At 56.7% G+C, this 42,465-nt stretch carries 35 protein-coding genes; 22 read left to right on the top strand and 13 right to left on the bottom strand.

Features of this window, described 5'->3' with window-relative positions; translation table 11 throughout:
• Positions 1–489 precede the first annotated feature (489 nt).
• The 3 genes from nuoI to Q7L05_RS07745 all read right to left on the bottom strand — a co-directional run bounded on the left by nuoI (position 490) and on the right by Q7L05_RS07745 (position 2,327).
• On the bottom strand, positions 490–978 hold the full coding sequence (gene nuoI / locus Q7L05_RS07755) for an NADH-quinone oxidoreductase subunit NuoI (RefSeq protein WP_303904365.1): 489 nt from the start codon (positions 976–978) through the stop codon (positions 490–492).
• A 195-nt stretch (positions 979–1,173) separates the two neighbouring features.
• Complete coding sequence (locus Q7L05_RS07750) at positions 1,174–1,647, bottom strand: AP2 domain-containing protein (protein ID WP_175452558.1); 474 nt, start codon at positions 1,645–1,647, stop codon at positions 1,174–1,176.
• A 197-nt stretch (positions 1,648–1,844) separates the two neighbouring features.
• Complete coding sequence (locus tag Q7L05_RS07745; protein WP_303904359.1) at positions 1,845–2,327, bottom strand: MarR family winged helix-turn-helix transcriptional regulator; 483 nt, start codon at positions 2,325–2,327, stop codon at positions 1,845–1,847.
• 388 nt (positions 2,328–2,715) lie between these two features.
• Here Q7L05_RS07745 and ectA point away from each other — a divergent pair, with 388 nt between their 5' ends.
• From ectA to Q7L05_RS07730, 3 genes are read left to right on the top strand one after another with little or no spacing between them, the layout of a single operon-like run.
• Positions 2,716–3,222, top strand: coding sequence for a diaminobutyrate acetyltransferase (ectA, locus tag Q7L05_RS07740; RefSeq protein ID WP_303904356.1), 507 nt, complete (start codon positions 2,716–2,718; stop codon positions 3,220–3,222).
• Between the two features lie 14 nt (positions 3,223–3,236).
• The gene (ectB, locus tag Q7L05_RS07735) at positions 3,237–4,517 is read left to right on the top strand and encodes a diaminobutyrate--2-oxoglutarate transaminase (RefSeq protein WP_303904353.1); all 1,281 of its coding nucleotides are present in this window, start codon (positions 3,237–3,239) and stop codon (positions 4,515–4,517) included.
• Positions 4,514–4,915 carry an ectoine synthase gene (locus Q7L05_RS07730; protein ID WP_303904350.1) on the top strand — a complete coding sequence of 134 codons (402 nt, stop codon included), beginning with the start codon at positions 4,514–4,516 and terminating at the stop codon, positions 4,913–4,915. The genes ectB and Q7L05_RS07730 overlap by 4 nt, the downstream gene beginning before the upstream one ends.
• 143 nt (positions 4,916–5,058) lie before the next feature.
• Here the strand turns inward: Q7L05_RS07730 and narL are convergent, their stop codons facing one another.
• Both narL and Q7L05_RS07720 read right to left on the bottom strand, forming a co-directional pair.
• Positions 5,059–5,715, bottom strand: coding sequence for a two-component system response regulator NarL (gene narL, locus Q7L05_RS07725; RefSeq protein WP_303904347.1), 657 nt, complete (start codon positions 5,713–5,715; stop codon positions 5,059–5,061).
• A 2-nt stretch (positions 5,716–5,717) separates the two neighbouring features.
• Entirely contained in the window at positions 5,718–7,643 is a 1,926-nt protein-coding gene (locus Q7L05_RS07720) for an ATP-binding protein (protein WP_303904344.1), read from the bottom strand.
• A gap of 540 nt (positions 7,644–8,183) precedes the next feature.
• On the opposite strand from Q7L05_RS07720, the gene Q7L05_RS07715 reads away from it, so the two are divergent.
• The 9 genes from Q7L05_RS07715 (at position 8,184) to moaA (ending at position 21,000) form a co-directional block, all read left to right on the top strand.
• Positions 8,184–9,446, top strand: a complete 1,263-nt coding sequence (locus Q7L05_RS07715; RefSeq protein WP_303904341.1) for an MFS transporter — start codon at positions 8,184–8,186, stop codon at positions 9,444–9,446.
• Between the two features lie 540 nt (positions 9,447–9,986).
• Entirely contained in the window at positions 9,987–11,600 is a 1,614-nt protein-coding gene (locus tag Q7L05_RS07710) for an MFS transporter (protein ID WP_303904339.1), read from the top strand.
• A 272-nt stretch (positions 11,601–11,872) separates the two neighbouring features.
• A complete protein-coding gene (locus tag Q7L05_RS07705; RefSeq protein ID WP_303904337.1) occupies positions 11,873–15,628 on the top strand; it encodes a nitrate reductase subunit alpha in 3,756 nt (1,251 codons plus the stop codon).
• A 50-nt stretch (positions 15,629–15,678) separates the two neighbouring features.
• Complete coding sequence (gene narH, locus Q7L05_RS07700) at positions 15,679–17,229, top strand: nitrate reductase subunit beta (protein WP_303904335.1); 1,551 nt, start codon at positions 15,679–15,681, stop codon at positions 17,227–17,229.
• 11 nt (positions 17,230–17,240) lie between these two features.
• Positions 17,241–17,765: a nitrate reductase molybdenum cofactor assembly chaperone gene (gene narJ, locus Q7L05_RS07695; protein ID WP_303904332.1), complete on the top strand. Its 525-nt coding sequence runs from the start codon at positions 17,241–17,243 to the stop codon at positions 17,763–17,765.
• Between the two features lie 71 nt (positions 17,766–17,836).
• Positions 17,837–18,535, top strand: a complete 699-nt coding sequence (gene narI / locus Q7L05_RS07690) for a respiratory nitrate reductase subunit gamma (protein ID WP_303904329.1) — start codon at positions 17,837–17,839, stop codon at positions 18,533–18,535.
• A 94-nt stretch (positions 18,536–18,629) separates the two neighbouring features.
• A complete protein-coding gene (locus Q7L05_RS07685; RefSeq protein ID WP_303904327.1) occupies positions 18,630–19,091 on the top strand; it encodes a c-type cytochrome in 462 nt (153 codons plus the stop codon).
• A 432-nt stretch (positions 19,092–19,523) separates the two neighbouring features.
• Positions 19,524–19,889, top strand: coding sequence for a TusE/DsrC/DsvC family sulfur relay protein (locus Q7L05_RS07680; RefSeq protein WP_303904324.1), 366 nt, complete (start codon positions 19,524–19,526; stop codon positions 19,887–19,889).
• Between the two features lie 139 nt (positions 19,890–20,028).
• Positions 20,029–21,000 carry a GTP 3',8-cyclase MoaA gene (gene moaA / locus Q7L05_RS07675; protein ID WP_303904322.1) on the top strand — a complete coding sequence of 324 codons (972 nt, stop codon included), beginning with the start codon at positions 20,029–20,031 and terminating at the stop codon, positions 20,998–21,000.
• 96 nt (positions 21,001–21,096) lie between these two features.
• On the opposite strand, the gene treY is transcribed toward moaA, so the two are convergent.
• The 5 genes from treY to Q7L05_RS07650 all read right to left on the bottom strand — a co-directional run bounded on the left by treY (position 21,097) and on the right by Q7L05_RS07650 (position 30,050).
• Positions 21,097–24,000 (bottom strand): malto-oligosyltrehalose synthase, encoded by a 2,904-nt coding sequence (gene treY / locus Q7L05_RS07670; protein WP_303904320.1) that lies wholly within the window; start codon positions 23,998–24,000, stop codon positions 21,097–21,099.
• Positions 23,997–25,853 (bottom strand): malto-oligosyltrehalose trehalohydrolase, encoded by a 1,857-nt coding sequence (gene treZ, locus Q7L05_RS07665; RefSeq protein ID WP_303904317.1) that lies wholly within the window; start codon positions 25,851–25,853, stop codon positions 23,997–23,999. Before treZ ends, treY begins: the two co-directional genes overlap by 4 nt.
• An 8-nt stretch (positions 25,854–25,861) precedes the next feature.
• A complete protein-coding gene (gene glgX / locus Q7L05_RS07660; RefSeq protein WP_303904314.1) occupies positions 25,862–28,009 on the bottom strand; it encodes a glycogen debranching protein GlgX in 2,148 nt (715 codons plus the stop codon).
• A 113-nt stretch (positions 28,010–28,122) separates the two neighbouring features.
• Positions 28,123–29,364, bottom strand: coding sequence for a glycosyltransferase (locus Q7L05_RS07655; RefSeq protein WP_303904311.1), 1,242 nt, complete (start codon positions 29,362–29,364; stop codon positions 28,123–28,125).
• The gene (locus Q7L05_RS07650) at positions 29,361–30,050 is read right to left on the bottom strand and encodes a DUF5752 family protein (protein ID WP_303904309.1); all 690 of its coding nucleotides are present in this window, start codon (positions 30,048–30,050) and stop codon (positions 29,361–29,363) included. The genes Q7L05_RS07655 and Q7L05_RS07650 overlap by 4 nt, the downstream gene beginning before the upstream one ends.
• A 741-nt stretch (positions 30,051–30,791) precedes the next feature.
• On the opposite strand from Q7L05_RS07650, the gene Q7L05_RS07645 reads away from it, so the two are divergent.
• The 4 genes from Q7L05_RS07645 to Q7L05_RS07630 all read left to right on the top strand — a co-directional run bounded on the left by Q7L05_RS07645 (position 30,792) and on the right by Q7L05_RS07630 (position 34,277).
• Positions 30,792–31,325 (top strand): NapC/NirT family cytochrome c, encoded by a 534-nt coding sequence (locus Q7L05_RS07645; RefSeq protein WP_303904306.1) that lies wholly within the window; start codon positions 30,792–30,794, stop codon positions 31,323–31,325.
• A gap of 34 nt (positions 31,326–31,359) precedes the next feature.
• The gene (locus tag Q7L05_RS07640) at positions 31,360–32,301 is read left to right on the top strand and encodes an ankyrin repeat domain-containing protein (RefSeq protein WP_303904304.1); all 942 of its coding nucleotides are present in this window, start codon (positions 31,360–31,362) and stop codon (positions 32,299–32,301) included.
• A 62-nt stretch (positions 32,302–32,363) separates the two neighbouring features.
• Positions 32,364–32,957 carry a c-type cytochrome gene (locus tag Q7L05_RS07635; RefSeq protein WP_303904302.1) on the top strand — a complete coding sequence of 198 codons (594 nt, stop codon included), beginning with the start codon at positions 32,364–32,366 and terminating at the stop codon, positions 32,955–32,957.
• 18 nt (positions 32,958–32,975) lie between these two features.
• The gene (locus Q7L05_RS07630) at positions 32,976–34,277 is read left to right on the top strand and encodes an NAD(P)/FAD-dependent oxidoreductase (RefSeq protein WP_303904300.1); all 1,302 of its coding nucleotides are present in this window, start codon (positions 32,976–32,978) and stop codon (positions 34,275–34,277) included.
• Between the two features lie 48 nt (positions 34,278–34,325).
• Here Q7L05_RS07630 and Q7L05_RS07625 read toward each other — a convergent pair whose 3' ends face one another.
• Positions 34,326–35,018 carry an SDR family oxidoreductase gene (locus Q7L05_RS07625; protein WP_303904298.1) on the bottom strand — a complete coding sequence of 231 codons (693 nt, stop codon included), beginning with the start codon at positions 35,016–35,018 and terminating at the stop codon, positions 34,326–34,328.
• Between the two features lie 14 nt (positions 35,019–35,032).
• Positions 35,033–35,677, bottom strand: coding sequence for a nicotinamidase (locus tag Q7L05_RS07620; protein ID WP_317623109.1), 645 nt, complete (start codon positions 35,675–35,677; stop codon positions 35,033–35,035).
• A 147-nt stretch (positions 35,678–35,824) separates the two neighbouring features.
• Here Q7L05_RS07620 and Q7L05_RS07615 point away from each other — a divergent pair, with 147 nt between their 5' ends.
• Together Q7L05_RS07615 and Q7L05_RS07610 are read left to right on the top strand one after the other, a co-directional pair.
• Complete coding sequence (locus tag Q7L05_RS07615) at positions 35,825–37,237, top strand: DegQ family serine endoprotease (protein WP_303904293.1); 1,413 nt, start codon at positions 35,825–35,827, stop codon at positions 37,235–37,237.
• Positions 37,238–37,290: 53 nt separating this feature from the next.
• Entirely contained in the window at positions 37,291–37,782 is a 492-nt protein-coding gene (locus Q7L05_RS07610) for an Hsp20/alpha crystallin family protein (protein WP_303904291.1), read from the top strand.
• A 78-nt stretch (positions 37,783–37,860) separates the two neighbouring features.
• Here Q7L05_RS07610 and Q7L05_RS07605 read toward each other — a convergent pair whose 3' ends face one another.
• On the bottom strand, positions 37,861–38,292 hold the full coding sequence (locus Q7L05_RS07605; RefSeq protein WP_303904288.1) for a universal stress protein: 432 nt from the start codon (positions 38,290–38,292) through the stop codon (positions 37,861–37,863).
• Between the two features lie 464 nt (positions 38,293–38,756).
• On the opposite strand from Q7L05_RS07605, the gene Q7L05_RS07600 reads away from it, so the two are divergent.
• The 4 genes from Q7L05_RS07600 to Q7L05_RS07585 all read left to right on the top strand — a co-directional run bounded on the left by Q7L05_RS07600 (position 38,757) and on the right by Q7L05_RS07585 (position 42,437).
• Positions 38,757–39,131, top strand: a complete 375-nt coding sequence (locus Q7L05_RS07600) for a sensory rhodopsin transducer (RefSeq protein ID WP_303904285.1) — start codon at positions 38,757–38,759, stop codon at positions 39,129–39,131.
• An 81-nt stretch (positions 39,132–39,212) separates the two neighbouring features.
• Complete coding sequence (locus Q7L05_RS07595) at positions 39,213–40,100, top strand: alpha/beta hydrolase (RefSeq protein WP_303904283.1); 888 nt, start codon at positions 39,213–39,215, stop codon at positions 40,098–40,100.
• A 97-nt stretch (positions 40,101–40,197) separates the two neighbouring features.
• Positions 40,198–42,009, top strand: coding sequence for a DNA helicase RecQ (recQ, locus tag Q7L05_RS07590; protein ID WP_303904280.1), 1,812 nt, complete (start codon positions 40,198–40,200; stop codon positions 42,007–42,009).
• 158 nt (positions 42,010–42,167) lie between these two features.
• On the top strand, positions 42,168–42,437 hold the full coding sequence (locus Q7L05_RS07585; protein WP_303904278.1) for a helix-turn-helix domain-containing protein: 270 nt from the start codon (positions 42,168–42,170) through the stop codon (positions 42,435–42,437).
• Positions 42,438–42,465: the final 28 nt, after the last annotated feature.

Below are 42,465 nucleotides of genomic sequence, written 5' to 3'. Positions count from 1 at the left end.
CCTGCGCGGGGATGACGGTTCGCCTGCGCGGGGATGACGAATCTCCTATGCCGCGTATGATCAACCGGGCGAGCAGTTACCTATTTTTTTCAAAATCGGCGTCTATACTTCCAGTGAATCGCCTGGAACTGTGCGCTGAGCCAGTCCAGGACTTCCCAAGTGGTTTGTTGCCGTGTTTCCTCCCCTGCGCGATAGCGCAAACCTGTAGCCCTGTTCCCCCGCAGGGCTTTTTTTTGGGATTTCGGTGGGTAGTTTTCTATTGGTTGGCGAGTGGCATGCTAGTGACTGGTAGCTAGTGGTCCACGCGGAAAATAGTGTGGTACTCAGAGCCCCGCTAACGAGCCAAGGCCAGGCGGGCTGCGCAGAGATGGCTGCGCTGGGCAGGCTTGCGAGACCGGCTGAGCGTTACATTATTTTCGGCATGGTCACTAAACCTGAAGGATGGGGCGCGGTAGCCGGTTTTCCAGAGAACATGGACCAGCCCGTCCTTCACCGATATGGCGCATCCTTTGCACGATCGGCAGCAATCTGGTCCTCATGGCGCCGCCCCATCTCCAGTAACGACTCCTTGCCGATAATTTCATCGCCCCGGCGATCGAAATAAAATTCATAGACCCGCGTCAAAACGACGGCATCGACCGGGCATGCCTCTTCACACATCCCGCAGTAAATGCATTTGAACAGGTCGATATCATAGAGGGTTGTCCGGCGGGTGCCATCCTGCCGTTCGGCCGATTCGATGGTAATGGCGAGGGAGGGACAAATGACTTCACACAATTTGCACGCGATACAGCGTTCCTCGCCGTTAGGGTAACGACGAAGTGCGTGCAGTCCGCGAAAGCGGTGTGATTGAGGGGTCCGCTCCTCCGGGTATTGAATCGTTACCTTGCGGTCCACGAATCGCCGGCCGGTCACAGAAAGACCAGTAAGCAATTCGGAAAGTGTGAGGCTCTTGAGGAAAGAAACGATGCGACTCATGAATTCACTGCCGGGATACAGATATCCAAACCGCACGCAGATCGGGATTTGCGATATCCCGGCCTGAAGCCCTTCCGGATTATGAAAACCCTGCTCGGCAGCATGCTCCTGCTTGTCCTCCCCAAAGTCGTCCCCCGGGAACTGCTGGCCATGCCCTGGTGAGGGCTCGACCGCCGAAAAGGCCTAACGGCCCCATTACTGGGGCCGTCTCGGCGTACTCTCTTTCAGGATCTCCTCTACTCGGGCTTGCCGAAAGTCCACCGCCTGGCGGAAGGCTTCGCGCTTACCCAGTTTTTTGACCGAGAAATATTTGTGGCGTTGCGGGCCGCCCTTGGTAGGGCACCAGGAGGCAACGTAAGCTTGGCTGACCGAATTGCCTCGCTGCTTTTCCACGTAATGGACACCCACCACACCGGATGAATTGCTCTTGAACGAAGTGCATATTCTCCGGCCGGCGTCGGCATGTTCTCCGAACAGTCGGCGGCGGAGTTCGTCCCGGTAGGCGCGGGCAGCGGTGATTGCTTTGCGTTTACCGCCGTATTGACCATCGGAAAACAGCTTTTGGTGCAGCTTGCCATCCTTGACTACCCGAACCCAATAGCCACGAACCTTCTCGTGCTCCATCCGTGTGATGTTCCGGTTTGCGGGGTTCTTTCTGCTCAGTTTCATCGCACCATGCATCATGTTGGTTTTCCATCCTTTGCCCCTTCTTATAGTCCCTAAAGTGGGGCAATTCAAAAGCGACAGGGTTCCACAGGGAATTAACAGGTAATCTAGCCTCGATCTGCTATTAATTACTTGTAATAACGATTCTTTGCCTGCGGCTGACACTTCACCTTCAGGGGACATCCATCCCCATCAAAAGGTTAGATGGAAAATGGGCCGTTGAGTTCGTCAGTTTCGAGAACGGGAGCGGCATCCAGCTTGTAGGCGTCCATCATGCCGGCGACGCGCTGTAGCGATGAAAGGATTAGGTTCTGTTCCCAGTCGGAGAGTTCGCTGAAGGCGCGAATGAAGTGCTCCTGAAGGAGGGTGGGGGCGCTGGCGAGTGCCTGCTCGCCATCCGCAGAGAGAGTGACGACTACCCGGCGTTTATCGGTAGTACTGCGGCTTCGTGCTACGAGATTCTTGCGTTCCAGACGGTCGAGAATGGTGGTGACGGTCCCCTGACTGAGGTTGATCAGACGTGCCAGCCCACCTACGCCCAGTGGGCCATGGCGCAAAATGGCCTGGAGTGTCAACAATTGGGGTCCGGTAAGCCCTGAGCGCTGCAGCAGCTGCCTTGATTGCAGATCGATCGCGCGGATGATTCGCCGCAGGGCAACCAGAACTTCCTCATGTCTTTCCATGGGCGCGATTATAGGAAAGAAGTATTTTGAGTTCAAAATATTTCTGTTCAAAGCATATGACCTGTCCACCGAAGGAAAAGGACGATAAAGTGGGGCATTGGGCGATTTTGAGGCAAGCGGGGCTCTTCTTGGAAGCCGAGTCGTCCACCACAGGAGCGTGGATGTAGAGTGTACACTGGCTTTTCACATTGTAGTGTTTTCAGGTGGTTACGCTAGCAGCAGCACGAAAACCCCTTCGTATGCGTTTTACCACAAAGCCCTCGGGTACCCGGTTGAAAACCGCAAGCCCCAGAACGTATAATACGCAAACACTTAAGCACCGGGCGGACTGCAGTGCTTAAATCGTTTGGAAACAAAGCGAAATCCGCAACTCCGGGAACCTGAAATCATGGAATCAAAAGTAGCGGAGGGGTTGCAGTTGAGAAAACCGGTTCTGGACGATGGAAAGGCTGTCCACGACCTGATCGGCAATTGCCCGCCTCTCGACTTGAACTCCACGTACAACTATTTCCTTCTCTGCAGCCACTTTTCCGAGACCTGCGTGGTCGGGGAACAGGACAGCAGTATCCTGGCCTTCCTCTCTGCTTACCGTCTTCCCAAGTCGCCTGAAACCCTGTTTGTGTGGCAGGTGGCCGTTGATGGCGCTCTGAGAGGGCATGGGATGGCCGGTCGTATGTTGGAAGAGGTATTGGTGCGACCGGCGTGTCGCGGCGTGCGTTATGTCGAGACTACCGTGTCGCCATCCAATATCCCTTCCCGCCGGTTTTTTGAGCGCTATGCTGAAAAGCGGCAGCTCGGCTGGCACGAAGAAACCTTCTTGACGGAGGAGCAATTCGGCGGCGAAAGCCATGAATCCGAAGTGTTGTTCCGCATCGGACCTTTATTAAAACCATAACCAGGGAAACCGCCATGAGAATTTTCGAGCAACTTGAATCGGAAGTGCGCGGCTACGTTCGTTCGTTCCCCACTATTTTCAAGACCGCCAAAGGTTCGTTCCTTTGGAACGAGGATGGAACCAAGTACATCGATTTCTTTGCCGGAGCGGGTACGCTGAACTACGGCCACAACAACCCAATCATCTCCCAGGCGATGATCGAGCACCTGCAAAGCGACGGGATTGTTCACGGCCTGGATAAGGCGACCGTGGCCAAGAAAGAGTTTCTGCAGACGTTCTATGACAACATCCTCGCGCCGCGTAATCTGGAATACAAAGTCCAGTTTACCGGGCCGACCGGCACCAATGCCGTGGAAACGGCCCTGAAACTTGCGCGCATGGTCAAGCGCCGCTCCAATATCATCGCCTTTACCAATGGCTACCACGGCCTGACGCTGGGCTCGTTGGCGGTGACCGGTAATACCTTTTACCGGGACGAGTTTTATGGCATGCGGCTTAACGCCGATCACATGCCCTTCGACGGCTACTTCGGACCGGATGTGAACACCGTCGATTATCTTCGGAAGTTCCTCGCAGATAACTCCTCCGGCATCGATCTCCCGGCTGCAGTAATCCTCGAGACGGTTCAGGGTGAGGGTGGGATCAATGTGGCTTCGATCGAATGGCTGCAGCAGCTCGCCGAATTGTGCCGTGAGTACGATATCCTGCTCATTGTCGATGATATTCAGGTGGGCAATGGCCGTACCGGCAGCTTTTTCAGCTTCGAGCGTGCGGGAATCAAACCAGACATGGTGACCGTATCCAAATCTATCGGCGGCGGTATGCCGCTGGCGATGCTGCTGATGCGGCCCGAACTGGACCAATGGAAGCCGGGTGAACATACCGGCACCTTCCGCGGCAACAATCTGGCATTCGTCGCCGCCACCAAAGCACTCTCCTACTGGGAAAACAGCGATCTGTCCGAGTCGGTGAGGTACAAGGGCCAGATCATGGAGCAGGAACTCAAGGCCATCGCCGATAAATACCCACAGCTGGAGGCCAGCGTTCGCGGCCTGGGCATGGTTTGGGGTCTTGATATCCCGCGCTCCGGCTTTGCCGGCGAGATCGCGAAAGAGTGCTTCGAAAACGACTTGATCATAGAGTTGGCGGGTAGTGAAGATCAGGTAGTCAAGTTCCTGCCTGCGCTGACTATCGAGGAGGATACGCTTCGCGAAGGCTTGGGAATCATCGATAAGGCTATCGGTGACCTTCTGCAAAAGAAACAGGATATGCGTACAGGGGATACTCAGCAATGATTGTCCGAACTCTTGATGACATCCGGGGCACGGATCGGGAGGTCGAGGCAGAAAACGGCAACTGGGTGAGTCGCCGTTTTCTGTTGCGCAAAGATGGGATGGGGTTTTCGTTCAATGAGACTATCATCCGCGCCGGTACGGAGACGCATATCTGGTATCAAAACCATCTCGAGTCTGTGTACTGCGTCGCCGGTAACGGCGAGATCGAGGATCTGAAAACCGGCAAGATCTACCCGATCAAGGACGGCACCATGTATGCCCTGAACGAGCATGACGAGCACCTGCTGCGTGGGGGTACCGAAGATATGCGTCTCATGTGTGTCTTCGTCCCACCGCTCACAGGACGTGAAGTGCACGATGAGCACGGTGTCTATCCGGTGATGACCGACGACGAGTAGGTTGTCGGCATACCAGCGGTAAAAAAGCCGGGTCGCTATAGCGGCCCGGCTTTTTTATTGGGTTAACCCCAATGGAACCAGTCCGGCCACCTGCACTCCGAAATAGACAACCGAATAGTCCTCTGTGTTCGCAGTGGTGAATGTTAGTGCGGTACGCCCTTGCTGACCGCCAGTACGGCCGCTTCGACACGGGAGCGGAGGTTGAGTTTTTTCAGTAGGTGCTTGATGTGCACCTTGACCGTACCCACGGTAATGTCGAGTTCACGGGCGATGAGTTTATTGCTCATTCCCCGGGCGATCAGACCGAGAATTTCCCTTTCCCGATCAGTCAGTCCGGCTTCGGATGGATTGCGCGGCCGGTTGTCTTCACGCAATGCCTTGGCAAGAAGTTCCGTGAGCCGGTCACTGATGACGAGCCGTCCCTGTGCGGCAGTCTGGATGTTTTCCAGGATATGCTCCGGGTCCATGTCCTTGAGAAGGTAGCCGTCGGCACCGGAGCGCAGGGCAGTGATGACATCTTCCTCGTGATCGGAGACAGTAAGCATGATCACCCTTCCATCCACGGATTCCTCGGCTTTCAATGCCTTGAGGGTTTCAATGCCGTCCATGCCTTTCATGTTCAGGTCTAGAAGGATGATGTCCGGTCCGAGTTCCTTCGCCTTTCGGATGCCCTCTTCACCGGACGAGGCCTGGCCGATACACTCCAGGTTCTCATCCATCGCAATCAGGTCTTCTACCCCTTTGCGGAACAGGGGATGATCATCAATGACCAGAATCGTATTCTCGGTCTTGTCACGCATTGTTATCCAGTCTCGGTTTCGGTTTTGGTAACAGGCCTTCGGGTCGATGGCAGGAAATTCAGCTCGACTCGGGTGCCGCCCTCGGATTTGGTACTGATCGTAACATTACCCCCGAGGATCTGAGCCCGTTCTTCCATGATCGCGAGCCCGTAGTGCTGGCGACGCTGAGGGGAGGGAGGGATACCCTGACCGTCATCCTCAACGACTACAGTGACGTAGCCTTCGTCATTCGAGTCGAGCGTAATGGCAGCGTGCGTGGCCTCGGCGTGCTTGATCACGTTCCCGATGGCCTCCCGCACCAGTTGCAAGGTGTGGATCTCTTCGTTGGCGGTGAGTTGTGCACTGTAGAGTCGGTCATGCAGTTCGACGGTGACGTTACTGCGAATGGCGAACTCACGGACCGTCTCCTCCAGTGCCTTGGAAAGACCATGACCGTCCATTTTGAGCCGGAACGTGGTCAGTAGTTCCCGCAGTTGCCGGTAGGCACTGTTAAGTCCTTCGCGCAATTCTTCCACTACGGCCTGTGCCGACTCCTTGCCGTCCGGTTTTTTGAGGGCGGCATGGATACGGCTCACCTGGATCTTCAGGTAGGAGAGGGACTGAGCCAGCGAATCGTGAAGCTCACGGGCGATGACGCTTCGCTCCTCCAGTAGAGCCAGGCGTCGTGACTCCGTATCGCGTTCGGCAATGGTGATCGCGTTGGCGATATTCTGGGCCACGGTTTCGATGAGTCGGGTTTGCCAGTCGGCAAGTCGCTTCCCCGGGGGGATTTCGATGAGCAGCACGCCATGGTAATGATTCTGGTCGCGTATGGGGATGGATATCACCCTGAGATTGTTACGGCCTCGAGGGACATCGATCAGGTGTGTTGTTCCGGCTCCAAAGCAATTGATGCATTCAGGCGGGTTGCAGAGATCGCGTCGGCCCTGTTCCGGGGTTCGGGTCGAGGCCAGCTTGAGTGCTCGTATATCGTTGTGCTTGGTCAAACAGATGGTACCCGGGCCGGTGCCGACCAACTTGCGGATATCTTCCAGGAGCAGACGGTAGGTTGACTCTGTCAACGGACCGGCATTGAGGAGCACCGAGGTGTTATAAAGCAGCTCCAGGGATCGATTGCTCTGCTCCAGGTCGATCGTCTTCTCCCGTACGCGGGCTTCCAGATCCGCGTATTTGCGGGAGAGGTCCGCGGACATGACGTTAAAGGCATTGCCAAGGCGGCCCAGCTCATCATTACTGGTGTGGGAAACGCGTCCCGAAAAATCTCCATGGCGCGCTTTTTCCGCTGCCGCCAGCAAGTCCCTGAGCGGAATAAGAACATCCGTGTGCATGAGGTGCATGGTGATAAAGACAACCGCAAGCGTTAGAAACAGAGTCACTACCTGGATAATACGCAGTCGCTCAATCTTGGCTTCCGCAGCGTTTTCGATCAATTTGACCAGATAATCGACCTCGTTGAAAAAATCCGCCAGGTTTGCCAGGTAAAACGCTTGGAAGGTGGCGATGCGTTCCTCTCCAATTTCGCCGAGCCGATACCGATCAACCAGCTGTTTCGCCTCTGAAACAAATGGTTCTATGCGGCTGTGCCACTTGGACTCGACGGAATCATATGTAGCACGTAACGGATCGTCACTGGACTTGGGGAGGGCACGGACCAGCCGGTTGTCTTTCAGGCGGCTGACGAATTCGTCAGTGGCGGACTGGACCTGAGGGTAGGTCCCATAGGCACCGTTTTGATAATAAAGGACGGCGGTGGCCACCCGGTAGGACTGCATACGTAGCGAACCGGCCTGGTTGATGGCACTGGCGTCCCCTTTGCCGGTCTCTGCGATGAAGACTGAACTTAGCATACCCAGAAAGGCAAGGGTGGTGATCGTCGACAGCGCCAGGCCCAGGCGCAGAAGCAGTGAGCGCTTCAGGAAATGGCTCATCGGGTCCTTCGCGGATTATGGAATAAGCCATGATAATCCTATGTGGATTCGAATTGAAGCGCGGACAATTAAGGAGTACCTCGAAAGGTTGCAATTGCCGGTGAAAGGCCTCTGAAGTTGATGGGTATTTCATCAATATGGGACTGATGCCACCCAATTGACAGAGTCCCGTTATCCCGATAACCGGTCACATTTACCGGCCGTTTTAGGCTTGATATGCATCAATGGTGCAGCTCGTGTAACCCCTTACTTCTTTGTGGGTATTGCAGGGTGTCTAGCGCCCACTTTGTCCACCTTGCGATCCGTTCGCCTACCATTGTAGTGTCGCTCGGAAGTGCCTTGGGAGCCTGTCCAAGAATAGACTGACCTACTGCGGCCAAGCCTGATTGGCCAGATTTTTCGCTCATTTTCGTTAGAACCACTATTGCCTCAAATGACCGAAAAATCTGATTCAATCCGTCTTGCCCTCGTGACGGTCGCTATTCTCGGACAGGCTCCCGGGTCGGCATTTCCAACAACATCACTGCAGGGGAATAAGCCATGGCATTATCACGTGAACAGATAATGACGGTCACCATGAATACGACGGCGTTCACCGTATGTTTCGCGGTGTGGACGATGTTTTCCGTCATAGGCATTCCCATCAAGGAAAACCTGGGGCTGAGTGATACCGAGTTCGGTATCCTCGTCGCCACGCCCATCCTTACCGGCTCTCTGGTGCGGCTTCCACTTGGCATGCTTACCGACAAATTCGGCGGGCGTATCGTGTACTTTTTGCTGATGGTTTTTACCATCTTTCCCATCTGGCTGATTTCGGTATTGACCAGCTATTGGGCGCTACTGTTATGTGGTCTGTTCGTGGGGCTCACCGGCGGCTCCTTTTCGGTGGGTATTGCCGCCACGGCGCGCTGGTTCGACAAGGAGAATCAGGGCTTTGCCATGGGTATCTTCGGGGCGGGCAATGCCGGAGCCGCGGTGACCAAGTTCGTGGCGCCCACCCTGGTGGTGGTCTACGGCTGGACCTCCGTGCCGCAGGTCTATGCTGCTGCCATGACCATCATGGCCATTTCCTACTGGTTCCTCACCTATAAGGAACCGGCGCACCACACCGCGGGCAAAAGCATCACCATCAAGGAACAGTTGGCCGCACTCAAGGATCCGACGGTGTGGAAATACTGCCAGTACTATTCGCTGGTCTTCGGGGGGTTTGTCGGTGTAACTCTGTGGATGACCAAATACTATGTGAGCGAGTACGGGCTCGGTATTCAGGTGGCCGCGTTGATGGCCGCCATCTTTGTTCTGCCTTCCGGCGTGATTCGGGCCGCCGGAGGCTGGTTGTCCGATCGGTTCGGCGCCCATACGGTCACCTGGTGGGTGATGTGGACGAGCCTCGCCTGTCTCTTTGTCATCGCCTTCCCGGATACTACGGTCACTATCACTACCCTGTCCGGTGACCCGATCGTGATGAATCTGGGCGTCAACATGTGGGTATTCACCGCGCTGCTGTTTGTCGTCGGCATCGCCTGGGGATTGGGCAAGGCCTCGGTCTTCAAGTACATCTCCGACGAATACCCGGATAACATCGGTGTTATCTCCGGCATTGTCGGGCTGGTCGGCGGACTCGGCGGATTCCTGCTGCCCATTCTGTTCGGCATACTGGTCGATGTGTTCCAGTTCAACACAGTCGTCTGGTGGCTGCTGTTCGGCATCACCCTGGTGTCGCTGATGTGGATGCATTACACAGACGAACGGGCGACGGATCGACGGCTCAGGGCCGAGGCAGAAGCAGAAGGGATACGGTAACTCCTCTCCCAATCGTTACTCGTAAAGGACACGCGCAAATAACGCGGAGTTCGCAGAGGCCGGGCGCGAAAGCACCAATATCCGGTGACTTTTGGCCTCTGCGCTCTCGGCGCCAGCCGCGACATCGTCCTGAATCGCCTCATTGTCCTGCCCTGACGAAAACCACTGCGGATCCCTCCCTTCACCAATCCAGGCTGGCCTTCCGGGCGACAGTTCAAGCGCGACCCTGCGCGGGGATCTGAGCCGGGACAGGACGGGCGGCACGATGAGATACCACCAAAAAGCCGTTTTGGTGGTGGGGCTTTATCCGAACGACTTGTGTTATTCGTAAATTCTTGAATTTACTTGCAAAATTTAACATATCCCGCTACCACTCAGGTGGTAGAACCTGTCCAGGATCCTTTTTTTGCCCTCTTGTCAGGGTTCTCCACATCCTTAAACTCGGCAGGCATAAAGCAGTCGTAGAAAATTGACGGCTTGATAAAAGGCACTTATGTGTCGGGTTCGATCGCCTGCAGAAATACACAGAGGTAAAACGCCATGGCTGATCTAAAAGAGTGGAACGTTGAAGATCCAACGTTCTGGGAGAAGACCGGGAAACGAATCGCGAATCGGAACCTGTGGATATCGATTCCCAGTCTTCTTTGCGGGTTTGCGGTATGGCTCTACTGGGGCATCATTACTGTACAGATGCTTAATCTCGGTTATCCGTTCGAGGCGGCCGAGCTATTCACGCTGTCGGCGATTGCCGGCCTTACCGGCGCAACACTGCGCATTCCCAGCAGTTTCTTTGTTCGCATCGCCGGCGGTCGCAATACCATTTTCTTCACGACCGCGCTATTGATGATTCCGGCCCTGGGAACTGGGCTGGCGCTGCAGGATAAAGACACACCGCTGTGGGTATTCCAGATGCTGGCGTTCCTGTCCGGTTTCGGTGGCGGCAACTTTGCCTCGTCGATGTCCAACATCAGCTTCTTTTTCCCGAAACGGTCACAGGGGCTGGCGCTGGGCCTCAATGCAGGTTTGGGCAATGCGGGCGTGACCACCATGCAGATCCTGGTGCCGCTGGTGATGACCGTTCCGCTGTTCGGTGCCTTTGGCGGTGCAGGCATGGAACTGCAGAGCACTTCCGGAACACTGATCGGCAAGATCCCGGCGGGTACCACGACCTATATCCAGAACGCCGGCTTCGTCTGGCTGCTTTTCCTGGTCCCGCTGGCCTTCGCGGGTTGGTTCGGTATGAACAACATCCGCACCGAAGAGGTCTCGCCGCACATCGGCTCTCCATTCAGTGCCTTCGGTAAGATCATGGGCCTGCTGATCATCGGCTTCATCACGGCGGCCTTGGGTCTCTACATCATACTCCCGGAACCCGTGGGTCTTGGTGCCCCGGGTTGGGCCAAGTGGCCGGTCATCGTGGGTATCCTGTTCGCCACCGTCATGCTGATGAAGATGATCCCGGGCGACATCAAGCCGAACCTGCAGCGTCAGTTCAAAATCTTCGGCAATAAGCATACGTGGATCATGAGCGTCATCTACACCATGACCTTCGGTAGCTTCATCGGCTACTCCGCCGGCTTCGCCCTGGCCATCAAGGTGGTGTTCGGGTTCCAGCATGTCGAGGTAGACGGCGTGATGACCCACGACATCGCGAACCCGAACGGCCCCTCTGCCCTGATGTACGCCTGGATGGGCCCCTTCATCGGCGCGTTGATTCGCCCGGTGGGCGGCTGGATCGCCGACAAGGTCGGTGGTGCCAAGGTGACCCAGATCGTCGCCATCATCATGATCGCTGCGGCCCTGGGTGTTGCCTACTATATGCAGGCGGCCTACGCGTCGGCTACTCCGGAAGAGCACTTCATACCCTTCTTTATCCTCTTCCTGGTGCTGTTCGGGGCTACAGGCATCGGCAACGGCTCGACCTTCCGCACCATTGCCATGGTATTCCCGAAAGAGCAGGCCGGTCCGGCCCTGGGATGGACCTCGGCTGTTGCGGCTTACGGCGCCTTCATCATTCCTCAGGTGTTTGGCGAGCAGATCAAGGCAACGACCCCGGAAAATGCCCTCTACGGGTTCGCTGTCTTCTACTTGATTTGTCTGCTTCTGAACTGGTGGTTCTACCTCGGTCCGAAAGCCGAGATAAAGAATCCTTAATAGGTAACCGTCGTTCAAAGGAGCGATGGATCCAAATGCCGGAGCAGCTACGTCCATCAGCACTGTCGGTTCTCACAGAGTCTGATGAGTTCCCTGGATGGAGCTGCTCCCGTTCTTTAAACGCGGACAGGAATAACCCATGAGTCACCTCCTCGACCATGGGTCCACTTTAGACCCATAAGGGTTGTACCACCTTCTCAACAATAACCCCACCACGGAATCTTTGCTTTCGTGGTCGAGATCACAAGTGCTTAAGGCAGGAGACAAGAGCGATGAGCCATTTCCTCGACAGACTGAAATTCTTTGAAAAAATAAAAGATACCTTTTCCGGCGACCACGGGATTCTAACCAATGAAGATCGGCAATGGGAAGATGCCTACCGCGGCCGCTGGGCACATGACAAAATGGTACGCTCCACCCATGGCGTGAACTGTACCGGTGGTTGTTCCTGGAAGATCTTTGTCAAAAACGGTCTGGTGGCATACGAAATGCAACAGACCGACTATCCACGTACTCGCGGAGACTTGCCGGACCATGAGCCGCGAGGCTGTCAGCGTGGTGCTTCTTATTCCTGGTATCTGTATAGCCCGCAACGCATCAAGTACCCGCTGATTCGCGGCCGCTTGCTGGATCTGTACCGCACTGAACGCAAATCAGGAAAGGACCCTGTGGAGGCATGGTCCACGATTCAGGCTGACGAAAACAAGCGCAGGAAATACACCGCTGTGCGTGGCCTGGGTGGCTTCGTGCGCGCCGACTGGGAAGAAGTGAAAGAAATCGTTGCTGCAGCCAACGTCTATACCACCAAGAAATATGGCCCTGACCGTATTTTCGGTTTTTCGCCCATTCCGGCAATGTCGCAGATCTCCTACGCTTCCGGCGCACGCTATCTGTCGCTGATCGGTGGCGCCTGCGGTTCATTTTATGACTGGTATTGCGATCTGCCTGCAGCATCCCCGCAAACATGGGGCGAGCAAACCGACGTGCCGGAATCGGCTGACTGGTTCAACTCTACTTACCTTATCGTGTGTGGATCGAGCCTGCCAACCACACGTACGCCGGATGCACATTTTGTTTCCGAAGTGCGTTACAAGGGTGCGAAGGTCATCTCCATGGCACCCGATTACGCTGAGTACTGTAAGGCGTCCGACCTGTGGATGCCGGTCAATCCGGGTACCGATACGGCGGCCTTCCAGGCGATGGGCCATGTAGCGCTGAAAGAGTTCTATATCGACAAGCAGGATCCCTATTTTTCGGAGTATGCACGTAAGTACACCGATCTGCCCATTCAGGTGATGCTGCGCAAACAGGGCGAAGGTTACGTGTCCGACCGCTGCCTGCGCGCTTCCGATCTGGATGGCGCTCTGGGTGAGACCAACAATCCAGAGTGGAAAACCATCGTTTATGATGAGAAATCCAAAACTTTTGTGGCGCCAAACGGCTCAATCGGCTTCCGTTGGGGTGAAGAGGGTAAGTGGAATCTGCTGCCCAAGAACTCCGCCACTCAAGAGGAAATCGTAGCTGAACTCTCCTGTATCGATAACAGGGATGATGTGGTGTCCGTCGGCTTCCCGCACTTCGAGCCAGGTGAAGGTGATTTGCTGTACCGCAATGTACCTGTACGCAAGGTAAAGCTGGCCAGCGGCGAAGAAGCCCTGGTTGCTTCTGTTTTCGATATGCAAATTTCGCAATATGGTATCGACCGTGGTCTGGGCGGTGAAAACGTAACCAATGACTACAGCGACGCCAGTGTGGCCTATACCCCTGCCTGGGCGGAAAAGGTCACCGGAGTCAAGGCTGCCGACATCGAGCGCACGGGGCGTGAGTTTGCCTACAACGCCTCCAAGACCCATGGCAAATCCATGGTCATCATGGGTGCGGCGATCAACCACTGGTATCACAACGATATGATGTACCGTGGTGTGATGAACCTGCTGCACATCTGCGGCTGTGTGGGTCAATCAGGCGGTGGTTGGGCACACTACGTGGGGCAGGAGAAGCTGCGGCCACAGGCAGGCTGGGCACCGATTGCCTTCGCACTCGACTGGCAGCGTCCTCCACGCCACATGAACTCCACCTCCTACTGGTATTTCCACACCGATCAGTGGCGCTACGAGACCCTTCGTCCCGACGATCTCACCTCGCCTGCCGGTAAAGGCAAGAACAAGGGTTACTCACTGGCCGATTACAATGTTGCTGCCGTTCGCATGGGCTGGCTGCCGTCCGCGCCTCACTGGAACACCAACCCGCTTGACCTGGTTGCGGAGGCCGAAAAGGCCGGTGCTACCGACGAGGCGGGAATTGCCAAGCATGTGGTCGGTAAGCTCAAGGATGGATCGCTGGACGTTGCGTTTGCCGACCCGGACAACCCGGTCAACTGGCCGCGCAACCTTTTCGTCTGGCGCGCCAATCTGATCGGCACATCCGCCAAGGGGCACGAGTATTTCCTCAAGCACTTGCTCGGTGCACAGAATGGCGTGCTGCAGGAATCCGGCGATGGGCGTGAAAACAAGCTGGTCAAATGGCACGAAGAAGCGCCAATCGGAAAACTGGACCTGATGGTGGATATCAATTTCCGCCTGAACTCCACTGGCGCCTACTCGGATATCGTTCTGCCGACTGCCACCTGGTATGAGAAGAACGACCTCAACACCACCGACATGCATCCCTTCATGCATCCGCTGTCGGAAGCCGTATCCCCGGCCTGGGAGTCCAAGTCCGATTGGCAGATCTTCAAGAATATCGCCAAGACCTTCTCGGAGCTGGCGGAAAAGCACCTCGGTACACGCAAGGATCTGGTTGCCCTGCCGATGCAGCATGACTCGGCCTTCGAGATGGCTCAACCATTCGGTGAAGTCAAGGACTGGAGTAAGGGCGAATGTGACCCGGTTCCCGGCAAGACCATGCCGCTGCTCAAGGTGGTCGAGCGCAATTTTGCCGACACCTATAAGAAGTACATCGCCATCGGCCCCCTGATGGTCAAGCTGGGCAACGGCGTCAAAGGCCTCGACTGGAATACCGAAGAAGAGTACGAACAGCTCAAGGTGATGAACGGCGGAGTCAAAGAGCCGGGCGTTTCCTTTGGCATGCCCTCACTCGAAGAAGACATCTTCGTCTGTGATTCGGTAATGCGCATGGCGCCGGAAACCTGCGGTGAGGTCGCTCACAAGTCCTGGTCCGCGCTGTCCAAGAAGACCGGTATCGACCATCACCATCTGTATGCTGCACGGCAGGAGGACAAGATCACCTTCCATGATATCCAGGTACAGCCGCGCAAGATCATCACCGCGCCAACCTGGTCGGGAATCGAGTCCGAAACCGTCTCTTACACTTCGGGTTACACCAATATCCATGAACATATCCCGTTCCGCACCCTGACGGGTCGTGCACACTTCTATCAGGACCACGAGTGGATGCTCGATTTTGGTGAAGGTTTCTGTGTGCATAAGCCACCACAGGACATGAAATCGTTTGGCAATCTTTCGGCCGACATCGCGCAAGACAAGGACATCAAACTGAAATGGATCACACCGCACTCGAAGTGGGGCATCCATTCAACCTATCAGGATAACCATCGCATGTTGACGCTGTTCCGTGGCGGTCCCTATGTATGGATTTCCGAAGTTGATGCCAAGGCAGCCGGTATCGAAGACAACGATTGGGTTGAAGCGGTTAACGCTAACGGTTCAACGGTTGCTCGCGCGGTAGTTTCGCAACGCGTATCGCGCGGCGTGGCGATGATGTATCACGCCCAGGAGAAGATTGTAAACGTGCCGGGCTCCAATACTACGGGCAAACGTGGCGGCATTCTCAATTCCGTAACACGAGTCGTAATCAAGCCAACCAACATGATTGGTGGCTACGTGCAGCTGGCCTACAGCTTCAACTATTACGGCACGGTGGGTTGCAACCGCGATACCGAGGTGATTATGCGAAAAGTTGCCGACAAGGATATCGATTGGCTGGAAGGTTCACTAACTCCAGAACGGGAAGCCCAACTCAACCCGCCCGGAATCGGCAGTCGTTGATCGCCGTGTGAACTGGGTAAACCGTGAACCGGATAAATTAGGAGAAACCTATGAAAGTACGTGCACAATTCGCATTTGTCTTTAACCTCGACAAATGCATCGGCTGCCATACCTGCTCGGTTACATGCAAGAACACCTGGACCAACCGTAAGGGTGTGGAATACGTATGGTTCAATAATGTTGAGTCCAAGCCCGGCATCGGCTATCCGAAACAGTGGGAAAACCAGGAGAAATGGAAAGGCGGCTGGACACTGACCAACGGCAAGCTGGAGCTGAAATCCGGTGGGCGCATATCGAAGATGTTGAATATCTTCGCTAACCCGGATATGCCGGAGATTGATGATTACTACGAGCCGTTCACCTATAACTACGCGCATTTGCAGAACGCCCCCTTGTCCGAGGCAGCTCCGACTGCACGTCCGCTTTCGATGATTTCGGGCGATCCCATGGAGAAGATCACCTGGGGTCCGAACTGGGAAGATGATCTGGCGGGTGAATATTCCAAGCGTGGCCAGGACAAGAACATGGACAACATCCAGAAGGAGATGTATGGCCAGTTCGAAAATACCTTTAACCTCTATTTGCCGCGTATCTGCAATCACTGCCTGAACCCGGCCTGTGTGGCGGCCTGTCCGTCCGGCTCGCTCTACAAGCGCGAAGAGGATGGCATCGTGCTGGCCGATCAGGACAAGTGCCGTGGCTGGCGCTTCTGCATGAGCGCATGCCCTTACAAAAAGGTGTTCTACAACTGGGAATCCGGCAAGGCCGAAAAGTGTATCGGCTGCTATCCGCGTGTCGAATCCGGCATGCCGACGGTATGTTCGGAATCCTGCGTCGGCCGCATTCGCTACAACGGCATCATGCTTTATGACGCCGATCGCATCGAGGAACTTGCCAGCACGAAAAACGACGAGGATCTGTACGAAGCACAGTGCAACATCTTCCTCGATCCCAATGATCCGGAAGTGATTGCAGCAGCCAGGGCCGAAGGCATCAATGATGACTGGATCCAGGCGGCGCAGAAATCGCCGATCTACAAAATGGCGATCGACTGGAAAATCGCCTTCCCGCTGCATCCTGAATTCCGCACCCTGCCGATGGTCTGGTATGTACCACCGCTTTCGCCTGTTCAGTCCCAGATCGACCAGGGTAACCTGCCGGTTGGTCCTGACGGTGCGATTCCGGAGGCCGGAACCCTGCGTACGCCGATGAAGTATCTCGCCAACCTGTTCACCGCAGGTAAGGAAGAGCCCGTTCTCAGCGCAATGAATCGCCTCATCGCCATGCGCAGCTATCAGCGCTCGGTGCATGTCGAGGGTGTTGCAGATACACGGCCTCTCGAAGCTGCGGGCATGACGGAAGAGCAGGCCAAGGAGATGTACCGTTACCTGGCGATTGCCAATTACGAGGACCGTTTCGTTATTCCCACCGGTCACGCAGAGGAGCGGATGGACGACGCCTACGGGTTCCAGGGTCAAAACGGGTTTACCTTTGGTAATAATTCTTCGTCAGGGATCAACAAGGTCTCCCTGTTTCCGCGGCGGCGTAAGGAAACACCAGAATCAGCTGAACTGGCTCCGCCTGCAGACAAGAAGAGCTAGGAGGAAATGCCATGCCCATCTATAAGATAGTTTCGGCGCTGCTGGATTACCCGGATCAGGAGTTGCTTGACCATCTGCCGGAAATACGCACTGAAATCGAGGGGAGTCAGCGTATCGACGTGGAGGAAAAGGAAACTTTATTGAAGTTCCTTGACCACCTGACCAGTACGCCGCTGACTGAACAACAGACAGAGTACGTAAAAACCTTCGATATGACGCCAGAGCACAGTTTGCATTTGACCCACCATCTGTTCGGTGATGATAACGACAGGGCTCGTGGTCCGGCATTGATCGATCTGGGCGAACTGTATAAGGACTACGGCATTAAGGTGGCGGCTAAAGAGTTACCCGACTTTTTGCCGGTGATCCTGGAATTCGCCGCAATGCTGGAAGACAGCGAGGCGACGACATTCCTGTCTGATGCTCACAAAGTATTGGCAGTGCTAACCGATAATCTGAACAAGGCCGACAGCCCTTATGCAGCGCTGCTTTCTATCGTCAAAAACCGCGCTTCACTGACCCGTTTGGCTGCTTAAGATCGGTGGTTGAGCTGTGAACACAACAACCTTATTGATGGCCGCATCTGGCGCGGCCAGAGGAGAGTAATGTGGATTACTTTAATTTCTTAGCTTTTGGCGTCTATCCCTATCTGGCGGGGTCGGTGTTTCTTATAGGCAGTTGGATACGCTTCGATCGTGAGCAATACGGCTGGACCAGTTCGTCCAGTCAGCTGCTCTCCTCGTCGGGTCTGCGCCTGTCCAGCAATCTGTTCCATATAGGCATTATCGGTATTTTCTTCGGCCACTTGTTCGGCCTGTTGTCACCGTATGCCCTCTGGCAGACCATCTCGCTGTCCAGTCTTGGCAAACAGAATATCGCCATGTATGGCGGCGGGTTCCTTGGCATACTTTGCCTGATCGGCGGCGGTATGCTGTGGTGGCGGCGTGTAACCAACCCACGTATTCGCGCAGCAGGTCGTGGCTCGGATTTGTTTATCCTGAGCTGGCTCCTTATTACGTTGATGCTCGGACTCGGTACCACTTTTGCGACTGCACAGCACGCGGCGCATGGCAGTGCCGATACCATGATGGCCATGGCTCAGTGGGCCAAGAGTATCGTATTGTTCGGTCCCAAGCCTGAGTTGGTTGCGGAAACGGAGTTGATCTTTCGCCTGCACTTGATCTTTGGCATGACGGTTTTTCTGCTCTTTCCGTTCACCCGTCTGGTGCACATCTGGAGCGCACCTATCGGCTATTTGGGGCGTGCCTATCAGATTGTTCGTACCAACCGTGCCACCGCCCATTAGTAGCTAACCCCTGCCGTGTATCCTGCCACCATCCCTTTTGGGATGGTGGCAGATGCATCCTGCTTTTCTCCGAGAACTCTCCACGATCATGGACATGAGCGGCACCGCTGGTTGTGAAAAGATGAAGACGCCTGGCAATATGCGACGCCGTCTCCAGGCACTCAGTTGGCTGTTGCTCGTAGTAGCGGTCGGTCTGGGAGTGCACTTTACGATCCAGTTCATCACCAAGGGTGATTCGGCACATTCCGGGGAGTCTCCGGCAGTGCCCAAGATCCTTGAGTTGGAGACCACCAATCCTGAACGAGCGCGCAAGGCCAGAGCGGGGATGCACCGCTACGATGAAATCTGCCGGCTCTGCCATCACCGTGACGGGCATGGTGGCCGTTTCACTCCCAGCCTGGCCGGAAAAACAGCCATCGGAGTCGAAACCATGCTCAATCTTTATCGAGACGGCCATAAGGTCGGTCCGATGACAGAGCTGATGGCACCGTGGGCCAAAGAACTGTCCGACGAAGAAGTCCAGAATCTGGGTATTTACATCGAATTACTGAATTGAACCTTGGTTTGGCTCAAGCCCGGTTTGTCGCTGCCAGATTTTCCCCGGGATACCGGCGTAGGGACACATCGTTTCGAAGACCGGTAATGATGTCAGATGTCTGGTGATCCATGCCGAGAAACCCGGATCGTCCCGACCAATCAGCCCCGGCTGAGGGTGCCTGAACGGCCTCGACATACTGCCTTCCTGAACTGGCCCTTCTTTTTGGTTTTTCGTTTTCCACGTGTAGGATAAGCGGAAGGAGCAATGCCAATCCCCACTCCGGAAGTGCGGAAAACGAGGCGCGGTGACTATGCCGATTGCAGTATGAGGTTCCTCCACCGTAATCAGTACCTACCGCTAAAGGGGTAGCGCCTCTTCTATATTTACCCGATTTGGTGGCTGCGAAATGATGACGGCAATAGATCGACTGACGATAACGGAGGCGAACGGATGAATACCAATCCGTGGGCGCACAAAACGAATACCATCATGGTCAATGGCCAACCCGTGATGACCGATTCGGAAGGCTATATCCAGAACATGGGCGACTGGTCGGAAGACTTCGCCGTGGCGCTCGCGGCGCATGAAGGGCTTGAACTGACCGATGAACACTGGGATGTCATTTACTACATCCGCAACTACTACGACGAGCATAATGTCCAGGCCCAGGTAAGGACCATGATTAAACACTTCAAGGCGAAGTGGGGGTCGGAAAAGGGCAACAACCGCTACCTGCACGATATCTTTCCGATGGGCGGTCCGCAAAAGCAGGGCAACCGACTGGCGGGCATTCGCAAGACCAAGGGCGAGCACTGAGCGCAGTGCATAGCGCAGAGAGCGCAAAGGCACCGGGATCACAAAGTCTCGTGTTAATGGCACTCCGGAGAGAGAGGCGTTTAGCGTCGCGACCCCGGTGCCCTGGCGAACTCTGCACTGCCTTCCAGGGGAGCAGAAAATGTTAAAAGACGGGCACGGGCGGCAGGTGGATTATTTGCGGGTTTCGGTGACTGACCGCTGCGATTTGCGCTGTTTCTATTGTCTGCCCAAGGGCTTCAAAGGTTTTTGTGGACACGAAGAGCGACTCTCACCTGAAGAAATCGGGAGATTGGTCGCGGCATTCGCCGAGCTGGGCGTCTCCCGGGTCCGTCTGACTGGCGGCGAACCGCTGGTGCGCACCGATATCGTGGAGGTGTGTGAGGCGGTAGCCAGCATTTCCGGTATTGAGGATCTGTCGCTTTCCACCAACGGGGTACGACTCGGGAAATTGGCAGGGGCGCTCAAGACGGCCGGGGTCGATCGACTCAATGTCAGCCTCGACTCGTTGCGTGCCGAACGATTCGCCGAGATCACCGGCGGCGGTGACCTGCAGTCGGTGCTTGACGGCGTATCAGCGGCCATTGAAGCCGGCCTGGTACCGATGAAGATCAACGCGGTGGTGATGAAAGGCATCAATGACGACGAAGTCGAGGCAATGGTGTCTTATTGCGATGCACACGGCATCACGCTTCGCTTTATCGAAACCATGCCGATGGGGCAGACCGGACGGGATGCCGCTGATCGCTTCATTGATCTGCGTGAGGTGCGTGATCGGCTGGAGGCCACGTACGATCTGATTCCCGATGTCTTTCCCGGGGGTGGGCCGGCACGCTATGTCCGAATAGCGGGGACGGATACACGCATCGGCTTTATCACCCCTTTGTCCCAGCATTTCTGTGATACCTGCAATCGAGTCCGTGTGGGGTCCGACGGGGTGCTCTATACCTGCCTCGGTAGTGAACACGCCGTTGCACTGCGTCCCTGGCTTCAAGAGGGAGAGCGGGATGGGCTGATCGAAACCATTCAGGGGGCATTGGCCCGCAAGCCGGCCCGCCACGATTTTGGTGGAGATACGCGAGTTGTGCGCTATATGGCGCAAACCGGTGGGTAAACGAAAGCATCGGGCCGAGTGGTCCATGCGGGAACTAGTGTAACACTCAGTCCGGTCTCACAAGCACCATCGGCAAGGCGCAGGAGGACTGCCACGCTATTTCCCGCATGGACCACTGGGAGTTTCGTTCGAGACGAAAACCGCAACCGGAAAGTCGTGAATTAGGTCAGCCGCCGCGATCCGGTCTGTTTCGGACTCGAAGATTTCATTGGTAAACCAGTTTCGAAAGCATCCTTTTTGTGGCCACTCCACCTCGGTATCGGCCCAGACAGGCTCTCCGGTAGGATCATTGGCATCGGTCATTAGCCGGGTGAACCATCTTGGTACCACCACAATCAGCCATTGTCCCCGGTATTCCCGAGCGAAGGCGCACAGATGCTCCGACAGGTCGCCTTCAGCCTCCAAAGGGGTGTATCGCCCTTCCAGAAAGAGCCGGGGATACCGGCGGCGCAGTTTCAGAAGACGCCAGGTGATGAAAAGCTTGATACGGCCGTCATCGATGTGGTCCATCAGATCACGGGCAAGGCCGGGATTGGTTCGCCGACCGGCCAGGTCGTCGAGCAGCCGCTTTCGCAACCCGTAGTCGACCGGGTGGCGGTTGTCCGGGTCCACCAAAGTAAACTCCCATAACTCGTTACCCTGATAGATATCGGGCACGCCCGGAGAAGTGAGCTTGAGTGTGACTTGGGAGAGGGAATTGAAGAGTCCAAAGCGGGAGACGCGCCGCACGAACGGCTGAAAGTCGCCGAGAAAGCGGCTGTGAGTGTCGGAGAGCAAATTTTCGACAAAAAATGCAACGGCGTTTTCATAGTCCTCGTTCGGATTGATCCATGAGGTATGTACCTTGGCTTCCTTGACCGCCTTCAACATGTAATCCCGAATTCGCTTCCGAAACGCCTCTAAGCCGTGGTCGCCCTGAAGCTTCAGCGGCCATGCGCCCACGAGAGTCTGATAGAGAAAATATTCGTCGTTCCGTGACGGCGCGGGTTCACCATCGACTGTCATTTTCTTTGCGCGATTGAGACGGCTCCAGCGTGCTACATGGCGCTGCCACTCGTTCGGCAGTTCTGAAATCACGTTAATCCGTGCGCGAACATCTTCGCTGCGTTTCGTATCGTGTGTCGATGTTGACAACATCGTCGCGGGCCAACGCTGAAGCCGTTCGGCATTGGTGTGATGAAACGCGGACACCGACAAGGCAAAACGACGCGGATCGCCGCCCACTTCATTTAGGGAAATAAGGCGGTTGTAGACATAAAAAGCCGTATCCTCCATCCCCTTCGCCATGACCGGAGAGGTGTACTGCTGGAATTTCATGGTGAAGGCGAGGGCCTGCCGTTGAAGCTCTTCATTCTGAAGTGTCGTCTCTTCGCCGAGGAGTACGTCTTTAGCGAAGTCAAAGATGCTGATATCGGTGGCCGGACTGCGTCTCTTTGCCCATGCCACTGCCCACTCGATATATCTGCGGTCCTCCTCCTGAAGGGGAGTACTGCCACTGACGTAGGTCCGGTAGACGGGAAAGCTGGCAACGATGACCATCAGGGCGTTGCGCAGGCCATTGAGTGTGAAATCACGTGTGTAGCGGTTGTGCTGTGCAATCTGGTCGAGCATGTTGGCCAGCACCGCCAGCTCACTGGACAGCTGGGTCTTGATCACCAGCTTTTTCTTCTCGAAGAGGAGGTCGTCGAACTCGTGGCGATTACCGGTAAAGCGATTATAGAGTCGTGTCAGCTCGCTCTCGGAATCGGGAAAAACCAACAGCCCGCTTAAAAGATTTGCGAAATCGTAGCCGGTCGTGCCGTGAACCGGCCAGTCGCCGGGCAAATGTTCATGGCTACCGAGGATTTTTTCCACCACCAGGTAAAAGAGGGGCTCTCGAGTGGGCTCGGGAGCGGCGGGTTTGGAGAGTGCCCGGGAACCCGCCTTTTGCAACTGGCGGTAGTAGTCAGCCGGATCGTACAGGCCGTCAGGGTGATCGATTCGTACCCCATCCAAACTCCCATCGTGCATCAGTTGCAGGACGAGGCGATGGGTCTCATCGAAGACCTCCGGCTCTTCCTGGCGCAGTCCCGCCAGCTCATTGATATCGAAAAAGCGGCGGTAATTGATGTCATCAGAGGCCACTTGCCAGTATGCAAGTCGATAGGCCTGCTGCTCCAGCAGCCGGTGCAGGGCATCGAAAGATGATCCTTCACCCGCAGTGCCGTTGAAGCGGGCGACGCAGGCTTGAACATATTCAGCGATCTCGGGTGCACGATCACAGAGTTCAGCCAGGTGACGCTTATGGATCTCCTTATCGCGGCGACGCTCGGTAAGTCTATCCTCGGATTGATCCCATCGCGCCGGCAAGTGACCGAAGGAGGTGATAAGGGCCTGCAGATCCTGCAACGCCGGGTTTTGGTCGCTCCGCGTATCCGATAGGTCTGCCATTCCGGATTCGAGAATAATGGGATAGGTGACAGGGTCGATAGGAAACCGATGCTCCCAGTACCAGACGCTGAATTCACCCTGTGTCGGCTCGAATTCCAGTGTGAGTTGCCCATCCTCAAGAGCCTGTCCGTAGTGGTCCCCGAGTACGGGGACCAGCACCTTGCCGCGCAGTACCTCCTTGATCGGCCGCCAGTCGATATCAAAAAAAATGGCGTATGCGGAGGTCGGTCCGTTTTCCAGTACATCCAGCCACCACGCGTTGTCATTCCCGAATACGGCCATGTGATTGGGCACCAGGTCGAGGATCTGTCCCATGTCATGGTCGTGAAGAGTGGTGACGAAATGGCGAAAGCTTTCAATATCACCAATTTCCGGGTTGAGCTCACTGTGGTCAACGATATCGTAGCCGTGACTGCTGCCGGCCCGCGCCTTCAAATAGGGGGATGCATAGGCATGACTGATGCCGAGATGGTCAAGGTAGGAGACCAGGTTGGCACCATCTGCAAAGGTGAACTCACGATTGAACTGCAGCCGATACGTGCTGAGCGGTATACGTTGTTTTTCAGTCATACCGCTCCCCATTTGCTCAAGGCGGAGTTATCGAAGTACCAGACAGCGGACCAGGGTGGGAGCCCGGCCGGGCCGACACCTTCCGGGGGGGTCGGCCAGCCAAATAGGAGTTCACCCGGTCCAGAAACCGCACCGGGAAGGTAAGCGTCACCGAAATTGGTGTACAGTTTCAGAAACACGCCATCGGGGCATCGCCACCAGACACGCAGTGCCCGCTTGCCGATACTTTCATAACCCGACTGCCAACCATTTCCACTCAGGTGGGGAGCCAGAGTTCGATTCCGGATTCGAAGTAGTTCCTGATGCAATTGAAACCAGCGTTGTCCTACAGGATGCTCCTGCTCCTCCCAGCGGAGTATGGCGCTGGCGAAGGTTTGCTCGGCCATGGGGTCGGGTATCTGTTTTCGGACCTCGGGATCGGAAAATTCGGGAAAGCGTTCGAACTCGCGGCGCCGTCCCTCGGTGACCGCCTCGCGCAGGTCATCGCCAAAATCGCAAAAGAACGGGAAGGGCTGCCGACTGCCCCATTCCTGGCCCATGAAGAGGAGGGGAGGGCTCGGCGCCAGGAGCAGGATCGTTAATGCGGCTCCGATGGCCTCTTCGGACGCAAGCAGCGTCGGCCGTTCTCCGAAGGCGCGGTTGCCGACCTGATCGTGGTTCTGCAAAAAGGAGACGAAAGCCGCCGGGGGTAGGTGTGCGCTCGGTTGCCCCCGAGGTGCACCTCCGCGATGCCGTGAGGGTTCGCCCTGATAGGCAAACCCTTCCGCCAGACAGCGTCCCAGATGTGCTATTGGCCCCTGAGCATAATCCTGGTAGTAACCGGAGGCCTCACCGGTAATCAAAACGTGGATTGCATGATGGAGATCGTCATTCCACTGTGCCTGATACCAGCGGGGTTCGGTACCCTTGCGTTCCAGGTAATGAGCAATGTTGTTTTCATTCTCTAGTACCAGGTGCACCTGCCTCTCGCGACCGGGGCCGTCCGCAACTGCCTGTGCGAGATCCTCGAGGATGTCCGGCCGGGAGTCGTCGCAGATGGCGTGAACGGCATCCAGCCGGAGGCCATCGAAGTGATACTCGTTCAGCCAGTACAGTGCGTTATCGATGAAGTAACGGCGCACCCAGTGATTCTGCTCACCGTCGAAATTGATCGCGGCCCCCCAGGGCGTATGATGCCGCTCGTTGAAAAACTGGGGGGCATACAGGTGGAGATAGTTGCCTTCCGGACCGAAGTGGTTGTAGACCACATCGAGGAAGATCATCAGCCCCCGTTCATGTGCCGCCTGGACCAGTCGCTTGAGATCTTCCGGTGTTCCGTAGCGAGCGTCCGGAGCAAAGAGCAGAACGCCGTCATATCCCCAATTACGGCGGCCGGGGAAATCGGCCACCGGCATCAGTTCCAGAGCCGTGATACCCAGTTCGACGAGGTGATCGAGACGCGCTTCCACACCGGCGAATGTGCCTGAAGCGGTGAAGCTGCCCACGTGCAGCTCATAAAAAACGGCCTCCACCCAGGGACGTCCGGTCCACGTCTCGTCCCGCCACTCGAAAGCCTGTGAATCGATTACCTGACTGGGGCCGTGGACGTCCAGTGGCTGATATCGGGAGGCCGGGTCCGGAACCAGGGCTTCCCGGCCGCCGATGCGGAACCGGTAGTGTGTGCCCGCAGCGGCGCGGTCGGTTTCGAGGGCGAACCAGCCATCATTCAGGGCCGTCATGGCCAGTAACTCTGGTCCCTGGGCTCCTTTCAGGTGTAGCTCCACCTCGTGGGTGTCCGGCGCCCAGAGCCGAAACCGGACACCACCGGATGGAGTGATCTCCGCGCCAAAGGGCATTGTGTGCTTACGCCGCATGAATTCTCCTAGGCTGCTCTCCACTGTTGACCAGTCCACTGGACCAACAGCACCATCGAGCGGTTTCGCAGGGGATACTCGCCTCCTGAATAAAAGTAGCGTCCATCGTCACGTTTACCCTCTTCATAACTGGTGTCGATAACAACACCCCAGCGTGCTTTCGGGGGGAAGGACGGGATCTTGAAGGGGATCTCCTTGTGATGGGCATTGAGCAGGAGCAGCATGTTGTCATCCTTTACCGGCTGCCCCTTGGCATCGGTTTCTTCAATGGCGCCGGCAAAAAAGATTCCCAGACAGCGGGCGAATGACTGCTGCCACTCCTCGTCCGTCATTTCCCCGCCGTCCGGTCGCAGCCACGTGATGTCCTTGACGCCCGCTCCCTTGATGCGGCGGCCCTGGAAGAAATAGTTGCGGTGGAAGGTGGGATGGTGCTTTCGAAGGCGGATCATGGACTCCGTAAAACGGATAAGCTCCCGGTCTTCCGCAGAGAGCTCCCAATCGACCCAGCTGATTTCGTTATCCTGGCAGTAGGCATTGTTATTACCGTACTGTGTCCGTCCCATTTCGTCCCCGCCGACCAGCATCGGAATCCCCTGGGAGAGAAACAGCGTGGCGAGGAAATTGCGTTTCTGCTGCGCTCGAAGTGCCCGGATGTGTTTGTTGACGGTAGGTCCTTCATGGCCGCAGTTCCAGCTGCGGTTGTGATCCTCGCCGTCGCGGTTGTCTTCGCCGTTTGCCTCATTGTGCTTGCGGTCGTAGCTGACCAGATCCTGTAGTGTGAAACCATCATGGGCGGTGATGAAATTGACCGAAGCATAGGGGCGGCGACCACTCTGCTCGTACAGATCGGAAGAACCGGTGAGTCGGGAGCCGAGTTCACCGATGATGCCGCCATCCCCTTTCCAGTAGGAGCGCACGGTATCGCGGTACTTGCCGTTCCATTCAGTCCATCCGACGGGAAAGTTTCCGACCTGGTAGCCGCCCTCGCCGAGATCCCAGGGTTCGGCAATCAGTTTTACCTGGGAGAGGATCGGGTCCTGATGAATGATGTCGAAAAAAGCCCCCAGGCGGTTGACTTCATGCAGCTCCCGAGCCAGTGCCGAGGCGAGATCGAAACGAAATCCGTCCACGTGCATTTCCTGAACCCAGTAGCGCAGCGAATCCATGATCAGCTGCAACACGCGCGGATGCATCATGTTCAGGGTGTTGCCGCAGCCGGTGTAATCCATGTAATAGCGTTCATCGTCCTGCACCAAACGGTAGTAGGCCGCATTGTCGATTCCACGGAAGGCGAGGGTGGGGCCCAGGTGGCTGCCCTCGGCCGTATGGTTGTAGACCACATCGAGAATCACCTCGATGCCGGCCGAATGGAATGTCTTGACCATCGTCTTGAATTCGTTCACCTGGCCGCTTGCGGAATAGCGCATGTCCGGCGCAAAGAATCCGATGGAGTTGTAGCCCCAGTAGTTCCTCAGGCGTTTCTCGACGAGATGGCGATCGTCGACGAAAGTGTGCACGGGCATGAGTTCCACCGCTGTAACGCCAAGGCGTTTCAGATGCTCTGTCACCGGTGCCGTAGCGAGTCCCGCATAGGTACCACGGAGTGGGGCGGGGATCTCCGGGTGTTGAGCTGTGTAGCCCTTGACGTGTAGTTCGTAGATGATGGTGTCGTCCCAGGGAATGTTCGGGGCGCGGTCATTGCTCCAGGTGAACGCCGTATCGATGACCCGGCACTTCAGCATACCGGCCGAGCTGTCCCGGCTGTCGGGGGTCAGGTCCTCTTCGGGATGGCCAATACGGTAGCCGAAGAGGGCGTCGCTCCAACGTAACGAGCCAACCAGATCTTTTACATAGGGGTCGATAAGCAGTTTGTGGGGATTGAAACGGTGCCCTGATGCCGGGTCATAGGGACCATGCACGCGATAACCATAGAGTTGCCCCGGGCGGACCTCGGGCAGGTAGCAGTGCCACACCTGGTCCGTCTGCCACGGAAGATCCACTCGCTGGATTTCGCGCCGTCCCTTGGGGTCGAACAGGCATAACTGTACTTTTTCCGCATGTTCGCTGAACAGGGCGAAATTGACACCCTCACCATCCCAGGTCGCCCCCAGGGGATAGGGGTGTCCGCGCCAAACGGCCAGTCCGTTTCTTTTCATATCGTTCCTTGACGAGTTACTGTCGAAGCCCGTCTGCTGAGCCTGGTGGCCCCTCGCTTTGCGTTGGTATTTAGTTCCGGTTGGTTTCCAGAACTTTGGATATGGAAGCGGAATTAACCGATAACAATCCGGTTTGCGGCGCCGTGAAGCAGGCCTACGCTCAGGGTCAGGTATTCCCGTAGCTGGCGAGTCAACAGGAAATTGTCGGTCACAAACTCACGAGCCTTGGCGCCCATTTCGTGCATTTTTTCCGGTTGCCGGAAAAGATAGCGCATCCGCAAGGCCGCACCCTCCGGCGTATTCACCAGAAAGCCCGTGTGGTGATCGATTACTTGCAGACGAATACCTCCAGTATCTCCGCCGATCACCGGTTTTCCTTTCCACATGCCCTCGGTTACCGTTAGCCCGAAGCCCTCCCGGGTGGACTTTTGTATGATGATGTCGGCGATTCGCTGTAGTGCGTTGATGGTCCGGTGGGCGTCTGCAGGGAGCAGGAGGACGTGAATGTCGTCATCTTCCTCCGCAGCCGAGTGCACCTCTTCAAGAACCATTTCGCCTTCGGGGTCGTCGCTGGCGCCGCCGCCGGCCAGTACCAATTGCAGTTGAGGCATGAATTTCTTGGCCAATCGATAGGCGCGGATCACTCCTACCGGATCCTTGAAGCGGTCATAGCGGGAGATCTGTGCCACGATCGGTCGGCTGGTGTCCAGGTTAAAGCGTTCGGCGACTTCGTGAAGCTCGTCAGCATCGAGAGCAATGTTTTTCACCGAAAGCGGGTCGATGCTCGGTGGAATGATGTATTCCAGATTGGGTAGCGGCTGGGCGAAAGCCGGTAGTGAAAATACACTGGCATCATAGGCAATAAGATATTGGCGCAGGTATTTCCAGACGAGGCGGTCCGGATGGCTGACATCGATGTGGCAGCGCCACACCCACTTGCCCTTGCGGTTTGGGCATAAACCCAGCAGGGGAGCCGGCTGGGGGTCGTGAATGAATACCACATCGGCTTCTTCCAGCACCCCCCGCAGTCTTTCTGCATTGGCGACATTGGTCTCTTCATAGGCCTTGTAGAGGTGATCGGGTATTCGCAAGGGGTTTCCCTGAAGGGCGTTGTGCATGCTCTTGGTACACTGGTAAAACTCCATGTTGCCGGTGATTACCTCCCACCGCGTGTCGATCCCCAGTTCGTTACTGAGGGGCACCAGTTTGTCCAGGATCTCCGCGACACCGCCACCCACCCGGGTGGAATTGACATGCACGATAGTCATGCCGGCCAGTGGCTCGCTCAATTGGCGAAGGTGATCGATAACCTCTTCACCGGACACTTTGGCGTAGGCTTCGAGCATGCCGCTCATGAAGCACTCTCCTCGAAGTATTCCTGAAATACGTTGATTAGATTGCGACGCAGTTCGGTCATCGGCGCAAAGTAAGGGTCCACCTCCGCCAGCCGTAGCGCCAGATCATCGAATTCATGGCCGAACCCGCTCAGCCAGAAGCGGAAGTCGTCCACGCCCTCCGGAAAACGCTGCCGGGCATCAATGAAATGATAGAAGATGCTGGTAGTCGAGACATGCGGCAGCAAAGCGCAGAGCTCTCTGGGATTCGCGGCCCGGCTATGGGTATCGAATACCACGATTTGCGAACGGATGAACTCGAAGGGTTTGGCTGCGGGCATCCAGCGCAGGAACTCCCGCTCTTCAAGACGCTCCTCTACCAGCTCGATAAGCTCGTTGCGCAGGGTATTGGGGTCGGTGAACTCAGTGGGGTCCACAACCGCCAGTTTCTCCGCCAGGGTACCGTCATGCAGTCCATGACGGGTCCAGGAGGCGAAATCATTATTGAATTCCCGCTCTTCAAAACGCGGTTGAATGAGTCCGCCCCAGAAATGATAATAGATACTGTCCTCGTTGATAGTCACGAGGTGATCACGCAGCTCCTTCAAGGAATGGGCGCGTTTTCCCGTGGCAATAGCGATTAAAGCACAGTCCTTGACCGCAAAATGGCCGTGGGTTTCCTGTGGCGAGTTTTCACTGGCTTGCATGGCAATCCGGCATCCCTCCTTTACCGTCCACGGGCTTGCTGTAGCCAAGTATAGTCACCCCTGTTTTTCCGGGGGCAAAACGGGGAAAATCGTTTGTCGTGACCAGGAGCCTGTCGGACTTGACCGATCGTAGCGAGGGAAAGCCGGTTTGAGACAGATTTTTCGATCTTTCGAGGCGAATAGTGGTGCTATTTAACGACGAAAATGAGCGGGAAATCCGGCCAATCAGGCCTGGCCACACGACTCCATGGAGGGAGGAGTTAGAGCGAAGCAGGATGCCAGAGCCGAGTAGGTCCGTCTATTCTCGGGCGGCATTCGTGCATCCTGCACATCAGTTAGGCCCGCTGGTCCCGCCTCATGCGCCTGGGCTATGGGCTTTGTGGAACGGCTGAGAGTTACCCTATTTTCCGCATGGCCCACTAGCTTAGGGGATTCCCTTCCAACCGCTGATCGCGGCGATGTTGGCAAAGGTGCGAAACAAACAACCGAGTAAATCACATTGGTATATTCCCTATTCCTTGTTGGTCTGATTGACCCCCTTCAGAGCACATGTAAGAATCTCCCATACCCACAATGTCTTAAAACATCGGTTATTTAGAAACTAATTATATATTAATTAAATAATAATTAAATACTAATAAAGTAAACCGATGAGTAACTCCGCCCATTTAATTTTGAGGTTTCAGAGAGGATAGGATGTTAGGTTTCGGGAAACAAAAGCCCAGGCTTGGTCGAAAACCGATGGTTATCGGCCTGGTTGTTTTCGTCGCTGGTTTCGCCAGCTATGGAGGTGTGAATACGTTCTTTGTCTCTACCAATGAGATGGAGTTCTGCACCTCGTGTCACTCGATGAAGAACAACTTCGAGGAGTACAAAGAGACCGTACATTACAAGAGTGCATCCGGGGTTCGTGCGACCTGTTCGGATTGCCATGTGCCCAAGGAGTTCTTACCAAAGATCAAGGCGAAGATCATTGCCGCCAAGGACGTCTATCACGAAATTATCGGAACAGTGGATACCAAGGAAAAATTCGAGGCGCATCGTTGGGACATGGCAATGCGCGTTTGGGAGAAGATGGAGGCGACTGACTCCCGGGAGTGCCGCAGTTGTCACGATTTTGAACAGATGGATCTTTCAGCGCAGAGCCGTATGGCTCGTCGTAAGCACGGTCGGGCGGAGATGGAGGGTAAAACCTGTATCGAATGTCATCGCGGAATCGCACATTTCGAGCCTTTCCCGCCGGATGACTGGGTTCCGCCGGAAGAGGAGGGCTAGCGGGGTGAAGTCGTATTCGCAACGGGGGAAGTCAATGCAAAGACGAAGCTGGGTCGCCGTGCTGGCCCTGGCCCTACCGCTGTCGCTTCAGGCCGCGGACCTGAATCTGCAAATCAGGGAAGCCGCCATCATTGGGGATGCCGAGGGCGTTGCAGAGTTGCTCGAGAAAGGTGCCGACGCCAATGCAGCGGGAAACTACGGCAAATCGGCACTTATGTTCGCCGTTGAAGAGGGAAATATCGAGGTGGCCAGGCGGCTATTGGAAGCCGGTGCCGACGTGAATGCACGGAGCGATGCTGGCTGTACGGCGTTGACGTTTGCTGCCGAAAGTGGCCATATGGAGATTGCGGACCTGCTTCTCGCCGAAGGGGCGAAAACGGATCCGAAAACGCGAATCGGCTGGGATGCGTTGATGCTGGCCGCGCGCTACGGGTATGAGGATATCGTAGAGCAACTGCTGGATGCCGGCGCCTATGTCAACACCTCCGACAAAGATGGTACTACGGCCCTGATGGCCGCCGTTGAGAAAGGGCATCTGCAGACGGCGAAACGACTGCTTGAGGCGGGTGCCGAACTGCACATTCGCAATGGTCAAGGTGCGAGTGCCCTCATGCTCGCTGCGGGCAACGGTCAGGTGGAAATGCTGAAGTTGCTGCTGGACTGGGGGGATAATATCAATGCTATTGACGGTAGTGGAGCAACTGCACTGTTTTGGGCCATCGAAGGTGAACACGAAGGCATGGTCGCGTACCTCCTGGAGCATGGTGCCGATTCCAACCAACCGGATGCCAACGGGCTTACGCCATTAATGAAAGCGGCCGCGTTGGGCAATAACGAGATTATTAGACTCCTTATTAAAAATGGCGCCGATCCGGCTTTAAAAAGTCGGGGAAGGAGAACCGCCCTTGACTATGCCCGTATCAATCATCACAAAAAAACAACGCGGGTCCTTGAAGAGTTGTTACTCATCGATTAGATTCGGAAACGCGAAGTTGCTTTTCGAAAACATCATAACATTCGACCCACAAGGGGGGATCAATGAAATATAAAAAGGTCATGCAGGGTGCGCTTGTACTGACTGGCTTCGCTTTCGGTGCCAGTGCATTGGCAGCGACGCCGAGTGCGTCCATGCTTGGCAATAGCTGTGCAGGTTGTCATGGGCCCAACGGCAATACCCAGGGACCGGCAACACCAGGTATTGCGGGGATCAGTGCTGAGTATTTCGTCGATGTCATGCTGGATTACAAGGCCGATGAACGGCCGGGTACCATCATGAATCGCATCGCCAAAGGGTACTCGGATGAAGAAATCGAGTTGATGGCGGGCTATTTCTCCGAACAGAAGTACATACCGCTGACGCAGGAATTCGATGCCAGCGTTGTGCGCCTTGGCGATATGCTGCACGACCGCTCCTGTGAAAAATGCCACGAGGATGGCGGCAAATTTGCCGAGGACAGCGCAATTCTCGCCGGTCAGCCCAAGCCTTACCTCAAATGGAGCCTGGCCGATTTCCGGGAAGGCGTACGTGAGATGCCCAAAAAGATGAAGCGCCGTATGGACGAAGTCCATAAAGCAAAAGGCGACGACGGCTTAAACGCACTGGTGGAATACTACGCCAGCCAGGGCAAATAAAGGGGGTAGATAGAAACAATGGCAAACTTTACACGCAGAGATTTTCTCAAGGTTACGGGTACCGCCGCTGCAGCCAGCTCCCTGACACTCGCGGCCGGAAGGGCGAGTGCTGCGCCCAAAGGCAAGGTCGTGATCGTCGGTGGTGGCATCGGCGGTGCAACCACGGCCAGATACATGCGTATGGCCGATCCCTCCATCGAAGTGACGGTCATCGAACCCAACGAGCACTATCACACCTGCTTCATGAGCAATGAGGTGTTGTCGGGTGAACGGGATATCGGTTCCATCCGTTTCGACTACGGCGGTCTCAAGGGCCATGGTGTCAATGTCGTACAGGATTACGTGACCGGTATCGATGCCGAAAAAAAGGTCGTCAAGACTCGCGGAGGACAATCGTTCCAATACGATCGCTGTGTTGTCTCTCCCGGCGTGGACTTCCGTTGGGACACCATCGGCGGTTATGACAAGAACGTGGCAGAGCAGATTCCTCATGCCTGGAAGGCGGGCCCTCAGACGGTGACCCTGCGCAAGCAACTCGAAGCCATGGATGATGGTGGTACCGTCGTTATCGCGCCGCCACCCAATCCGTTCCGTTGCCCACCAGGACCCTACGAACGCGCCTCGCAGATTGCCTGGTACCTGAAAAACCACAAACCCAAGTCCAAGGTCCTTATCGTGGATCCGAAGGATAAGTTCTCCAAGTTCGGCCTGTTCACCGCTGGTTGGAAGAAGCACTACGGTTACGGCTCCGACAACGCCTTGATCGAATGGGTATCGGGTGCTGACGGTGGCAAAGCAGAGTCCGTCGATGCCAAATCCAAGACCCTGCAGGCGGCGGTCGAGTCTTTCAAGGCCGATGTGCTGAACGTGATTCCGGCGCAAAAGGCGGGAAAAATCGCATTTGACGCCGGCCTGACTGACGATAGTGGCTGGTGCCCGGTGAACCTGAAGACCTTCGAGTCCAAACAGCACAGCAACATCCACGTCATTGGTGACGCCGCCATTATGAGTCCGATGCCGAAGTCGGGGTATTCGGCCAATTCCCAGGCCAAGGTGTGTGCCGCCGCTGTGGTAGCGCTGCTGAACGGCGATTCGGCTCCGCAGCCTTCGCTGGTTAACACCTGCTACAGCATCATCACGCCGGAAGATGGCATTTCCGTGGCAATGGTGTACGGCTACGCCGATGGAAAGATCAACAAGGTGGCGGGATCCGGTGGTCTGACCCCGGGGTACGATGACACGACGATGGAGATGCGCAAGCGGGAGGTGGCTTTTGCCCACTCCTGGTTCAACAACATCACGCACGACGTGTTCGGTTGATCAACGCTGCAGCGTGATCTCGGAACGGGGCCTTCGGGCCCCGTTTTTTTACCAGGGCAGCTCGCTACCATCGTAGCGGTAAAAGCGGCCGTGCATTTTGCGGTCGAACCTTTTAACCAGCTGATACATGCCGGCGACGCTCTCTTCGGGTGACAGGCCGTGGGGAGGTCCCATGCGGGTCATCACACCCCCGGGATGAAGAAGCATCAGTCCGATTCCACGTTCCATGAACTCGGCCGCAAGTCCCCGCATGGCGGCGTTTAGCGCAGCCTTACTGGATCGGTAGTAATAGCTGCCCGCAACGGTGATATCAGAGACGCTTCCCATATGGCTGCTGATGGAGGCCACCAGTGGGTTTCGGGCCGTTTCGAGATTGTTGTGAAACGCCTCAATCATGCGGACCTGACCGAAAAGGTTGACTTCCATAGTTCTCATCCAGTCATCGAAGCGCAGGCTTCCCAGTACTGTCGCACCTTTCTCCAGATAGACACCTGCGTTGGCAACGAGGAGGTCGATGGGCTGGTCTTCCAGGTCCCAGTAGAGGCCTCGAATATCGTCAGGCACGGTAACGTCGCAGCGGTGTACGCTAATTCCGTCGCTCCGCCCAGCCAGCGTGGTTAACTCCACGGCGTCGCCCGGATGCCGGCAGCTGGCAAAGACCCGCCAATCCTCACCCGCGAGGTGACGAACCCAGGCCAGACCCAGACCGCGGTTACTACCCGTGACGAGTGCGTTCGGCATTCCCGCTTGCCTTTTCAGGCCGTCAAGTCCGCCTGCCCGATAATCTTAACCCCGCAGTTTTCCAAATCCTGCTGCACGGCCGTATCGTCACACGGATCCACGGGACGCGTAAGGTCCCAAATCACATACGTGTTGAAGCCCGCGGCCATCGCATCCCGGGCGCTCCAGCGGACACAAAAGTCTCGCGTCAGTCCGGCTATATAGACGTCCTCGATGCCACGGTCGCGTAAATAGCCGGCGAGTCCCGTGGCGGGTCTATGACCCTGCGGATCCCAGTTATTGCGAAACACGCTGTAGGAGTCCACCAGCGGATCGTCGCCTTTGCGGATGATCGCACTGACCCGCTCCCAGGGCAGGCCTTTGGCGAGTTCTGCGCCGGGACGGTTTTGTACACAGTGGTCGGGCCAAAGCTCCTGAACGTGGCCGTAGAGCTCGATTTGGCTCATTGGTTCTTTCCCATGATGGCTTGCGAAGGATATGTGGTCGGACGGATGCCAGTCCTGGCTTGCTACGCGGAGAGTGAAAAGCTCCGAACGCATTACGTCGGCCAAAGGCGCGATAATCTGATCGGCGCCTCGAACCCCGAGTGCACCTCCCGGAAGAAAGTCTGGTTGTATGTCAACGATGAGCAACACGCTGCGTGCATTTGGTTCGGGCATGGCCAACCCCCGCATTGGTTTTCGGCACCTTGCTTGAATACTAGCAACCCCCGGCCTGTAAATCTCTGGTCGCGGCATTGCCTCTCAGTGGCGGAAAGGAGCGACCGCGTATAGGCTTTACAGGAACAGGATTGGCATGGTGATTCTATGGACAATGCGATTTCTCCGGTCCGTCAGGCCGGGTTGCTGTTGGTTGCGGCGATATTTCTTTGCGGAGTCCAGTTGGCGCAGGCGCAGCCCAACTTTGTGCCTCTGGTCGAGCAATACAGGGATTCGGTCGTCAGTATTACCTCCGAGGAATTTACCGGAGGGGAGGGCGGGATATTGGAGCAGTTGCCGATACCCGAGGACAGTCCGCTGTACGAATACTTCAAGCGCTTTTTCGATCAGGCACCCCATGACGGTCAAGGTCCGCCAGCACAACTGCAGCAATCGATGGGTTCGGGTTTCATTATTTCCGAAGATGGTTATGTGCTTACCAATGCCCATGTGGTTCAGGGACAAAAACTCCGCGTAACGCTTTCTGACCGGCGTCAAGTCACGGCCAGGATTGTCGGCGAGGATCTGCCCAGTGACATTGCGCTTTTGAAAATCGACGCCACCGATCTTCCCGCAGCCCCCATCGGTGATTCAGATGAACTAAAGGTGGGTCAATGGGTAATGGCCATCGGGGCACCTTTCGGGCTTCAGCATACGGCGACTCAAGGCATCATTTCGGCGCTGGGACGAAGCCTTCCCGGTGACGCTTACATTCCGTTCATTCAAACGGATGCCGCAGTGAATCCGGGCAATTCGGGAGGCCCGCTGTTTAGTCTGGACGGTCAGGTGATCGGGGTTAACTCCATGATTTACAGTGGCACCGGTGGCTACATGGGCGTCTCGTTCGCTATTCCGATTAATGTCGCCATGGATGTGGCGGAACAGTTGCGTACCAAGGGCAAGGTGAGTCGCGGCTGGCTCGGGGTAATGATCCAGGAAGTCACCCCCGAATTGGCTGAGTCCTTCGGGCTCGACGAGCCCCGTGGAGCCCTGGTAGGTGCCGTGATGGAGGATAGCCCCGCCGCATCCGCCGGTCTCCAGACAGGCGATGTCATTCTGTCGTTTGACGGACAGCGTATATCCAATGCTGATGAGTTGCCGACCATCGTGGCCGGAACCGAACCGGGAAAAACCGTCCCGATCCTTCTGATTCGTGACGGGCGTGAACAGGAGATACGGCTCAGGATCGGTGAGTTGCCGGAGGAGATCGTAGGGGGGACGCGGGATCGCCAGGAGCGTTCGGCCCCAGAGGAGGGACGTCTGGGGATTACCGTAAGCGAATTGCCGCCGGATGTGGGGGAGACGGGCGTATTGGTCGAGAATGTCTCCCCGGGACCGGCTGCCCTGGCCGGCATTCAACCCGGCGACATCATTCAGCGGTTTGCCGGAGAGGAGGTTCGCAACCCCAAACAGTTTCAGCAATTGCTGGAAGAGCTTCCTGGTGGGAACACAGTAGCAGTTTTGGTTCGACGCGGTGAACAGCCGCTGTTTGTGGCGCTGGAACTGCCGCCAAGCGAGTAACGTGCCGGAATCACCGGTGTGGGATATCAACAGTGGAACAGGAGGAAGTAAACATGGCCGAGGAAAATAAACAGGAAATCACTACCCGGCGTGAGAGCCAAATGCCACAGCGTATGCTGGCCCCATTCGAGGAGATGGAGCGGATGTTCGAGAATTTCTTCCCGACCGGTTGGCTGCGCCCGATGCGAACGGCCCCCTTGTGGGGAGAACTGGCACCAGTCGCCAAGATCCCCCCGGTTGACATCATCGATCGAGAGGAGGAAATCGTTCTGCGAGCCGAGATCCCGGGGGTTGATAAGGATTCCATCGATGTTTCTCTGAGCGACAACAGCGTTACCATTCGCGGCTCCAGTCACCATGAAGAAAAGGAATCAGAGGAAAATTATTACCGTAGCGAGATTAGTCGCGGTGCTTTTTCTCGCACGATTTCCCTTCCTGCCGACGTGGACGGCGATAAGACCAAGGCCACCTTCAAGGAGGGCGTCCTGGAGCTGACCATGCCGAAGGTCGAGCGCTCCAAGCGGCATTCCATCAAGGTGGAATAGCTCTGTTCGGGCACCGGGCCTAGCGCCCCGGTGCCTAATCCTTTCACTTCAACGGTAAGGCCCACACTTTCACCGCGATCAGCTGTTCCGGACCACGAGGACGTCACACTCCGCACGGTGAGCGACGCTGGTGGCCGTCGATCCCAAACTGAAGAATTTCGGCTCATTCCCCAATACTACCAGTTCCGTGTTATGGGAATTGATGAATTCGATGATGCTGCGCGCTGCCGAGTAACGGCTGAGCAAGATGTGCATCTCGGGCTCAGTGATGTTTAGGCGCTGGATCTGTTCGATCATTCGCTCCCGCGCCCGGCGTCGATAGAAATCTACGGGATCCTCGTTTTCAGGAAAAGGTTCACCACTGGGGCGATCCTCAGGAAAGTGCTCAATCACGTGTAGCAGGTGCAGCTGTGCCCCGAGTAAAGTGGCCAGTTCGGCACCGCGGTACACGGCTGAATCGGATACGTTGGAGAAATCGGTTGTGGCCAGAATCGTTCTGTATAAAGGCATTGCTTCCCCCTTCGCTCTCGGCTGGATTGAGCACTTCGCCTGCAGCTTTATCCCGTTATAGCTAATCGATTTCCCCTCCGCCATCGCCCTGGCAAATGCCTGGGTAACCGCTAACTTTTGATGCACAGGGAGCATTCAGGAATTCCCAAGGAAGGGGGCTTCATGGCAGATCAAGTCAGTGATTTTCTACTTGAACGGCTGCATGACCGGGGTGTTCGCCGTCGGCATTAATGGAATCGTTGGCGCGCTGGAACGGGTAAAGAAGATGGAGTTCATCCAGGTTCGCCACGAAGAGATGGCGGCGTTCATGGCGAGTGCGTCGTCGACGAATCCGATGGCACGCTGGCCTGGGACTGGGACAAGACCACACTGGTGTTGGTTGAGGCGGGGCTGGCGGCCGGGTCGGCATCGGTTACACCTATACCGACCCCGGAGCCATCCAAGTAAACCAGGGAGGATCCGTAATGAAACCGATTGGAAAACGGCGCTGGGCCATCGCCGAAGGTTATATACCCGGTAGCAGCAACGGTCCGGCACCGGCGATGACTTCCCACGAGACCGCATGCATCCTCAACGCAGGTGACGATGAGGCGAATGTCGTGATAACCATCTTTTTCAGCGACCGAGCCCCCGCCGGTCCCTATCGGTTTGCCGTGCCGCCCCGGTGTACCCGGCATATTCGTTTCAACAATCTCGACGATCCGGAGCCGATTCCCACCGACGCCGACTACGCCAGTGTGATCGAGTCGGACGTGCCCATCGTCGTTCAACACACCCGACTCGACTCCCGACAGGCGGAGCTGGCACTGCTCTCGACGATGGCCTACGGCAGTGACTGAGCCGGTGCCCGCACTGTTTGCGAAAACTGCCCCGCGGTGAGATTCTCCTCCTGAGGTTCCACCGGTATGTCAAACTGAACCATGCTGTTCTGGCCCTATATCCTCATTGCACTCTTGATGGGTGCCTCGATCTGGGCGGCACCGCGAGCGGTGCGGCGGGCCTTCCGGGTTCCCCGCCATCGGGAGCGCGGAACGCCTGCCGATCGGGATCTCTCCTTCGAAACCGTCGAATTCCTCACCGAACGGGGCAAGCGTCTCTTCGGGTGGTTTATCCCGCCACGTGACGGGGGGCCGCAGCCCGCCATGGCGGTGGTGCACGGCTGGGGCGGCAATGCCGAGTTCATGCTGCCGCTGGCGCCCGCGCTCCATGAGGCGGGCTGGGGTCTCCTGCTGTTCGATGCACGCTGCCATGGCAACAGTGATGATGACGATTTTGCCTCGATGCCGCGTTTCGCCGAAGATCTGGAGAACGCGGTCGAGTGGCTGAAGACCCGTCCGGAGGTCGATAGCGCTGGTATCGGCCTGCTGGGTCATTCGGTCGGGGCGGCTGCCAGCCTGCTGCTGGCCTCCCGTCGCGACGATATCGCCGCGGTGATCAGTGTGGCCGCCTTTGCGGATCCGGCGGAAGTGATGCGGCAGATGATGGCCGCCAAACACATCCCGTATTGGCCGGTTGGCCGCTGGGTTCTGCGCTACGTCGAAAAGGCGATCGGGGCAGGCTTTGCAGCCATTGCCCCGCGCAACACGATTACCCGGGTGAGGTGTCCCGTACTGCTGGTTCATGGGGACAGGGACCGTACGGTGCCGGTTGGCGACGTGCATGAGCTGCATGCCCGCGGTGGTACACACGTTCAACTGCTGGTGGTTTCGGGTGCGAACCACTTCTCCATCGATCGGATGCTGGCCCACCGTGGCGTACTGGTGGATTTCCTTCGGAGCACCGCCCCGAAGGGGGGCAGCAGTGGTTGACCACCCGGGATACCGCACAATGCCTGTGCGGCCTGACTAACACTAGAGGACCCTATTCCTTGCCTCGGGCACGCCAGACCGGCAGAATGCGGACGCAATGGACCTGCGCAAAATCCTTCACTCCGTATTCGGTTATGAGACCTTCCGGCCACCCCAGGATGAGGTGATGGCCTCCGTGGTCCAGGGACAGGATGTCCTCGTCCTGATGCCGACAGGGGGTGGCAAATCACTTTGCTATCAGATCCCCGCCATCGCCCGCCGTGGCGTCGGGGTGGTGATCTCGCCGCTGATAGCTCTGATGGAAGACCAGGTGACCGCTTTGCGCCAGGCGGGCGTCAAGGCGGCGTTCCTCAATTCCACTCTCGACCGGGCCGAGGCGGACCACGTCGAGGAGCAGCTCCTGCGGGGCGATCTGGACCTGCTCTACGTGGCCCCCGAACGGTTGATGACCGCTCGCTTTCTATCCCTGCTGGAGAGGGCCAGCATAGCGCTGTTCGCCATCGATGAGGCACATTGCGTCTCCCAGTGGGGGCACGACTTTCGACCCGAATACATCCAGCTCGCCATACTGGCCGAGCACTTTCCCGGCGTCCCGCGTATCGCCCTGACCGCTACCGCCGATGAGATCACCCGCCGCGAGATCATCGAGCGGCTTCAGCTCGGCAATGCACGCGTTTTCATCAGCAGCTTCGACCGGCCCAATATCCACTACCGGTTGGCACAGCGGCGCAGTCCCCGCGAACAGTTGCTCCGCTTCATCCGCGAGGAGCATCCGGGTGAGGCCGGCATCGTCTACTGCATGACCCGAAAACGGGTCGAGGCCACCGCCGAATGGCTGGCGGGGCAGGGCGTCACGGCGCTTCCCTATCACGCCGGCCTGCCGGCCGGGATCCGCCAGACGAACCAGGCGCGCTTTCGCAAAGAAGAGGGCGTGGTAGTGGTGGCGACCATCGCCTTCGGCATGGGCATCGACAAACCGGACGTGCGCTTCGTGGCGCACCTTAATCTTCCCAAGAGCCTGGAGGCCTACTATCAGGAAACCGGCCGGGCAGGGCGTGACGGACTCCCCGCCGATGCCTGGATGGTCTACGGACTGGACGATGTCATCACCCTGCGCCAGATGCTGGAGAGCTCCGAGGCGGATGATGCCCACAAGCGGGTCGAGCGTCACAAACTCGAGGCGATGCTGGCCTTCTGCGAACAGACCGCCTGCCGGCGTCAGTCGCTGCTCGGTTACTTCGGCGAACGGCGGGATGAGCCCTGCGGCAACTGCGACAACTGCCTGGAACCGCCCGACACCTGGGACGCCACCGTCCCGGCCCAGAAGGCGCTATCGGCCATTCATCGCACCAACCAGCGTTTCGGCGTCAACTATCTGATCGATGTGCTGCTCGGCAAGGAGGATGAGCGCATTCGCCGCTTCGGCCACGATCGACAGAGCACCTTCGGCATCGGCACGGAGTTGACCGGTACCGAGTGGCGCGGCCTTTTCCGCCAGCTCATCGCCCGGGGCTACATCGCCGTCGACGTGCAGGGCCACGGCAGCCTGCACTTGACCGAAAACTGTCGTCCGGTGCTGCGCGGCGAGGAGAATCTCCTGCTGCGCAAGGAGCGCAAACCCTCCCGAAAGCGCACGAGAACCGAAAGGCCCTTCACCCGCTTCACCGACGAATCGGACCGGCGCCTGTGGGCCGCACTGCGCCAACGGCGCCACGAGTTGGCGGAAAAGCAGGGCGTACCGCCCTATGTGGTGTTTCATGATGCCACTTTGGTGGCGATGGTTACCGAACGGCCCACCAGCCGAGCCGAACTGTTTGACATCCCGGGGATCGGCGAAAAGAAACTGGAGGCCTACGGCGAGGATTTTCTTGCCCTGATTCGGGAATACCTTGCCGCTGAATCTGAATAGCTGATCCTGCGCCAGAGCTGCTTGCCTGAAGATATTGGGCGTCCCCCGGGGCGGCACCCTGCCACCGAAGGTTACGTTCTGGTGATGTTTAATACTTGCATTCTAATGGCTGAGCTATGGTAAAATAGGGGCCAGACCTTACAAAGGCTGTCCTGGAGATGATTACTGCCACCCAGATTCGGGCCGCTCGGGCACTTCTCGGTATGGATCAACGCCGACTCGCCGAAACGGCCGGTCTGTCACTGCCCACGATTCAGCGCATGGAGGCCAGTGTGGGTCCCCAGGTACGGGGAAATGTCGAATCACTCGTCAAGGTAGTGGAGGCGCTGGAGAAGGCCGGGATCGAGTTGATAGGGGAGGGCGCGGCCAGTTCTGGAGGCGGCCGCGGTGTACGGTTGAAGGCGCGCGCAACCGGGGAGGGGGCGTGAATCCGGGCGCCGGGCTGTCACTAACGGC

The sequence above is a fragment of the Thiohalomonas denitrificans genome (genome assembly GCF_016841685.1).
GTDB classification, from domain to species: Bacteria; Pseudomonadota; Gammaproteobacteria; order Thiohalomonadales; family Thiohalomonadaceae; genus Thiohalomonas; species Thiohalomonas denitrificans_A.
The sequence above is the reverse complement of the archived record's forward strand: the minus strand, read 5'-3'. Positions and strand labels throughout refer to the sequence as shown.

Bases quoted from the DNA above. Each gene is read 5' to 3' on its own strand.
- nuoI (WP_303904365.1), bottom strand. From the start codon at position 978: ATGAGTCGCATCGTTTCTTTCCTCAAGAGCCTCACACTTTCCGAATTG.
- Q7L05_RS07750 (WP_175452558.1), bottom strand. From the start codon at position 1,647: ATGAAACTGAGCAGAAAGAACCCCGCAAACCGGAACATCACACGGATG.
- Q7L05_RS07745 (WP_303904359.1), bottom strand. From the start codon at position 2,327: ATGGAAAGACATGAGGAAGTTCTGGTTGCCCTGCGGCGAATCATCCGC.
- ectA (WP_303904356.1), top strand. From the start codon at position 2,716: ATGGAATCAAAAGTAGCGGAGGGGTTGCAGTTGAGAAAACCGGTTCTG.
- ectB (WP_303904353.1), top strand. From the start codon at position 3,237: ATGAGAATTTTCGAGCAACTTGAATCGGAAGTGCGCGGCTACGTTCGT.
- Q7L05_RS07730 (WP_303904350.1), top strand. From the start codon at position 4,514: ATGATTGTCCGAACTCTTGATGACATCCGGGGCACGGATCGGGAGGTC.
- narL (WP_303904347.1), bottom strand. From the start codon at position 5,715: ATGCGTGACAAGACCGAGAATACGATTCTGGTCATTGATGATCATCCC.
- Q7L05_RS07720 (WP_303904344.1), bottom strand. From the start codon at position 7,643: ATGAGCCATTTCCTGAAGCGCTCACTGCTTCTGCGCCTGGGCCTGGCG.
- Q7L05_RS07715 (WP_303904341.1), top strand. From the start codon at position 8,184: ATGGCATTATCACGTGAACAGATAATGACGGTCACCATGAATACGACG.
- Q7L05_RS07710 (WP_303904339.1), top strand. From the start codon at position 9,987: ATGGCTGATCTAAAAGAGTGGAACGTTGAAGATCCAACGTTCTGGGAG.
- Q7L05_RS07705 (WP_303904337.1), top strand. From the start codon at position 11,873: ATGAGCCATTTCCTCGACAGACTGAAATTCTTTGAAAAAATAAAAGAT.
- narH (WP_303904335.1), top strand. From the start codon at position 15,679: ATGAAAGTACGTGCACAATTCGCATTTGTCTTTAACCTCGACAAATGC.
- narJ (WP_303904332.1), top strand. From the start codon at position 17,241: ATGCCCATCTATAAGATAGTTTCGGCGCTGCTGGATTACCCGGATCAG.
- Q7L05_RS07685 (WP_303904327.1), top strand. From the start codon at position 18,630: ATGAGCGGCACCGCTGGTTGTGAAAAGATGAAGACGCCTGGCAATATG.
- Q7L05_RS07680 (WP_303904324.1), top strand. From the start codon at position 19,524: ATGAATACCAATCCGTGGGCGCACAAAACGAATACCATCATGGTCAAT.
- moaA (WP_303904322.1), top strand. From the start codon at position 20,029: ATGTTAAAAGACGGGCACGGGCGGCAGGTGGATTATTTGCGGGTTTCG.
- treY (WP_303904320.1), bottom strand. From the start codon at position 24,000: ATGACTGAAAAACAACGTATACCGCTCAGCACGTATCGGCTGCAGTTC.
- treZ (WP_303904317.1), bottom strand. From the start codon at position 25,853: ATGCGGCGTAAGCACACAATGCCCTTTGGCGCGGAGATCACTCCATCC.
- glgX (WP_303904314.1), bottom strand. From the start codon at position 28,009: ATGAAAAGAAACGGACTGGCCGTTTGGCGCGGACACCCCTATCCCCTG.
- Q7L05_RS07655 (WP_303904311.1), bottom strand. From the start codon at position 29,364: ATGAGCGGCATGCTCGAAGCCTACGCCAAAGTGTCCGGTGAAGAGGTT.
- Q7L05_RS07650 (WP_303904309.1), bottom strand. From the start codon at position 30,050: ATGCAAGCCAGTGAAAACTCGCCACAGGAAACCCACGGCCATTTTGCG.
- Q7L05_RS07645 (WP_303904306.1), top strand. From the start codon at position 30,792: ATGGTTATCGGCCTGGTTGTTTTCGTCGCTGGTTTCGCCAGCTATGGA.
- Q7L05_RS07640 (WP_303904304.1), top strand. From the start codon at position 31,360: ATGCAAAGACGAAGCTGGGTCGCCGTGCTGGCCCTGGCCCTACCGCTG.
- Q7L05_RS07635 (WP_303904302.1), top strand. From the start codon at position 32,364: ATGAAATATAAAAAGGTCATGCAGGGTGCGCTTGTACTGACTGGCTTC.
- Q7L05_RS07630 (WP_303904300.1), top strand. From the start codon at position 32,976: ATGGCAAACTTTACACGCAGAGATTTTCTCAAGGTTACGGGTACCGCC.
- Q7L05_RS07625 (WP_303904298.1), bottom strand. From the start codon at position 35,018: ATGCCGAACGCACTCGTCACGGGTAGTAACCGCGGTCTGGGTCTGGCC.
- Q7L05_RS07620 (WP_317623109.1), bottom strand. From the start codon at position 35,677: ATGCCCGAACCAAATGCACGCAGCGTGTTGCTCATCGTTGACATACAA.
- Q7L05_RS07615 (WP_303904293.1), top strand. From the start codon at position 35,825: ATGGACAATGCGATTTCTCCGGTCCGTCAGGCCGGGTTGCTGTTGGTT.
- Q7L05_RS07610 (WP_303904291.1), top strand. From the start codon at position 37,291: ATGGCCGAGGAAAATAAACAGGAAATCACTACCCGGCGTGAGAGCCAA.
- Q7L05_RS07605 (WP_303904288.1), bottom strand. From the start codon at position 38,292: ATGCCTTTATACAGAACGATTCTGGCCACAACCGATTTCTCCAACGTA.
- Q7L05_RS07600 (WP_303904285.1), top strand. From the start codon at position 38,757: ATGAAACCGATTGGAAAACGGCGCTGGGCCATCGCCGAAGGTTATATA.
- Q7L05_RS07595 (WP_303904283.1), top strand. From the start codon at position 39,213: ATGCTGTTCTGGCCCTATATCCTCATTGCACTCTTGATGGGTGCCTCG.
- recQ (WP_303904280.1), top strand. From the start codon at position 40,198: ATGGACCTGCGCAAAATCCTTCACTCCGTATTCGGTTATGAGACCTTC.
- Q7L05_RS07585 (WP_303904278.1), top strand. From the start codon at position 42,168: ATGATTACTGCCACCCAGATTCGGGCCGCTCGGGCACTTCTCGGTATG.